This is a genomic window from Arthrobacter sp. MOO21, assembly GCF_057369995.2.
This window is the reverse complement of sequence record NZ_CM170671.2, coordinates 4027438-4082694: the sequence shown is the minus strand read 5'-3', so window position 1 is coordinate 4082694 and position 55257 is coordinate 4027438. Positions and strand designations below refer to the sequence as shown.

54 protein-coding genes and 1 pseudogene (2 of these 55 cut by a window edge) are annotated in these 55257 nt (G+C 63.6%); 14 read left to right on the top strand and 41 right to left on the bottom strand.

Annotated features, from left to right (window positions below; all coding sequences use genetic code 11):
• The 3 genes in view from AC2JAJ_RS19000 to AC2JAJ_RS18990 are tightly spaced (at most 13 nt apart) and all read right to left on the bottom strand, a layout consistent with a single transcriptional unit that may run on beyond the window.
• Positions 1-1502, bottom strand: the 5' portion of a protein-coding gene (locus tag AC2JAJ_RS19000; RefSeq protein WP_486414859.1) for a GMC family oxidoreductase. Its footprint begins 154 nt before the window's first position; the window shows 1502 of its 1656 coding nt (coding positions 1-1502); the start codon lies at positions 1500-1502; its stop codon lies off the left edge, out of view.
• A 13-nt stretch (positions 1503-1515) separates the two neighbouring features.
• Positions 1516-2157, bottom strand: a complete 642-nt coding sequence (locus tag AC2JAJ_RS18995) for a gluconate 2-dehydrogenase subunit 3 family protein (protein WP_486414860.1) — start codon at positions 2155-2157, stop codon at positions 1516-1518.
• Positions 2154-2618: a hypothetical protein gene (locus AC2JAJ_RS18990; RefSeq protein ID WP_473697402.1), complete on the bottom strand. Its 465-nt coding sequence runs from the start codon at positions 2616-2618 to the stop codon at positions 2154-2156. The genes AC2JAJ_RS18995 and AC2JAJ_RS18990 overlap by 4 nt, the downstream gene beginning before the upstream one ends.
• Positions 2619-2684: 66 nt before the next feature.
• On the opposite strand from AC2JAJ_RS18990, the gene AC2JAJ_RS18985 reads away from it, so the two are divergent.
• Complete coding sequence (locus AC2JAJ_RS18985) at positions 2685-3185, top strand: MarR family transcriptional regulator (protein ID WP_486414861.1); 501 nt, start codon at positions 2685-2687, stop codon at positions 3183-3185.
• A 286-nt stretch (positions 3186-3471) separates the two neighbouring features.
• On the opposite strand, the pseudogene AC2JAJ_RS18980 reads toward AC2JAJ_RS18985, so the two are convergent.
• The 7 genes and pseudogenes from AC2JAJ_RS18980 to AC2JAJ_RS18950 all read right to left on the bottom strand — a co-directional run bounded on the left by AC2JAJ_RS18980 (position 3472) and on the right by AC2JAJ_RS18950 (position 9078).
• Positions 3472-3962: pseudogene (locus tag AC2JAJ_RS18980) on the bottom strand (aldose epimerase family protein).
• A gap of 171 nt (positions 3963-4133) precedes the next feature.
• Positions 4134-4499, bottom strand: coding sequence for an MDR/zinc-dependent alcohol dehydrogenase-like family protein (locus AC2JAJ_RS18975; protein ID WP_501053261.1), 366 nt, complete (start codon positions 4497-4499; stop codon positions 4134-4136).
• The gene (locus AC2JAJ_RS18970; RefSeq protein WP_501053483.1) at positions 4475-4879 is read right to left on the bottom strand and encodes an alcohol dehydrogenase catalytic domain-containing protein; all 405 of its coding nucleotides are present in this window, start codon (positions 4877-4879) and stop codon (positions 4475-4477) included. The genes AC2JAJ_RS18975 and AC2JAJ_RS18970 overlap by 25 nt, the downstream gene beginning before the upstream one ends.
• A gap of 509 nt (positions 4880-5388) precedes the next feature.
• On the bottom strand, positions 5389-5832 hold the full coding sequence (locus tag AC2JAJ_RS18965) for a universal stress protein (protein WP_473697399.1): 444 nt from the start codon (positions 5830-5832) through the stop codon (positions 5389-5391).
• A gap of 448 nt (positions 5833-6280) precedes the next feature.
• A complete protein-coding gene (locus AC2JAJ_RS18960) occupies positions 6281-6403 on the bottom strand; it encodes a hypothetical protein (RefSeq protein ID WP_473697398.1) in 123 nt (40 codons plus the stop codon).
• A 439-nt stretch (positions 6404-6842) separates the two neighbouring features.
• Complete coding sequence (locus AC2JAJ_RS18955) at positions 6843-7646, bottom strand: MoaF C-terminal domain-containing protein (protein ID WP_473697397.1); 804 nt, start codon at positions 7644-7646, stop codon at positions 6843-6845.
• A 52-nt stretch (positions 7647-7698) separates the two neighbouring features.
• Positions 7699-9078, bottom strand: coding sequence for an APC family permease (locus AC2JAJ_RS18950; RefSeq protein WP_473697396.1), 1380 nt, complete (start codon positions 9076-9078; stop codon positions 7699-7701).
• 285 nt (positions 9079-9363) lie between these two features.
• Between AC2JAJ_RS18950 and AC2JAJ_RS18945 the strand changes: the two genes are divergently transcribed.
• The gene (locus AC2JAJ_RS18945; protein WP_473697395.1) at positions 9364-9960 is read left to right on the top strand and encodes a TetR/AcrR family transcriptional regulator; all 597 of its coding nucleotides are present in this window, start codon (positions 9364-9366) and stop codon (positions 9958-9960) included.
• 111 nt (positions 9961-10071) lie between these two features.
• Here AC2JAJ_RS18945 and AC2JAJ_RS18940 read toward each other — a convergent pair whose 3' ends face one another.
• The 3 genes from AC2JAJ_RS18940 to AC2JAJ_RS18930 are packed head-to-tail and all read right to left on the bottom strand — an operon-like array spanning position 10072 to position 13342.
• Positions 10072-10410 (bottom strand): nuclear transport factor 2 family protein, encoded by a 339-nt coding sequence (locus AC2JAJ_RS18940; protein ID WP_473697394.1) that lies wholly within the window; start codon positions 10408-10410, stop codon positions 10072-10074.
• Positions 10407-11786, bottom strand: a complete 1380-nt coding sequence (locus AC2JAJ_RS18935) for an MFS transporter (RefSeq protein WP_473697393.1) — start codon at positions 11784-11786, stop codon at positions 10407-10409. Before AC2JAJ_RS18935 ends, AC2JAJ_RS18940 begins: the two co-directional genes overlap by 4 nt.
• A 20-nt stretch (positions 11787-11806) precedes the next feature.
• Complete coding sequence (locus AC2JAJ_RS18930; protein WP_473697392.1) at positions 11807-13342, bottom strand: carboxylesterase/lipase family protein; 1536 nt, start codon at positions 13340-13342, stop codon at positions 11807-11809.
• A 156-nt stretch (positions 13343-13498) separates the two neighbouring features.
• Here AC2JAJ_RS18930 and AC2JAJ_RS18925 point away from each other — a divergent pair, with 156 nt between their 5' ends.
• Positions 13499-14497: an Lrp/AsnC family transcriptional regulator gene (locus tag AC2JAJ_RS18925; RefSeq protein ID WP_473697391.1), complete on the top strand. Its 999-nt coding sequence runs from the start codon at positions 13499-13501 to the stop codon at positions 14495-14497.
• Between the two features lie 42 nt (positions 14498-14539).
• Here AC2JAJ_RS18925 and AC2JAJ_RS18920 read toward each other — a convergent pair whose 3' ends face one another.
• The 9 genes from AC2JAJ_RS18920 to AC2JAJ_RS18880 form a co-directional block, all read right to left on the bottom strand.
• Positions 14540-15157, bottom strand: a complete 618-nt coding sequence (locus AC2JAJ_RS18920) for an MBL fold metallo-hydrolase (RefSeq protein WP_486414864.1) — start codon at positions 15155-15157, stop codon at positions 14540-14542.
• Positions 15157-16242 (bottom strand): S-(hydroxymethyl)mycothiol dehydrogenase, encoded by a 1086-nt coding sequence (locus AC2JAJ_RS18915; RefSeq protein ID WP_486414865.1) that lies wholly within the window; start codon positions 16240-16242, stop codon positions 15157-15159. The genes AC2JAJ_RS18920 and AC2JAJ_RS18915 overlap by 1 nt, the downstream gene beginning before the upstream one ends.
• Before the next feature lie 45 nt (positions 16243-16287).
• Positions 16288-16539 carry a hypothetical protein gene (locus AC2JAJ_RS18910; protein ID WP_473697388.1) on the bottom strand — a complete coding sequence of 84 codons (252 nt, stop codon included), beginning with the start codon at positions 16537-16539 and terminating at the stop codon, positions 16288-16290.
• 95 nt (positions 16540-16634) lie between these two features.
• Positions 16635-18032 carry an aldehyde dehydrogenase family protein gene (locus tag AC2JAJ_RS18905; protein ID WP_473697387.1) on the bottom strand — a complete coding sequence of 466 codons (1398 nt, stop codon included), beginning with the start codon at positions 18030-18032 and terminating at the stop codon, positions 16635-16637.
• 52 nt (positions 18033-18084) lie between these two features.
• A complete protein-coding gene (locus tag AC2JAJ_RS18900) occupies positions 18085-19425 on the bottom strand; it encodes an aspartate aminotransferase family protein (RefSeq protein WP_473697386.1) in 1341 nt (446 codons plus the stop codon).
• Positions 19426-19520: 95 nt separating this feature from the next.
• Positions 19521-19919, bottom strand: a complete 399-nt coding sequence (locus AC2JAJ_RS18895) for a GlcG/HbpS family heme-binding protein (protein WP_473697385.1) — start codon at positions 19917-19919, stop codon at positions 19521-19523.
• A 93-nt stretch (positions 19920-20012) separates the two neighbouring features.
• Positions 20013-20966, bottom strand: coding sequence for a phosphotransferase (locus AC2JAJ_RS18890; RefSeq protein WP_473697384.1), 954 nt, complete (start codon positions 20964-20966; stop codon positions 20013-20015).
• A 142-nt stretch (positions 20967-21108) separates the two neighbouring features.
• Positions 21109-22236, bottom strand: a complete 1128-nt coding sequence (gene solA / locus AC2JAJ_RS18885; RefSeq protein WP_486414867.1) for an N-methyl-L-tryptophan oxidase — start codon at positions 22234-22236, stop codon at positions 21109-21111.
• Between the two features lie 36 nt (positions 22237-22272).
• Positions 22273-22887 carry a TetR/AcrR family transcriptional regulator gene (locus AC2JAJ_RS18880; RefSeq protein WP_473697382.1) on the bottom strand — a complete coding sequence of 205 codons (615 nt, stop codon included), beginning with the start codon at positions 22885-22887 and terminating at the stop codon, positions 22273-22275.
• 219 nt (positions 22888-23106) lie between these two features.
• Here AC2JAJ_RS18880 and AC2JAJ_RS18875 point away from each other — a divergent pair, with 219 nt between their 5' ends.
• From AC2JAJ_RS18875 to AC2JAJ_RS18860, 4 genes are all read left to right on the top strand, one after another.
• The gene (locus AC2JAJ_RS18875) at positions 23107-23904 is read left to right on the top strand and encodes a tyrosine-protein phosphatase (RefSeq protein ID WP_486414868.1); all 798 of its coding nucleotides are present in this window, start codon (positions 23107-23109) and stop codon (positions 23902-23904) included.
• Positions 23905-23953: 49 nt separating this feature from the next.
• Positions 23954-25405 (top strand): APC family permease, encoded by a 1452-nt coding sequence (locus tag AC2JAJ_RS18870; protein ID WP_473697380.1) that lies wholly within the window; start codon positions 23954-23956, stop codon positions 25403-25405.
• Positions 25406-25496: 91 nt separating this feature from the next.
• Positions 25497-26426: an SDR family NAD(P)-dependent oxidoreductase gene (locus AC2JAJ_RS18865; RefSeq protein ID WP_473697379.1), complete on the top strand. Its 930-nt coding sequence runs from the start codon at positions 25497-25499 to the stop codon at positions 26424-26426.
• Positions 26427-26603: 177 nt separating this feature from the next.
• Positions 26604-29069 (top strand): sensor domain-containing protein, encoded by a 2466-nt coding sequence (locus AC2JAJ_RS18860; RefSeq protein ID WP_486414870.1) that lies wholly within the window; start codon positions 26604-26606, stop codon positions 29067-29069.
• A 169-nt stretch (positions 29070-29238) separates the two neighbouring features.
• Here AC2JAJ_RS18860 and AC2JAJ_RS18855 read toward each other — a convergent pair whose 3' ends face one another.
• Positions 29239-29751 (bottom strand): hypothetical protein, encoded by a 513-nt coding sequence (locus AC2JAJ_RS18855; protein WP_221385732.1) that lies wholly within the window; start codon positions 29749-29751, stop codon positions 29239-29241.
• Between the two features lie 108 nt (positions 29752-29859).
• A complete protein-coding gene (locus tag AC2JAJ_RS18850; RefSeq protein WP_501053259.1) occupies positions 29860-30750 on the bottom strand; it encodes an ANTAR domain-containing protein in 891 nt (296 codons plus the stop codon).
• Between the two features lie 476 nt (positions 30751-31226).
• On the opposite strand from AC2JAJ_RS18850, the gene AC2JAJ_RS18845 reads away from it, so the two are divergent.
• Positions 31227-31469 (top strand): hypothetical protein, encoded by a 243-nt coding sequence (locus AC2JAJ_RS18845; protein WP_486414873.1) that lies wholly within the window; start codon positions 31227-31229, stop codon positions 31467-31469.
• Positions 31470-31660: 191 nt separating this feature from the next.
• Positions 31661-32713: an isocitrate/isopropylmalate family dehydrogenase gene (locus AC2JAJ_RS18840; protein WP_486414874.1), complete on the top strand. Its 1053-nt coding sequence runs from the start codon at positions 31661-31663 to the stop codon at positions 32711-32713.
• 4 nt (positions 32714-32717) lie between these two features.
• Here the strand turns inward: AC2JAJ_RS18840 and AC2JAJ_RS18835 are convergent, their stop codons facing one another.
• The 5 genes from AC2JAJ_RS18835 to AC2JAJ_RS18815 form a co-directional block, all read right to left on the bottom strand.
• A complete protein-coding gene (locus AC2JAJ_RS18835; protein WP_501053258.1) occupies positions 32718-33929 on the bottom strand; it encodes an MFS transporter in 1212 nt (403 codons plus the stop codon).
• Positions 33926-35923 carry an aconitate hydratase gene (locus tag AC2JAJ_RS18830; RefSeq protein ID WP_486414876.1) on the bottom strand — a complete coding sequence of 666 codons (1998 nt, stop codon included), beginning with the start codon at positions 35921-35923 and terminating at the stop codon, positions 33926-33928. The genes AC2JAJ_RS18835 and AC2JAJ_RS18830 overlap by 4 nt, the downstream gene beginning before the upstream one ends.
• An 82-nt stretch (positions 35924-36005) precedes the next feature.
• Positions 36006-37085, bottom strand: coding sequence for an ABC transporter substrate-binding protein (locus AC2JAJ_RS18825; RefSeq protein ID WP_486414877.1), 1080 nt, complete (start codon positions 37083-37085; stop codon positions 36006-36008).
• A 32-nt stretch (positions 37086-37117) separates the two neighbouring features.
• The gene (locus tag AC2JAJ_RS18820) at positions 37118-37981 is read right to left on the bottom strand and encodes an ABC transporter permease (protein ID WP_221385725.1); all 864 of its coding nucleotides are present in this window, start codon (positions 37979-37981) and stop codon (positions 37118-37120) included.
• Positions 37978-38823: an ABC transporter ATP-binding protein gene (locus AC2JAJ_RS18815; protein WP_473697371.1), complete on the bottom strand. Its 846-nt coding sequence runs from the start codon at positions 38821-38823 to the stop codon at positions 37978-37980. Before AC2JAJ_RS18815 ends, AC2JAJ_RS18820 begins: the two co-directional genes overlap by 4 nt.
• A gap of 140 nt (positions 38824-38963) precedes the next feature.
• Between AC2JAJ_RS18815 and AC2JAJ_RS18810 the strand changes: the two genes are divergently transcribed.
• From AC2JAJ_RS18810 to AC2JAJ_RS18800, 3 genes are all read left to right on the top strand, one after another.
• Positions 38964-39752, top strand: a complete 789-nt coding sequence (locus tag AC2JAJ_RS18810; RefSeq protein ID WP_221385723.1) for an IclR family transcriptional regulator — start codon at positions 38964-38966, stop codon at positions 39750-39752.
• A gap of 121 nt (positions 39753-39873) precedes the next feature.
• Complete coding sequence (locus AC2JAJ_RS18805) at positions 39874-41193, top strand: CaiB/BaiF CoA transferase family protein (RefSeq protein WP_473697370.1); 1320 nt, start codon at positions 39874-39876, stop codon at positions 41191-41193.
• A complete protein-coding gene (locus tag AC2JAJ_RS18800; protein ID WP_501053257.1) occupies positions 41193-42110 on the top strand; it encodes a hydroxymethylglutaryl-CoA lyase in 918 nt (305 codons plus the stop codon). The genes AC2JAJ_RS18805 and AC2JAJ_RS18800 overlap by 1 nt, the downstream gene beginning before the upstream one ends.
• A gap of 91 nt (positions 42111-42201) precedes the next feature.
• Here the strand turns inward: AC2JAJ_RS18800 and AC2JAJ_RS18795 are convergent, their stop codons facing one another.
• The 8 genes from AC2JAJ_RS18795 to AC2JAJ_RS18760 form a co-directional block, all read right to left on the bottom strand.
• Entirely contained in the window at positions 42202-42525 is a 324-nt protein-coding gene (locus AC2JAJ_RS18795) for a putative quinol monooxygenase (RefSeq protein WP_260323513.1), read from the bottom strand.
• Positions 42526-42587: 62 nt separating this feature from the next.
• Positions 42588-43760 (bottom strand): levoglucosan dehydrogenase, encoded by a 1173-nt coding sequence (locus AC2JAJ_RS18790; RefSeq protein ID WP_221385720.1) that lies wholly within the window; start codon positions 43758-43760, stop codon positions 42588-42590.
• A gap of 64 nt (positions 43761-43824) precedes the next feature.
• Positions 43825-44640 carry a sugar phosphate isomerase/epimerase family protein gene (locus tag AC2JAJ_RS18785; protein ID WP_486414883.1) on the bottom strand — a complete coding sequence of 272 codons (816 nt, stop codon included), beginning with the start codon at positions 44638-44640 and terminating at the stop codon, positions 43825-43827.
• Entirely contained in the window at positions 44637-45785 is a 1149-nt protein-coding gene (locus AC2JAJ_RS18780) for a Gfo/Idh/MocA family protein (RefSeq protein ID WP_486414884.1), read from the bottom strand. Before AC2JAJ_RS18780 ends, AC2JAJ_RS18785 begins: the two co-directional genes overlap by 4 nt.
• 7 nt (positions 45786-45792) lie before the next feature.
• Complete coding sequence (locus AC2JAJ_RS18775) at positions 45793-46779, bottom strand: ABC transporter permease (protein WP_486414885.1); 987 nt, start codon at positions 46777-46779, stop codon at positions 45793-45795.
• 3 nt (positions 46780-46782) lie between these two features.
• The gene (locus tag AC2JAJ_RS18770) at positions 46783-48291 is read right to left on the bottom strand and encodes an ATP-binding cassette domain-containing protein (protein ID WP_501053256.1); all 1509 of its coding nucleotides are present in this window, start codon (positions 48289-48291) and stop codon (positions 46783-46785) included.
• Between the two features lie 53 nt (positions 48292-48344).
• Positions 48345-49502, bottom strand: a complete 1158-nt coding sequence (locus AC2JAJ_RS18765) for a substrate-binding domain-containing protein (RefSeq protein WP_486414888.1) — start codon at positions 49500-49502, stop codon at positions 48345-48347.
• 45 nt (positions 49503-49547) lie between these two features.
• Positions 49548-50024, bottom strand: a complete 477-nt coding sequence (locus tag AC2JAJ_RS18760; protein ID WP_473697365.1) for a hypothetical protein — start codon at positions 50022-50024, stop codon at positions 49548-49550.
• A 212-nt stretch (positions 50025-50236) separates the two neighbouring features.
• On the opposite strand from AC2JAJ_RS18760, the gene AC2JAJ_RS18755 reads away from it, so the two are divergent.
• Positions 50237-51325 carry a LacI family DNA-binding transcriptional regulator gene (locus AC2JAJ_RS18755; RefSeq protein WP_486414889.1) on the top strand — a complete coding sequence of 363 codons (1089 nt, stop codon included), beginning with the start codon at positions 50237-50239 and terminating at the stop codon, positions 51323-51325.
• Positions 51326-51417: 92 nt separating this feature from the next.
• On the opposite strand, the gene AC2JAJ_RS18750 is transcribed toward AC2JAJ_RS18755, so the two are convergent.
• Positions 51418-51645 carry a hypothetical protein gene (locus AC2JAJ_RS18750; protein ID WP_501053255.1) on the bottom strand — a complete coding sequence of 76 codons (228 nt, stop codon included), beginning with the start codon at positions 51643-51645 and terminating at the stop codon, positions 51418-51420.
• Between the two features lie 51 nt (positions 51646-51696).
• Here AC2JAJ_RS18750 and AC2JAJ_RS18745 point away from each other — a divergent pair, with 51 nt between their 5' ends.
• Positions 51697-51843 carry a hypothetical protein gene (locus AC2JAJ_RS18745; RefSeq protein WP_486414891.1) on the top strand — a complete coding sequence of 49 codons (147 nt, stop codon included), beginning with the start codon at positions 51697-51699 and terminating at the stop codon, positions 51841-51843.
• 34 nt (positions 51844-51877) lie between these two features.
• Here the strand turns inward: AC2JAJ_RS18745 and AC2JAJ_RS18740 are convergent, their stop codons facing one another.
• From AC2JAJ_RS18740 to AC2JAJ_RS18730, 3 genes are all read right to left on the bottom strand, one after another.
• On the bottom strand, positions 51878-53569 hold the full coding sequence (locus tag AC2JAJ_RS18740; protein WP_486414892.1) for a phosphodiester glycosidase family protein: 1692 nt from the start codon (positions 53567-53569) through the stop codon (positions 51878-51880).
• A gap of 271 nt (positions 53570-53840) precedes the next feature.
• Complete coding sequence (fdhA, locus tag AC2JAJ_RS18735; RefSeq protein WP_221385712.1) at positions 53841-55055, bottom strand: formaldehyde dehydrogenase, glutathione-independent; 1215 nt, start codon at positions 55053-55055, stop codon at positions 53841-53843.
• A gap of 132 nt (positions 55056-55187) precedes the next feature.
• On the bottom strand, positions 55188-55257 hold the 3' portion of the coding sequence (locus AC2JAJ_RS18730; protein WP_486414893.1) for a ferredoxin reductase. It continues 1337 nt past the right edge of the window; the window shows 70 of its 1407 coding nt (coding positions 1338-1407); the start codon falls outside the window, past its right edge; its stop codon occupies positions 55188-55190.

Sequence of the window (55257 nt, the reverse complement as noted above, 5' to 3'; positions counted from 1 at the left end):
GCAAAACTACGCAGGTTCCGGTCAACCACCCCTTCCCGCTCCCCGGCGGCCATCCGGGCACCGCCCACCAAGTGCGCGTAGCGGTTGATGGTGATCACTTCCTCCGCTCCCGCTGCGGTGAGGATCCGCTCCATGACCTCCTGCGCTGCGGACATCAGTTGCCGGTCGTTGTCGCACTGGCTGTAGCTGAAGGAGGCCACGGGGATGCCGTTGCGGTCGGTTTCGTCCGCGAGCGTGACCCTGTTTCCCTCGAGGGGGAGAAATTCACAGAGCGCACCGAGGCAGGCCCAATGAGGGTAGTCGCTCATGTAGCGGCGGAGCGCCGCCCCCCAGTGTCCCTGGGCAGCAACGTGCTCTGCCCACGTAATGGGAAGCGGCGAGACGCACTGGATGGAAAAGCCGCGCTTGTAGGGCTTGGCCGGGTCCGTCTCATAGAAGTCCTCGGTGCTGACTTCCGGGGGCGGGCCCTTCCACATCCGTACCTCGGCCTGGAACCGTCCCGCTGTCTGGGGCGCGCCCTGCACCATGAGGTACCGGCCCACCTGATCGAAGTCGTTGCACATCCCGTCCGGGAAGCGCGGCGTGGCGGAGTTCAGCAGCAGCCGCGGGGTTTCTATCGAGTAGCCGGCCACGGCCACCAGGCGCGCCCGCTGGAACTGGATGACGCCGCCCTGGACATATTCGACGCCGGTTGCCAGCCCGCTGCGCTCGTCAAAGCCGATCCGGGTTGCCATCGAGTCGGGGCGGATTTCGGCGCCGTGGGCCAGGGCGTCCGGGACGTGCGTGATCAGCGGGGATGCCTTGGCGTTGACTTTGCAGCCCTGGAGGCAGAATCCGCGGTAGATGCAGTGCGGCCGGTTGCCGAACCTGCCGTTGGCGATGGCCACCGGACCCACCTTCGCGGTGATGCCGCAGGCGTTGGCGCCGCGCAGGAACAGCTCCCCGTTGCCGGAGACCGGGTGCGGCCGGTGAGGGTAGCTGTGGGGGTCGCCCCACGGCCAGTGTTCGCCGGAGACGGGAAGTTCCGCCTCGATGTCCTCATAGAAGGGCCGAAGTTCGCTGTAGCCCAGGGGCCAGTCGGCGCCTACTCCATCCGTGCTTAGGGTGCGGAAGTCGCTGGGATGGAAACGTGGCGTGTAGCCGGCAAAATGGACCATCGAGCCGCCCACGCCCCGGCCGGAATTATTTGAACCAAGCGGCACAGGGTCTGCTCCGCTGATCACCCGCGGTTCGGTCCAGTACAGGTGGTGCGAGCCGGCTTCATCGCTGACCCAGTCCTGCTCGGGTTCCCAGAACGGACCCGCATCCAGGCCCACAGCCTGCCAGCCTGCCCGGGCAAGGCGCTGGAGCAGCGTGGCACCGCCTGCCCCGCAGCCCACGATGACGATGTCCACCTCGTCATCGTTCCGGTACCGCCGCATGTCGGCACGCAGCCGCGGGTTGCTGCCCGGACCGGCGGGCAGCAGCCAGGCTGATTCGTTGCGTTCGCGAAGCCGGCTCACCGGTCAGCCCCGCTCACCGGTCTGCCACATGGGTCGGATCCGCTTCAGGCCGGATATCCCGCACTTCGAAGGGCTCCAGCCGGTCGACCCCCAGGTTCTTGTAGCCGCGGGGGTAGGCCGGTCCGCTAAAGCCGATCTCGTCCCAGGCCAGAGGATGGGAATAGAAGGCGGTGCAGGCGTACCGGGTCCACAGGCTCCACGCCCGGTCCGCCGGCATCCCCTGCCATAGACCCGTGTGCAGGTCGCACACGTCCTTTAGCAGCCGGGCCTGCCCGTCCCGGCTAAGCAACGCGAAAGTGCAGCCCTCACGCGACCGGGCCTCTTCGTCCAGGGCAGCGAGGGAAGCACGCCAAGCCTCCCCGTCCCTGGGCATGTTGTCGTAGCGCCAGCCGTCGGTCTCCTCCTCCGCGAGGCGGGCGTCCACCATGTTCACCACCGGCACCCGGGATTCGTCACTCATATCCAGCAACTGGTCGAAGAGGGCCCGCGCCGCCGCCTCCTCCTCCGGGGTGAAGAAGCGGATGTCCGGGGGGATGCCCATCCGGGATTGCACGACGGCGGCCGTCGCCGGGTCCCAATGCCGCGCCTGGGCGAGCGTGCTGAAGCCCGGGTAGCGTCCACCGCCGTCGTCCCTCTGCAGGGGGAGCCCGGTCACGGTTCCCTCCTCAGAACCGAGGCCAGCAGTCCCATGCCGCCCACCATTGTGACCAACAAGGGAGCGAACAACGGCGGACCCATCTCAAGGTTGTATCGCAGGTTCGACAGGCCGCCTGGCTTCTGACGGATCCCTTGCAGGTGCAGCCAGGTCCCCTGCAGACCGTTGGCGACGATGGCCGCGCTGGCCAGTGGAAGCGCCGTCTTGGCCATGCGCCGACTGAAGACTGCAGCTACCCCCGCTGCAGCCCCCACCGGACCCAGTGCAACCGGCGCCCACATCCACTTGTTCCCGAAACTGGCCTTGTCATGCTCAAGGAAGATTTCCGCCGCGGTCACCAGGGCGCCGGCCGCCGTCAGCGCGGACAGGGAACGTTCAAACCGGCCGGCTTGAACATTCCGGACGAATCGGTCGATGCCGGTGGCCGTGCTTGTGAAGGGATCTTCGTGTTGGCTCCGCATGGTTCTCCTTACCCCTGATGCTCCGCAACCTTTGCAGTTCTGTAACTAGCCGGGGAAGATGTTGATATGGACACGCCATCTGCACCCGAAGATCAGCCGAACCCTCGCAGCAAGGAAGTTGAAGTGGTGCTGGCTGCGGCAGATGTCTTGCTACGGGTTGTGGCCAGCTCCGTGGCGGAGGTGGAAGACATCGTTAACAGCCCCCAGCTGCGCGTCCTGGTTCGCATCCACAACCTCGGGCCCCAGAACCTGGGCGGGGTGGCGGCCGAACTCGGTGTCCACGCCTCCAACGCCACACGCATCAGCGATCGGCTGGTGGCGGCGGGGCTGATTGAGCGGCGGGAGGACCCGGCAGACCGTCGGTACGTCCTGCTGAAACTGACCGGAAAAGGAAGCGATCTGGTCAACACCGTACTGGAGCACCGCAGGCAGGCCATCGCCGAGGTGATTTCGCGGATGCCGCCCGGACGCCGTCCCGCCCTGGCTGCGGCCATGGAGGCCTTTGCCGCCGCCGCCGGTGGCAAAGGTACATCGGACGGCCGTTTTACTTTGGGGCCCGGAAACTGACTGGCTGTTCATGCGGCAACCCATAGTCATCATTCAACCGCAGTATTTGCGATTCAGCAATAGATAACATGTTGCATTCGAGTGGTCACTCTGGAGATCCAACTACGGGACCTCTGCCCGGCGTCGGCCTTCTTGGGGAAGGGTGTCCCCGGTGAAAATTTCCAGGTACGGATGTCCCGGCCACCCAAGGTTCCACCGAGGCGGAGCGGTCGTGGCGCACCAGCCTTGCCCGGGCCCGGCCATCCTCCCCGCGGACCAGGGCGGTGTAGGCGACATCGATGTGCCGTTAACCAAGTTGCTGGAATTCCCGCAGGTCATACTCCGTGCCGTCCACCCGCTCGTGGCCAGTGGGGATGCCGTGTTCATCCACCGGCAGGTAAGTTTGCCCCGAAACTTGGACCAGTCCTGCGTCGATGACTTGGTCTGGTAGCCCGAGGCTCAGATACGGGTGCGCCCCTGTCCCGTAGGGGTACCCTGCGGGCTGCGGTTGGTGACCGTGGTCCGCACGTCCAGCCCGTCGTCGTCGAGCCTGTAGTCCAGCTGGCAGTCAAGCACCCAGGACCACCCCTGGCAGGCAAGGGGGGCGTAGGTGAAGGAGAAGCTGTTCTCCGTGTGGTTCCCAACCTCCCAGTTCCGCCAGCGAGTCAGGCCATGAATCGCGTTGCCCCTTGTCCGGCTCGCTCGGGTCAGGCTGCAGCGCGGCGGCGTCCCCTTCGTAACTGCCACCTTTGATCCGGTTGGGCCGCGGGATGAGGGACTGTTCCCACGCCGGTGCATATCTCTTCCGGTTCGTATCCGTCCAGCAGTGGGCGCCCGTCATGCAGATAGTCCCGCAAGGCGCCGCGACTTCGGTCAGTGACAGCTTTTGCCGGCCATGCCGAATCTCGTGCTGGCGGCCGGACGGGAGCCGATCGCCGGCGTTGGCTTCCGGCCAATTCTGCCCGGAGCTCATGATTGGGGCGTTTCGGTACCGGCAGCCTGGAGGTCGAGGACAACCGTGACGTCGTGCGCGTGTTGGTCGAAGGCATCCTCGAACTTACCGAGGGGCACCCGGCGGCTGATGAGTCGGCGCAGCCAGTCCTTGTCGGCGGTGGCGAGTGCCTTAGCCCCGGCGCCGTAGTGGCGCCGGTTGGCGTTGACGCTGCCGAATACCACGCCGTTCATGAGCACTTCCTCGCGGTTGAGCGCCCCCACGTCCACAATAGATTGCTTGCCGGTGCCAGAGACGCCGGTGAGGCAGGTGATGGCGTCCTGGGCTCGGCAGCGGAGCGCTTCCATTATCACGGACGTTACCCCGGTGCACTCGACCAGCACGTCCGGCTTGAGTCCGGAATCCGGGAGGGACTCGCGGTGGTATGTGGCGCCCACAGCAGGGCGCCGACGTCCTCCAGTCCCGGGTCCAGCTTCACCATCGCCTCCGGGTCCGCGCGCCATTTCTCCCGCGCAAACCCGTCCAGGCCTTTGATGCCGTGCTCGGTGTACTTGCCGTTCAGGCACATGTACCATTCCTCGGCGGCGCAGGCCCTGCAAGGTTCGGGGTCGGGCCTGCGGACAATGCCCACCACCAAGTCACCTTCCACTAATCCGGAGCCCTCGGGAGCCTCCCGAACCCGGCCGAGGTTTTCATGGCCCAAGACCAGGTAGTCCTGGCCCCGGGGGAGCCTCGCCGTACTCCGCCGCAATGATTTCGGCATCGGTGCCGCACAGGCCAACTGCCAGTCCCTCAACCAGCACCGGCCCTTGGCTGGCAGGAGGTTCAGGGATGCCGCGGAGGCTAAGTGAGTCGTTCTTCCCCGGAGTAACTGGCCAATGCTTGCATTGCCTCTCCTCAGGCCCAAGGATATCGGAACCAGTTTTAATCAGTAGTTGCGAATACGCAACCAAAGCTTGTGGCCGAACGCGCGATAGACACGGTCCACCGCTCGCCCAGAAACCTCGTGCCGTCTGTGATGGACTGCGGGACGGCGGACCCTTCCGAACGAGGGGCCGAGGCGTCACTGATACTGGTCGCTCTGGGGGATCCCCCAGGCGATGCAACGCCCGGCAGAGGAAGCCACCTCCTGAAGGTCCTGGAGTTGCCGGGTATCGCCGTGACGGTAGTACCGCTGCCGGGGCGTAGTAATGGATGTATCAAGGCGCTCCGCGAACAGGTCTGACGAGCACGTGGGGGAGACGGGACCTGGATGGCGCCGCCCCCTTCCAACTACTCTGCCGCGGTGTCCTTGGCACCAGCTCGAAAGATCAGAACCGGGCAAGGTGCATGATGGGCCACCTGCGAGGAGACCGACCCGAGCAGGAGCTCTGCTAAACCCCCGTGGCCGCGGGATCCAACAACCAGCAAGTCCGCGTCTTCTGCTGCGTCCAGTAGTGCCCTTGCCGGCAGGTCGTGGACAAGTACCGCTGAAATCTCAGCACCGTGGCTGTCTACGGCCTCCAGCGCTTCAGACTGCATGCGCTGGGAATAGTGAAAAGTATCGTTTGGTCCAGTGTCTTCAACGCTGGAGGGGATAGGCGGATAGTGCCAGGCCGTGACCACTCTGACCGCCCCCTGCCTCAGCCGGGCTTCCTCAACTGCCCATTTCAGGGCACCGCGAGACAGTTCAGAACCATCGAGGCCGACTATGATGAGAAATGAATTGGCGCCCATTCTTGCCCTCACATCCCGCCCGGTTATCACCAACTTGCGCAGTGTCAGTCTGTGGCGGGCAAGGTGGCAGGTCAAGGGCCAGGCGCCCCTTGCGTATGGGCTCCGAACAGCATGGACAAGTTGAGGATGCAGAGCCACAGGAACATGACGATCACGCTACCGACCCCGCCGTATACGTTCTGTTGAGTTTCCGAAGTTCCCTGCATAGCAGCCAAAGCCCAAACAATCAGGCATGAAGACTATCGGAGCGATAAAGGGGTCAGTAGTAATCCAGCGAAACCTAGGCTGGCGGACCCCGGAGGTGGTCTAGTTGAGAATGGCGATGACCCCGATCACCAGCGAGAGGACCATTCCCCATTTTGCGACCTCAGACGGTTAGCGCACTGCGTGAACTGGCCGCCACGGGTCCTCCTTCTGCGGTGCCGGGCTCCCGCCGTTGAATTACCGGTCAGCCGTTGATGAGCTGGGGGACGCCGAGGTGTTTGAGGTCTTCGATAGCGAACACCCCCGTAGCCGGATTGTCCGCCGCCCGCGGGATGCGGGGGTCGACGGCGCCGTGCGTGATTCCCATACCGTTCCGGGCTGGATGCGGGTTGCGGCCTACCGAGCCGAAGCCAAGTAAGGGACCAAACGGCGGCACCGAGGCCGACCTCGAGACCGCTGCTTTTCCACTGCTTCACCGATGGTGCTGTAGGCGGATGATGGGCAGGAGGGTCCGAACTGTTCTTTGGCGACGAGGGGGTATGCCGCAGTCTATGGTGGCCACGCGGGTCGAGGGACTCGTAGGTCTCCATAGCGTGGCCTTCTCCGGCAGCAGAGGCCCTGTGGTCGTTGTCCGTTTGGTTATGGGTTCGTCGGAGAAGTCCTGTGAGGGCTGCGCTAAAAGGGAGATATCGCCGAAGTACGCAGTCAGCATCACAACTGCTCCCGTCGACGCATGGTCCAGGTTGGGAAGCCGTTCGCACCGCTGATGAGAGGATGTCCGGTGCAGGACCGGACATCCTCTGGGCCTAATGCTTGTTGGTGTCCTGGGGGTACTCGGTGGTGTTCAGCACGCTGAGCCGGGAATCGAAGGGCAGGATGACCGGTTCGTTGGCGGGGTCGTCCCAGCCGAACATCCGTCCGATGGAGCGCTGTTCCCGCAGGTCCACGAGCAGAACGGCTTCAACGCACATGACCTTTTCGGTCCAGAAGAAGATGAAGAGGTCCTCTGCTACTTCCCAGGTCATGCACCGATCGGTGTCCGCCAGCCCTGCCTCGCCGCCGCGGACGCAGTTCCAGGTGAAGGTGCCTGGGTTCAGGTAGATGTGTTCGTAGGACTCGACGTCGCTGTAACGGTAGAAGATCCGTTTTCCAACCAGGCCGGATGAGCGTTCGTGCCGGGCCGCCGAGCCGTTGCTATTGGTCTGGCTGAAGCCGGTAGTGCTGCGGGTCCTGTCGCCCACGAGGACGAAGCGTGATACGCCGGAAGTCACCGCGCCGGTGTTCCGGTCCCAGATAATGGTGACGTTATCTGCTGTGAGCCCTTCGCCGCGGACGAAGTCGATGATGAAGATCCCGGGGCGGGCTTCGATGGCTTTGTAGCCTGCTGTTCCGCTGGTCTTCTCGTTGCCGCGCTGAGAGGTCCAGATGATGGAGGATTCCGTGTCGAAGACGTACTCCTCGGTTGCTCCGTCCTCGCCCGGGATGCTAACGGCCGCTCCGGTGAGGGCGGGGGAGGCGGGCAGTGTTTGATCGCCGAAGCCTTCGAGCATGGCGGAAACCGGCGGCCACTCCTCTTCGGGAATGTAGTCCTGGATGTCCGTTGAAGTCATGGTGTGTTCCTTTGTTCTTTTCATTGTGTGGGGACAGGTGGGTGCGGCTGGGTCAGCCGATGACCGCGGCGAAGTTGATCGAGGGCTTTTGCGCTCCCCGGGCAATTCCGGCCACGAAGAAGAGGGGGATGCCGAGGAGGAGCCAGCGTGCAACGCCGCCGGCGCCGCCGAGCAGGGCGTCGTAGTTATCCAGCGTCAGGTATCCGATGACGATGAATGCGAGGAATGACAGGGACGGTGCGATGACGGTGACCCAGAGGTTGTCCAGCATGCCGTTCCTGGCGAAGAAGACCACGATGGCGGCTGAGGTCACCAGCAGGATGGTGATGAAGCCGGCCGTTCCCAGGGCAACGAACCAGGAGAACACGGTGGTGATGGGGTCGGCACCTGCGAGCAGGAAGATGCTGATGACCGCGAGGACGACGATTCCGTTGATGAACCCAGCCACGTGCGGGGCCCCGGTCTTGGAGACGGCGGAAAGCTTCGTGGGCAGGGCGCCGGCGCGGCCGAGGGAGAACAGGTAGCGGGAGAACATGTTGGACAGGCCCAGCAGCATGGCCAGGAAGCTGGTGACCACGAGGATCTGCATGGTCATGCTCAGCCAGTAGCCGGCGCTGGTTTGGGCCAGGTCGAAGATCATGCCGGCAGGGTTTCCGGTGGCCACCGTTTGGATGTTGTCGATGCCGATGGCACCGCTGATGGCCCATGTGGAAATGGTGTAGAAGATTCCTACGAAGGCGATGACGAAGTAGGCGGCGCGGGGGATGGTGCGGCGGGGTTCTTTGGCTTCTTCGGCGAAGACTACGGTGGCTTCAAAGCTGGTGAAGCAGGCGAACGCGAAGAGCAGGGAGATTCCCAGACCGGGTCCAAAGACATTGGCACCGCTAAAGCCCTCGAATGTGAAGATGCCGATGCCCTTTTGGGCGATGAGGGAGACCACCAGCGCGGCTACCGCGAAGGCTTCGCCGACAATGAGAACTCCCAGCACTTTGAGGCTGGCGTCGACTCCGCGCATGGTCAGCCCGGTCACGAGGGCGAGCAGCACGGCGATCCAGAGGTAGACCGGGATGCTGAGCCAGGTGATTCCTTCAACCAGGAGTTGGGCGAATACCCCGAACTGTGACCAGAGCCCGATTTGGAGGCTGAGGTAGGTCAGGATGGCGATCCCCGCGCCGCCGGTGGCCCATTTCATTCCCAGGCCTTTGGCCATATAGGCGACAAAGCCGCCTGCGTTGGTGATGTGCTGGCTCATCCGAAGATAACCGACGGAAAAGAGAGCTACAAGGAGCGCGGCAATCACGTAGATGACAGGTGTTCCGGCGCCGGTGGCCGAGAACAGTACGGGGCTGGCACCTACTACCGCCGCCATGGGGGCGGCCGCGGCAATAGCGAAAAAGGCTATGGCCAGGACGCCGAGTTTATTGGGCCTCAAGCCCGCAGGGTTTGGAGAGTGCCCGTGCTCTTCCGCCCCAATGCTCGTCGGCAATGCGACTGATTCTTGATTCATGCGATGGCTCTTTTCGGGATGCAGGGCGTGAAGCCGATGCGAAAAAGGTGCCCCAATTTCCGTGCGGCAGTGCGCGGAAGGTGCAGGGGAGAAGCTGATTGCAGTCGAGTACACGTAGGGTGACCGCGGCCACAGAAAGAACTCTACAAGTGTTTAGTTCCGAGTGTCAACGTATCCCTTTCGAGGAGTGGCAAAGACTAGACTCGGCGTATGACCCAATCCCAACGTTCGGCCCGATTGCCCTATGGAGACGGCCGGGAGGCGTTGCTGTCAGCAGTGATTGCTCTCGTGGGAGAGAAGGGGCTGCGGGGAGTTACCTACCGTGCCGTTGCCGCTCGGGCAGGCGTGAACCACACGCTGGTCACGCACCACTTCGGTTCCATCGAAGGTCTTCTGGCTGCCACGATGGAATGGGCTGTTCAACGGTCCATCGAGGAGACTGGCCTGGAACGGATTGTCGACTTTGACGACAGTTTCGCTGATTCGCTCATTGCGACGGTGTCGGCTGAACCGGAACTGCAGCTCTTCCAGTTTGAGATGCTGCTGGAATCCCGGCGGAACCCGGAAGTACGGCCACTGGTGGAAAGGTTGTACGCCGCTTACATGCAGACCGTTGAGGATGCCCTGAGGCAACGCGGCCTGGTGGCGGATGATGCTGTTTCGCTGGCTATCTTTGCAGCGTTGGACGGTCTCATGCTCCAGTTCCTGACCATCAGCGATCCGGTGAGAATCAGGGCAGCCGTGATTAAGGTCGGTCACATGGTCAGCCTTCTCGAATCCGCCAAGGACAGCGTTGACGGGATTTGACCAGGACACGCAAACGCAGCTCCGGTGTGCATAGCGTGAATGGTGGCCGCAAACTTGGAAAAAGATAAGGGACGACGGCGGGAATCCCGCCGTCGTCCCTTGCGCTGGTTTTCAAGCCCGATAGGCCCACTGCGCGAGTAGTCGCCCGTCGTCATCGTACTTTTGGACGGCCAGTCCTGGCCCGTTGTAGCTCATGCCGGCCAGAGGGTTGTGGTGGTCGTAGGAGAAGGCGATCATTGGCCCGTGCGATATGACCTCCTGAAGGTGGAAGCGGGTTTGGCCAGCCCCCTTGCGGGCCAAAGCGCTAACTTCCTCCAGACCTCGGTATGTCCTGCCGAGATCGACGATGTTGTATTGAACGTCGTCGCGGAAAGTTGCGATCAGGGGTTCCGCGTCGCCGTTGTTGTAGGCCGCCATCACGGTGCGCACTCGATCGGAGAGGATGCTCACGACGCTGCTCCTGCTTTCCCCGGTGATGCCGGTTTCAGGCCGCTGTCATGCCCTTCTTCGATGTGTTCCTGATCCGCTGGGGTGCGGGGGATGGCCAGGGCAGCCAGTGCGCCGGCCACCGCTACGCCTGCGATGAAGAGGAGGGGAACGATGACATTGCCGGTCCAGTCCTGACCGAGCCCCATGACGTACGGGCCAAGGAAGGACCCGATGGATCCCACGGTGTTGATCAGTGCGATGCCTGCGGCGGCCGCCGCCATCCCCTTGAGTTGGAGGTTGCTGACCGCCCAAATAACGGGGCCGGTGGCGGTGAAGAGTGCACTTGCGAGGGATATGCCGATGAGGGTGGGGGCCAGTTGGTCGCCGGTGGCCACACTGGCGACCAGTCCCAGTGCGGCCAGCACCATGCCGGTGACCAGTACCCGCCGGTGTGCCTGGCTGCGGTCGCAGTAGATGCCAAGGGCGATGGTCGCCACGACAGCGACGGCGAACGGTACCGAGGACAAATAGCCGATCGTCATTACATCCGTTACGCCGGTGTTTTTGATGATGGTGGGTATCCAGAAGACGACGGCGTAGATGCCTATGTAGTTGGCTGCCAGGATGAAACCGAGCAGCCAGACGCGTTTGTTGGTGATGGCCTTCTTGAATTGTTTCGAGGCTTTCTCACGTACGCCGGCGGTGCCGAGGCTTGCCGCAATGGCGGCCTTTTCCTCGGGGGTGAGCCAGGCGGCGTCCTTTGGTGAACTGGCGACGGAAAGGAAGAAGATGATGCCAAGGAGGGCTGCCGGGATGCCTTGGATGACGAAGAGCCATTGCCAGCCCGCGATACCGGCGAGTCCGCCAAGGCTGGACATGATCCAGCCGGACAGGGGGCCGACGAACATGCTGCCGATGGGTCCGGCGATGACCAGCAGTGCCAGGGCCTGGGCGAGCCGTTTGCGTGGGAACCACTGGGACAGGAAGTAGACCATGCCTGGGTAGAAGCCGGCTTCTGCGATGCCCAGGAAGATCCGGGCAATGTAGAACTGTTCAGTGTTTTGGACGAACCCGGTAGCGATGGTGACAACGCCCCAGGTGACCATGATGCGGGCGATCCACATCTTTGCGCCAACACGTTCGAGGATCATGTTGCTCGGCACCTCGAAGAAGATATAGGCGAGGAAGAAGATTCCGGCTCCGAGCCCGTAGGCCGCGGCGGAGAGGCCGATGTCGGCACTCATTTCGAGTTTGGCGAAGCCGATATTGACCCGGTCGATGATGGCCACGGCGTAACAGATGGAGGCCAGGGGCAGAATTCGCCAGGCGAGTTTCTTATAGAGGGTGGTTGGCAGGTCCCCGGTGCCTTCTGAAGCTGTGCTGTGGGTGTACGTCATTGTACGGACTCTTTCACTCGTCAGTGGGTGGTGTTGTGTGTTGCATGCAGGGCGGGGAATGTCCACCAGGTGTCGGGCTGCCACTCTGCCGATTCCCATGCCTGCCGTTGTTGCTGCCGGGGATCCGGGACCACTGTTGAGGTGGTGTCCAGCAACATTGTCCAGCGTTCTGTTGGCCGGTATTCCGGCCAGAAGGGCAGATCCTGGCTTTCGGGTTTTCCGTGGTGGATGAAGGTTGTCCATGCCTGCCGGATTCCTGATGCCAGAGTCTGTAACGCCGGTTCTGCCGTTTCGAGTCCGATGTCCCAGATAAAGGGAACGTCGGCGCCATGGAACCCCCACTTCTCCTTGGGGGCGCCGGGGCTTGGAGCATCGAAGCGGTAACGCCAGCAGGACGCGTGTTCGGACTGGCTGTCGAGCAGCCGAATGGTGGGGATGCCGTACCGTTCGTCCGCCAGCACGGCGCATTGGAGGCGGCGCTCGTCCGCCTCTGGGAAGGTGCTCCGGTAAATGACCAGCACCTGCTCTGCTTGGTCCCCGAAGATTTCACGGAGGACGCGGGGTGACTGTTGCGACGCACTCGGGTCGGCGAGGTCGTAGCTTCCGGCCTCGTTGGCTGTCACGCCGGCCATGATGTTGATCCCCTTGGCGCGGCCCTTGGCAAAGGCGTGGACCGGGGCTTCGGGAAGAATGAGTCCGTCTACGGTTGGGCGCCAGACCCAGGTTGCCCTGACGCCGGCGGCAATCTCCTGCTGTGCGGCGAGGATCGCCTCAACGGGCATTGTCAGCAACGCCGACGCATCCTCCGGGTCGACGCCCAGGGTGCGAAGCAGCGCGGCGGTGACTAGCTCTGCGGTGGCGGGGGTGTTGAGGTGCTCTCCGCCACTTTGAATGATTCCGCGGTGGAACAGGCCCTCGGCCATTGGCGAGGCCATCAGGTTGACCACGCTCTTGGCGCCGGCGGAAACACCGGCGATGGTGATGCGGGCGGGGTCACCTCCGAATGCGGCCACGTTGTCCCGGACCCATTTCAGTGCAGCGATCTGGTCCAGCAGCCCCGCGTTTGCCGACGAGGCGTACTGCTCTCCGAGGAGATGGTCCAGCTTGAGGAAGCCGAGGGCTCCCAGCCGATAGTTAATGGTGACAACGATGGTGCCTTCGAGGGCGAGAGCCCTCCCGTCGCCGATGAAGTTGGCACCTGATCCCCAGGTGTATCCGCCGCCGTGGAACCAGACCAGAACCGGACAGGGCGAGTCTGTCGGCTGCGTCGGCGCGGTGATGTTGAGGAAGAGGCAGTCCTCACCCATGGGCGAGTCATCGTCCGACGGCGTTGCGCCGCCAGGCGGCACAAGCTCGGCGGCGAGCACCTGCGGGGCACGCGCTGGAAAGGTGGCCACGTCCAGAATGCCCTCCCAGGGCTCTGGCGGCTGGGGAGCCTGCCACCGCAGGGGTCCGGTGGGGGGAGCGGCGTACCGGATCCCGCGCCAGCTGATGGTGCCATCGTTCGGGACCCCGCGAACTGCTCCCTGACGCGTCATCGCGACTGTGTCTGTCATTGCTTTTCCTTCACTAGGTTGTCGAGTTCGTCAACAATCGTGCGCTGCGTCACGTGTTTCCGACAATGACTTCTGGAAAAGTGGAAGAATCAGCCAAAAGTCTGGCGAGAAGTCTAAAGTTGGAGGTGACGAAGAAGTCGTAACAGGGAGCGGGACATGGATGTGCTGGATGAGCTGGACCAACGGATTGTCGGCGCCCTCCAGGTAGACGGGCGCGCCTCGTGGGCGAAAGTGGCCGCAGCATTGGGCGAGGCCGAACGGACGGTGGCGCGGAGGGGCTCCGAGCTCCTCCGGGACGGGCGGGTGCGGATACGCGCCTTGCCCAACCCGAGCCGCTTCAGGCATCTGGAACAGTTTGTGCTGAAGGTTGCCTGCAATCCCGGCGCGGCCGGCATCGCCGCTGCTGCCCTCGCGCGGCGGCCGGAGACCTTGTACACCTACATCCTCACCGGTTCCGCAGATTGCGCGGCGGAGCTTTCCAGCCCTGCTTCCAAGTTTGCAGAACTGCTGATCCGGGACATAGGGAGCATCCCGGGCGTTAGATCGGCCGCGACGTATCCCGTCCTCAGCTATCCCAGAACGATGCACCAGTGGAATCCCGGCGTCCTGTCGCCGGAGGAAATTGAGGCGATGGGCGGAACCCGGTACTCGGAGGCTCCCACCGCCCTGGAACACGTGGAGCAACTGGGCAAAGAGGACCGGCAACTTCTCAGGGCCCTGGAACGCGATGGCCGCGCCAGTTACGAGGAACTGGCGCGCATCACGGGACTCTCGGTGCAGACCGCTCAGCGCAGGGTGGAGCGGATGCGGCGCGAGGGCACACTGTTTATCCGCGCAGTCTTCGAGCCTGCGCTGCTCGGATTGCCGGTAGAGGTTCTGCTGTGGGTCAAAGTGCCGTTTCCGGAACTGGACCGTGTGGAAGCGGAAATGCTTCCTTCTTCGTCAGTGCGGTATGCCGCGGTCCTCGCCGGCGACTTCCAGCTTGTTGTCGATGCCGTCTTTCCCAGCCGCGCAGCACTCTCTAGCTACCTGAAAGAGTCTGCATGGGCCACCCGGGCGCAGGCCATCGAGCCGGCCGTGGTGGTGGACGCGCTGAAGCGCAGCGGAACGATGGCGTTGTCGTTCGGCGAAGACCTTGGCGGGTACAGCTCCTGACAAATTGCCCACCGTTGCCGCAGGAGCAGCGACGTCCAGGCACTACGCCGATGTGTTCAAGGTTTCCTGCTCGGCGGCGATAGTGGTGTTGTCGCCGTGGCCGGTGCGGACCACCGTTTCCGCGGGCAGCGTCAGGAGCCGTTCACGGATGGACTTCAGGATGGTGGGGTAGTCGCTGTAGGACCGGCCGGTGGCACCCGGGCCGCCGTTGAACAGCGTGTCCCCGGTGAAGACCGTTCCTTCGCTTTCCAGGTAGAAGCACGTGGATCCCGGGGAGTGCCCGGGCGTGTGGATGGCGCGCAGCGTTGCCCCGCCCACTTCGAACACGTCACCGTCGGAGTGGTAGCGGTCCGGCTTGGCATCCGGATAGACCTGCTCCCACAACACCAAATCTTCGGAGTTCAGGTAGATCGGCGCGCCCAGGGGGTCGGCGACCCCGCGGGCGGCGCCGATGTGGTCATTGTGCGCGTGGGTGAGCAGGATGGCCTTGACCTTGCGGCCTCTGACCTGGTTGATGATCGCGGCGGCGTCGTGGGGCGCGTCGATGACCACGCATTCCTCATCATTACCAATGATCCAGACGTTGTTGTCCACGTCCCTGGTGCCGCCGTCGAGCGAAAACGTTCCCGAGGTGACCAGGTTCTCGATGGTGACCGCCATTAGATTTCCACCACCGAACGCAGGACCTTGCCCTCGTGCATCTTGTCGAAGGCCTCCTCCACCTGGTCGATGGTGATGCGCTCGGAAACGAACGCGTCCAGGTCCAGGTTGCCCTGCTTGTAGTTCGACACGAGCATGGGGAAGTCGCGGGACGGAAGGCAGTCGCCGTACCAGGAAGACTTCAGGGAGCCGCCGCGGCCAAAGACGTCCAGCAGCGGCAGTTCCAGCTTCATCTCCGGCGTCGGGACACCGACCAGGACAACGCGGCCGGCAAGGTCGCGGGCGTAGAAGGCCTGCTGGTACGTTTCGGGACGGCCGACGGCGTCAATCACCACGTCCGCGCCAAAGCCTCCGGTGAGGGCGCGGATGGCTTCCACCGCGTCCTCCTGCTTGGAGTTGATCCCGTGGGTGGCGCCCAGGGACTTGGCCATCCCGATCTTGTTGTCGTCGATGTCCACGGCGATGATCGTCGTCGCGCCAGCCAACCTGGCCCCTGCGATCGCCGCGATGCCCACGCCGCCGCAGCCGATCACTGCCACGGACTCACCGCGCTTGACCTCGCCGGTGTTGATCGCGGCACCGATGCCGGCCATCACGCCGCAGCCCAGCAGGCCCACGGCGGCAGCGTCAACATCCGGGTCCACTTTGGTGCACTGTCCGGCGGCTACCAGGGTCTTTTCCGCGAACGCACCGATGCCCAGCGCCGGGGAAAGTTCCGTGCCGTCCTCGAGGGTCATTTTCTGGGTGGCGTTGTGGGTGTTGAAGCAGTACTGCGGCTGGCCCTTGGCGCAGGCGCGGCACTCACCGCACACCGCGCGCCAGTTCAGGATGACCCGGTCACCGGGCGCCACGGAGGTAACGTCCGGGCCGACGGCGCTGACGACGCCGGTGGCCTCGTGGCCCAGCAGGTAGGGGAAGTCGTCGCCGATGCCGCCCTGCTTGTAGTGCAGGTCCGTGTGGCAGACGCCGCAGGTGATGATGTCCACCAGCGCCTCCCCGGGACCCGGATCCGGAACCAGGATGGTCTCCAGTGAAACCGGGGCGTTCTTTTCCTTAACCACTACTGCTTGGACTTTATGAGCCATGAATGCGTACCTTCGTTTGTGTTCTTGCTGTTGAACCGGGGCGGATCAGATGTCTCTGGTGCCGAGATGCCAGATTCTGTGGGTCCCGACGCTGAGAAGCTGGCGGTCACCACTGGAGATTCTGCGGACCCAGATCACGCCGATGTCTGCTGCTGTTTCTTCTACTTGGAGCCCGTCCTGGTAGAAGAGGTCTTCTGAGACGGCGACCCTGTCGCCGGCCTGGAGCATGGACCAGTCCTCTACTTCAACTGCATGGGTGTGGCGGTTCATGGAATCCTCCGCAATATCGCTTGGCACTACCGGTCGCTGTAACTACGAAACAGGCCCCCAGCTTTGGCCTTTGAGGGTGGGGCAGCCCGCCTGCTGGGCTGCCCCACCCTCAAAGTCGTGTTTTAGCCGTTGATGATTTGGGGGACGCCGAGGTGTTTGAGTCCTTCGACGCCGAATTCGAGGCCGTAGCCGGATTGCTTTGCCCCGCCGAAGGGGATGCGCGGGTCGACGGCGCCGTGCTTGTTGATCCATACGGTGCCGGCCTGGATGCGCGTTGCGACGTCACGTGCTGTTGCCGGGTCTGAGGACCAGACGGAGGCGCCCAGGCCGACGTCGAGGGCGTTGGCCTTCTCGATTGCTTCATCGATGGTGCTGTAGCGGATGATGGGCAGGGCAGGGCCGAATTGTTCTTCGGCGACGAGCGGGTTGTCGTTGTCGACGTCGGCGACCAACGTGGTGGGGTAAAAGTAGCCGGGCTGGTCAGTGTCCGGGTTTCCGCCGAGGAGGACGCGGGCGCCGGAGGCCTTGGCCGCCTCGACCAGGTTCGCAACGATCTCGTACTGTGCTTTGTTCTGCAGCGGTCCCAGGACGTTGTTTTCGTCCAGGCCGTTACCCATTGGCATGGCCCTGGCCACCGCCGTGAGTTCTTCGCAGACCGCGTCGTAGATATCGTCGTGGACGTAGAGGCGTTTCAGGGCGGCGCAGGTTTGGCCGGTGTTGATGAAGGCGCCCCAGAACAGGCCTTCGGCGATGGCCTTGGGGTCGGCGTCGGGCAGGACGATGCCGGCGTCGTTTCCTCCCAGTTCCAGGGTGAGCCGCTTGATGGTGTCCGCGGAGGATTTGATGATCGCCTTGCCCGTGGCGGTGGAGCCGGTGAACATGATCTTGCCGATGGCAGGGTGGGAGGCGAGGGCTTCGCCTACATCGCGTGCGCCGGAGACTACGGTGAGGAGCCCTTCGGGTAGTGCTTCGTTGATGGTTTCGACGAGGGCAAGCACGCTGAGCGGGGTGTATTCGGAGGGTTTGACCACTACGGCGTTGCCCATTCTCAGCGCGGGGGCGACCTGCCAGACGGTGATCATCATGGGCCAGTTCCATGGTCCGATGGCCCCGACGACGCCGATGGGCCGGTAGTGCAGCTCGGCACGGGTTTCACCGTCATCGACCAGGGTTTCTGCTTCGAGCGGTGTCCCGGCGGCAGCGCGGAGCCAGGCGGCGCAGGCGCCGACTTCGAAGCGGGCGTTGGGGCCGTTAAGCGGTTTGCCCTGCTCGCGGGAGAGCAGCTGGGCGAGTTCTTCCGCGCGCGCTTCGACGGCGTCGGCGGCCTTCAGCAGCGCGGCGGACCGTGCCTCGTGGCCGAGTGTGGCCCACGCCGGTTGGGCGGCGACTGCCACGTCGATGGCGTGCTGAAGGTCTGCGACCGTGTGGACGGGCGCGTCGCCGACGGGTTCACCGGTGGCGGGGTTGAAGATGGTCCGGGCAGCAACGGAGTCCTGGGTAAGGACTGGCGTGGTGTTCATGGCTTTCTCCTCATTGAGTGGTTAGTTGTTGTTCCGTGTGAATCCGGGATGGTCACCATTGGCTTTGATCAGTTGGGCTGTCGAGTGTTTTCAGTGCCAGGCGGAGTTGCTCGATCATGTGTTGGGCGTGTTCGAGTTCGAAGATGAGCGGTGGCCTCATTTTGAGGACGTTTTCGTGGCGACCGATCTTTCCGATGAGGACGCCGCGGGAACGCATCTCTTCGGTGAGTGCCTTGGTGGCGGCAGGGTCCGGCATCGCATCGTCGGGATTGACGATTTCCAGGCCAAAGAAGAGGCCCCGGCCGCGTACGCTCTTGATCCTGGGGTTGTCCTCAGTAAGGGCTGCGAGTTCGTCAGCGATGTATTTGCCGAGTTGGTGTGCATTGTCAAGAAGCCCGTTCTCTTCCATGACCTGCAGGACAGCAAGGCCGGCTGCTGACGAGACGGGGTTGCCAGCGAATGTGTTGAAGTAGGTGTTGTTTTCCCCGAATTCCTCCATCAGTGCTTGCGTGGTGATGACGCCACCTACCGGGTGGCCGTTGCCCATCGGTTTGCCAAGTGTCACCAGATCGGGGGTGGTGCCGAAAGCCTGGTGGCCCCACATGTGGTTGCCGGTCCGTCCGAAGCCCGATTGGACCTCGTCCGCGATGATCAGTCCGCCGGCGGCATGGACCCGGTCGGTGACTGCCTCAATGTAGCCGTCGGGGGTCTGCAGGAGTCCTTCGGTTGAGAACAGCGGGTCATACAGGATGGCTGAGACGCCGTGGCCTTCGGCCTGGAGCGAGGAGATGGCTGCGTCGACGTCGCGCAGCGCTTCCTGGAGGAGGCGCTTTCGTTTAGCCGGTGTCAGCCCTGCTGCGTCCGGAATACGCAGGGGGCGTACGTGGGCGCCGAGGGGTTCTTTGACCTGAAGGCCGGTGGTCAGTTCGGCCAGCGTGGTTGTGTTGCCGTGGTAGCTGTGGTCGGAGATAAGGATGCCGGTGTTGCCGGTGTGTTGCCGTGCGATTCGCAGGGCGAGCTCGTTTGCTTCGGATCCGCTGTTGGTGAAAAATACCCGCTCCAGCGGGGAGTCGAAGAGCGCCAGCAGCTTTTCGGCGTACTCAACGACGCGTGAGTTGAGGTACCTCGTGTGGAGGTTGACCGTCTGCAGCTGGGCTGTGATTGCTTCGCGGACCACAGGGTTGGAGTGTCCGACGTGGGGAACGTTGTTGTAGACATCCAGGTAGGTCTTGCCGGTTGCGTCGTGGACCCACACGCCTTCGCCGGCCACGATTTCCAGGGGAGTGGCATAGAACAGCGGGGAGTGGCGCCCGATGGTGCGTTCGCGGCGGTCAATGAGGCTTTCCTGAAGGAGCGCGTCGGGCGCCGGTTCTGTGGCTGTTTCGAGTGTCATTGCTGTCCTTGGCCGTTGGTGCGGATTTGAGTCCGGAACATGAGTCGGTGGGTGTTGCCGGGGTCGGACAGTCGATGGCCGGCCCCGGCAACCGGTTAGAGGGCTTGGGCGCCGGCAGTAGCGACCAGGTGGTCGTTTTCCACGGTGCTGCCGCTGACACCGATGGCGCCGATGGTGACCCCGTCTTTGGTCAGTGGGATGCCCCCGGGAAAGGTGATCAGGCCGCCATTGGATACTTCGATGTTGAACAGCGGTCCGCCGGGCTGCGAGATGGAGCCGATGTCTCCGGTGGGCATGTCGAAGTAACGTGCAGTGCGTGCCTTTTTGATGGCGATGTCGATACTGCCAAGCCACGCACCGTCCATGCGGGTGAAGGCCTTGAGGTTTCCGCCGGCGTCTACAACGGCAATGTTCATCAGGGTTTCCGAGGACAGGGCTGCCTCTCGTGCCGTTTCAACGATCTTGTGTGCTTCTTCCTGCGTGATGTCGTTCATCTGTTGCTCCGAAATCGTTTCCTGTTATGGGCGTACTTGTATCGACTGGCGTAGAACCAGCCTTGGTTAGGCGCTAACGCGCGGCGGGGGGTGTTAGACGAGAGCTGCCGGTGTTTCGGCTGCCTTTATCAAGTCGGGGAAGTCAGGGGCTGTTATTTCGGTGATCAGCCCTTCCCAGCAGGTGCGCAGTTCCCCTGCGTAGTCGGCGTCGTCGTTGGGCGCAGCGTTGCCCATTGCGGTGATCCACAGTCCACTGTTGGACCAATGAGCCACCGCCATGAAGAGCCTGGCGCGGGCCATTTTTACTGGGTCAGTGTTGCCGAAGTAGGCCTCGAAGAGTGCGTGTGCCTTCTCTTTCCCGAATCCGTTTTGCGCTGCAATGAATCCGATCTCGTAGCACGGGTCCGAGTTGCCGGCGAGGTCCCAGTCGATAATGTTGTAGGTCATCGAGGAGGTGTCCTTGATGATGTTTGCATCCCAAATGTCCAGATGGCAGGGAACAAACTGGGATGGATCCAAGGCGAGGACGGTCTCCAGGCGGTCCATCAAGGCCTGGATGGCTGACGTTCCGGGTGGCAGCTCGATACCTTGTCTCCTGGCGGCCTCCATCCTTTGTCTGGCCAGGTTGAAGGGGTTGATGTCGTTGAGGAACCGGCGGCCAGAGTGATGAAGCCGGTGAAGGGCCGGGACGAGTCGGGTGACGGAGTCATCGTCGTCGCTTAGCCTCGGGTGGCCTCCCGGAACAAAGTCGAGGGCCAGCGCCAAGGGTTCGTTTGAGACTGTTATGACGGGCGCGCCTACGCCGATCTCGGCGGCAATTCTCGTGTTTTCCAGAACCACGTGGGCGGCGGGCAGAACTCCTACTGTTTCCCAATAGTTGTTCCAGAGCTTGACGACGCAGCGACGGGAACCGTCCTCGACGAGGTAGTTCTTATGGGCCTGGCCGCCGGAGAGGGAATGTGCGGTGACGTGACAGCCACCCCAGTCGGGATTCGTCGAAAGCACGGCCTCAATGCTGGTGATTTCGGTATCAGGGACGATGGTCATTAGGATTGGATGTCCTTCGATGTTCGAATGCAGGTGCGCTGTGTTGGGGTCGGAGGTTGTCCTGGCTGCACTGTTCGCACTGTTTCACGAGCTCCCACAAGCTCTGTAACGGTGCGGTCAGGACGTCTGCCGGTGTCACTGTTTACGCCTTTGCTGTGGCGAAGCGTGAAGGCAGGAACAGGTTTGTTTCGGTGCGGGAAATGCCGTCGACATGATCGGCCAGCATTTCACCAACAACCGCTGCATAGCGGAACCCTCGGCCCATGTCTCCGGTGCCGATGACGACATTGGATGACTCCGGGTGTGCGCCGATGACCCAGTGGCCGTCCTCCACCTCGGACCACATGCATACGGTGGTCGATATCGGGTTGGTGTCGATGTCCGGGAGCCTGGCGCTGAGGACTTCCTGGATCCGTTCGAGGTCTCCGGGCCTCAGGTCCTGGCTGAGGTCCTCGGGATCGATCCAGTTTCCTTTCCCGGGGACGGAGAACTTCCATTCACCGTTAGGCTCGGAGCAACCGTAAGCCGGTGCCTCGTCCGATCCTGGGGGCTTGGCGAAGTAGATGGCCGGCTTCGGTGGTCCGTCCTGGCGGAAATTGGCCAGCACCTGGCGGTCGACCTTGTAGGGCAGATCCAGTTGCATCAAATGGTTGGCGCGGGCACCCACGGTGACGACGACCTTGTCGGCTGAATACTGACCCTGATCGGTGCTCACGACGATGCCCGAAGCGCTCTCATCCCAGCCTTGAACCGCTTCTCCCGTGCGCAGGGTTGCGCCGAGCCGGCGAGCCTCTGACTGCAGGGCCTTGATGGCGGGGTGAACGAGGGCGACGGTTCCGTTTGGCTCCCATACGGCGACTTCGTCGTCATCAATGGTGGCCCAAGGGAACCGCTTCCGTGCCGTCGACGCGTCAAGGGCATCGTACTCAAAGTCGGACGCGCTTAGGGAGGCCACTGTTTTGTCGAACCACATTGATCCGGGTTCGCCGACGAACACAGTTCCCGAACGTTCCAACAGCCGGGTCCCGGTTTTCGCGGCCAGATCGTCCCACAATTCAAAGGTCCGCTTTGTGAAGGTGGTGTACTGGGCTCCTGCGCTGCTGGACTGCCGGGCCAGCCGTGTGGCGCCTCCGTGCGAACCGTGCATGTGTGGCGGTGCGAACTTGTCCAGGCCGAGCACGGACTTGCCGCGGGCTGCCAAGTGCCACGCCGCCGATGAACCCCACGGGCCCAGTCCAATGACGATGACGTCGTAGTGTTGTGTTGACACAAATTCCTCCGTTAGTGGTTTATTCTGCCCGGTGAGTCAGACCGTGGCTCGTACGAGAAGTCCGTCCATGAGTAGGCGGATAGCCGCGACGGCCGGCTCGGCGTCCTCCGGCTTACGTGCAGCAGCAGCCCCGGCAGCGCGGATTGCCCCGGTTATAGTCGCGGCCAACGCCTCTGTCGGCGCGTCCTCAGGCAAAGTCCCGCTGTCTTTCGCGTCCTTCAGATCCCGCGCAATGAGCTCTTCGAAAGAGCGGGAAGTCGAGCCCATGACGTCCGATAGTGCTGACACCAGGTCCGGTCCCATCACCCCGTAGAACCGGCCCTTGGGCTCCTTGGTCGCCTCCACCAGTGCGGTGGCCAATGCTGTGATTTTTGCGGCGGGGTCCGTGAGGGGATCCCGCAGGCTGATGCCCCGTACGTACACTGCGTCGGCGATCCGCAGATACACCTCGCGGACAATTTCGTCCCTTCCGCCGGGGAAGTGAGCATAAATGGTCCCCCTCGAAATTCCCGCCTGCTGGCTAAGAACCTCAAGGGCGGTCGAGGCGTACCCCTCCGAACTGAGCAGCTCAGCTGCGGTGTCGAGAATGTCGCCGCGGGTTCTCATGCGGTTGCGTTCCCGAAGGGAGAGGGGCTTGTTGGAGGCACTCATTTCTTGATCCTTCGCGTGGGTGTCCGGGTGATCTGATTCACAGCATTGCACACCTGCTCCTAAAAGTGAACAGTCTGTGCAAAATTTGACGAGTGCGGCCTTGTTCGCATGATCCGGCAAGGAACATTGAACACTAGGTCTAGAATTTGAACTAGTCCCACAAGAAACATTCGGTGTGTTCTATTGCAGTACCGAGCATTCAGTGTTTACCTTTTCTGTATGAAACAGGTCACACCAGGCTTGGCTGGCCCTAACCCCCTTGAGGGCGTCCGGAACTTCCGAAGCCTCGGAGGACTGCCAGCGCACGGAGGATCCCGTGTCGCTGAAGGCATGGTGTACAGGAGTGGGCACTTCGGATACTCGACAGCCCCGGATCGTCAGAGGCTGGAGGCGGCGGGCCTGCACTTCATGGATCTGCGAAGTCCTTGGGAATCCGGAGCCGAAGACCGTTGCGTGCCTGCGTTGAAGACTGTACAAACGCCACTTCAGGCTAAAGACAGCAGGGACGCGTGCCTGTGGTCTGCAGTTCGCGAAGGTCGCGTGAGCGAGCTTGGCAGGAGGCTGACGGCTGCGGAGGCTGAAGAGGCAATGCACCGGCTCTATGCCCGCGACATAGCAGGCAACCCATCGGTATTTGCCAGTTTCCTTCAGTCATTGGCTCGAGTTGAGCTGCCTGTCGTCGTCCACTGCTCGGCAGGGAAGGACAGAACCGGATGGGCAATAGCCATCCTTTTGACCATCCTGGGAGTACCTGAAACCGCGATCCTCGAAGACTACGTTCAGAGTTCATTACCGGAGAACCAATACGTCATCAGAGACTCCGCAGGCAGGGTCGCCCGCATCGACAAGCACCTGCGAACAGTCATCACACCCTTGCTGGAAGCGCGGCAAGGGTACCTCGAAGCCGCATGGCACAGCGTGGAGCACGCCTGGGGATCACGTCACTCCTACTTGGAAGACGGACTCGGCATCACTCCGGCGCTCACAAACAAACTCAAGGCACGGCTCCTCGTCTGAGGAAGCCCGACCACGGCTACGGCCATTATCTGCCCGAAAGAGAAAACCCATGATTGATAATGTCAGCGAGTTGCCGGCAACGACGCCGTCCAGCACACCTGTCCAACCACAAGCAGGCCATCTCCGCTCAAATAAACTCGGCGTTTTCGCCATCGCCTTTTTCGTCATCGCAGCGGCGGCTCCCATGGCAGCCGTCGTCGGCACCGGTCCCGTCGTTTTTGCGGCCGTAGGACCGGCAGCCCCCTTGATCTACGCGATCGCTGCCCTGCTCATCGCACTCTTCGCCGTCGGATACCTGCGCATGAGCAGGTATGTCACCAACGCCGGCGGCTTCGTCGCCTACATCGCCAAAGGCCTAGGTACACCCTGGGCCACGGCAGGAGCTGGTCTGGCGCTGCTGATGTACCTCAGCTTGCAGATCGGGCTCTGGTCGCAGTTCGGCGTCTTCGCCGGGCAGTTGCTGGAGAGCATCACGGGACTCTCCGTGCCCCCGCTCGTCTGGATTGTCGCGTTGCTTCTGATCGCCACGGCACTCACCATGCGGGGCGTCGACACGAGCATCCGACTCTTGGCCGTCCTCATTATCGGGGAAACGCTCGTAGTGGCTGCCCTGGTCATTGTGCTCGTTGCCAGCAAGGGGCCAGGAGTCTTCACATTCTCTGGCTTCACGGCAGAAAACCTCCTCAGCCCGGGCCTGGGCATTGCATTGCTGTTCGCCTTCCTGTGCTTCACCAGCTTCGAAGCGACCGTGGTGTTTTCTGAAGAAGCAATCAACCCCCGCAAGACGATCCCGCGGGCCCTCTATGCCGTGATTGCCTTCGTCGGAATTTTTTACACGCTCTCCATCTGGGTAATCGGAGGGGCTATCGGGGTGGACAACATCCAACAGGCGGCAACGGATGACCCTGCAGGATTCATCTTCAACCTCGCCTCCCAAAGTGGAGGGAGCGTCTTGAGCATGGCCATGCAGGTCCTCGTCGTGACCAGTTACCTCGCCATGCTGCTGGGCCTGATGAACATGTTCGCCCGCTACCTTTTCGCCCTCAGCCGTGCCGGAGTCCTGCCGGCCAGGCTGGCCACCGTTTCCAAGGATGGGAGTCCCGCCACCGCAGCCCTGTCCAACGGCGTGGCCGTCGGCATCGTCGTGGTTACCTTCCTGGTCCTCGGCGCTGACCCACTGACCGTCGTGTTCGCCTGGTTTAGCGCGTTGGCAACGGCAGCCTTCATCACCATCCTCATCCTGGCGTCCGTATCCATCGTTGTGTTCTTCGTCCGGACCAAAGACAACACCAGTATCTGGGCGACGAAGATCGCACCTACTCTCTCCACCCTGATCCTCTCCTACATCGGCTACGTGACGATCGAGAACTACGACTCCCTCATTGGGCCTGACAACGCCGCCGCGAAGTGGCTGCTCGTCCTCATTCCTGCCGCGATGCTTGGCGGCCTGGTGTTCGGCAGGAGCAAGCGCGACATCGACTACGCCAAAGAAGTTATTTGAAACGGTTACCGTGCTGCCGCCTCCGCGGGCGGCAGCACGGTAATTCGCCTTCCTCCAGGACCACAACGTCTTCACGAGGTGGCCGGGTGGTATGCCCGCATCGTCTTTGAAGTCTGACGATAGGTTCTCCATGAGTAAGCGAAAGCACACACCTTCGAAACAGAACCGGGAGATCAGAATGACCCCCAAATCAGTTGCAGTTATTACCGGCGGAGGCACCGGAATAGGAGCCGCCACTGCCGCAGCACTCCGGGGCCAAGGGTGGGAAGTTGTCATCTGCGGACGCCGCCCAGAAGCTGTAAGCCGAGTCGCTGACATGACCGGCGCCCGCGCTGTCGTCGCGGATGTTGCCTCCGCTTCCGACATGGAACGGCTCGTCGCCGATACCGTGGAGCACTTCGGCGCCATCAACGGCCTCGTACTGAATGCCGGAATTGTCCGCGCCGGCAGTGCCGGCGAATTGTCTGATGAAGACTGGAACGCCATGGTCAGCACCAACCTCACCGGGCCCTTCCTACTAGTCCGGGCCGCCTTGCCGCAACTGATCAAAGCCAGCGGCTCGATCGTAGGGGTGGCCTCAGCAGCAGCGCTTCGCGCGACGGCTGGAATCGCGGGCTACGACGCCACCAAGGCCGGCCTTGCCATGTTGATGCAATCCATCGCGGTCGACTACGGACCGCTCGGCGTGCGCGCCAACGCGGTATGTCCGGGCTGGACCCGGACGGAAATGGCGGATATGGAGATGGGCGAATTTGCTGAACACAGCGGCATCGATCGCGAAGATGCCTACAGCCTTGCCACTGCGTTTGTCCCTAGTCGGCGCCCGGCCGCGTCCTCCGAGGTCGCCGATGTCATTGCCTGGCTGCTTTCCGATCAGGCCTCGTACGTTAATGCAGCCACCATCCCGGTGGATGGGGGACTGATCGCAGTCGAGCCCGGCGCCATCGCTTTCGACCCGCGGGTCAGTGTCGGCACAACTGCCGGGGAGGGCCGCATTCCGGTGATGCAAGCAACTCCCTGACTGTGCAATACAGCCTGTCTTTCACGAGACACTCCTGGCCCCTGACTAGCTCCAAAGGCAGCTGCAGTGCGTTGTTTGGCCGCGGAAGGCTGCCGGTTGTGGCGGCATCTGGCCTATACTTCAGCAACTGGACCGATGGGGCGGGCGGGTTCGGGCTGGGGAGGACGCAGGGGAGCGATGGTTGAGGAAGAACGGGATGATCTCCTGACGCAGTCGCTGCTGCTCGACGAGATCGGCCAGTCTGTGATTGGGATGGACAGCAAGTGGCGGGTGACGTACTGGAACCGCGCTTCGGAGCGTTTGTATGGTTTCGACGCCACCGAGGTGCTGGGCAGGACGCCCCGCGATTTGGGAATCGTCACGGACCTCCAGGCCGCCGGGCCGGGGCCGACGGGGGAAGAAATCGCGGAACTGATCGCGCACGGACACGACTGGGCGGGTGAGTTGTGGATCCGTGATCGGGACGGTAGGCACTTCCCCGTGCATGCAACCATCAGCCCGATCAGGGGCAGGCACACCGTGCCCGTGGACATTGTGGCCATCTCAAAGGACATCACGGACAGGAAACGCAAGGAAGCGGTCCTGCGCCGCCTCTCCGCGATGGTGGAGTCCTCCGGAGACGCCATCATCGGCGCGGACATGGACGGGAAAATCACCACGTGGAACGCGGGGGCGATCAGTATGTTCGGATGGAGCCGGCCCGAGGCCATGGGGAAAACCCACGAGTTGTTCACGACGGCAGACTCCGAAGACATGGACCATCGTGTCGCCGAGCGGATCCGTAGCGGGGCATTCGTCACCGGAGTGGAAGCCCGGTGGCGGCGCAAGGACGGTTCAATCATCGATGTTGAACTGACGGTGTCACCGGTATACGGGCAGGACGGCAAGCTCGCTGGCGCCTCGGCCATCGCGCGCGACATTACGGAAATCAAGGCACTCCGGGCCGAAGCCGACGCGGAGCGGCGACGGCTGCTGGCCGCCCAGGAGATGGCCCAGGTGGGAAGCATCGAGTATTCGGCCGACGACACGGCGACCTGGCACTCGGAGGAGTTCGGCCGCATTGTGGGGGCGAAGGGCGGTGATTCCTTATCGCGGGCATGGATGCTGAAAAGGACCCATCCGGAGGACCGCGGGCGGGTAAGGCAAGTTTGGCACAGCCTGCACGCGGGTTCGGGATATGCCGACATCGAGTACCGCATCATCCGGCCCGACGGCGGTCAACGCTGGCTGCATTCACGGATCCGGACCGTGCACGGCCCGGATGGCAGGCCGGTGCAGTTTCTGGACACGGTGCTGGACGTGACCGAGCGCAAGGACGCGGAACAGGTCCTGCAGTGGCAGGCGCGCCACGACGCCCTGACGGGCCTGCCGAACCGCTACCTGATCACCGAGGTACTCCAGGGATTCCTTGACCGCGGCTCGCGGCCGGCGGTGATGTTCATTGATATTGACAGGTTCAAACTGGTCAATGACGGCATCGGCCACCGTGGAGGTGACCGGATCCTGATGCTCCTGGGTGAGCGGCTGATGGAGGCTGTCCGGGAAGGCGATACCGTGGGTCGTTTCGGTGGTGATGAATTCATCATCGTCTGCGAAAACCTGGGGGTGCGTGCTGCCAAGGTCCTGGCTTCGCAAATCCGCGAATGCCTCCGGGCCCCTTTTGAAGTTGAGGATCGCCAGGTGTTCCTCAACGTCAGCGTCGGCATATCATTGGCCGGCCCGAAGGAGACGGCCGAATCCATGCTCGGCGGCGCCGACACCGCCATGTACCGGGCTAAATCGGCCGGCGGGGACGCATCGGTGGTCTACCACTCCAGAATGACCCAGCGGGCGAGTGGGCGGCTTGATCTGGAGTCAGACCTGCGGCTGGCCCTGGACCGGGAGGAACTTTGCCTGTACTACCAGCCGATCATGGACCTCGAAGCGGGCGTACCGCTCGGATTCGAGGAATTGCTCCGCTGGCAGCACCCCGTTCATGGGTTGCTGACTCCGGACAGGTTTGTCCCCATCGCCGAAGAAACCGGCCTGATTGTCCCGATCGGGACCTGGCTGTTGAAGGAAACAATGAACCAGGTCCAGCAGTGGCGCACGGACCTGGCGGAAGGGGCTGACCTCACCGCCGCAGTGAACATCTCAGGACGCCAGCTCGTCGCCGAAGATTTCCCTGACATCGTGGAGACAGCGATCCTGGAAACCGGCATCGATCCTTCCGCCGTGAACCTCGAAATCACCGAAACAGTCCTCATGGACGAACCCGACCTGCCAAAGGAAACGCTGCAGCGCCTCTACCATATGGGGGTCGGCCTCTCCATCGATGATTTCGGTACCGGCTACTCGTCGCTGAGTTACCTCAAATGGCTCTCCGCGCGGACCCTGAAAATCGACCGTACCTTCGTTCAGGAACTGGCCGTGGACCCCCGCGCAGGAACAGTGATCGAACTCGTCGTCGGGATGGCGAACAGCCTCAAACTGGACGTCATCGCGGAAGGTGTGGAAACCGAAAACCAGCTACGTGAATTGCGCCGACTGGGCGTCACGCGGGCCCAAGGGTTCATCTGGAGCAAACCAATACCGGCCAAACAAGTCCCTGCCTTCCTCAGCGGCTTCCCTGCCCTCAAGAAACCCCAGGCGCCAGCGTTCTAACACGACACCCCTCCTGCGCAGGAACGGCGGCTGTTACCTCGGGTGGCCGGATACCAAGGGGTCGAGTATGGCTGCAAGCTCCCCGTTGCCGGGTCCGCCGCGAACTCGCCGCAAAGTAGTCCGGGAGCCAGCCCTGCGGCGACTGGCTCCAGCCCGTTGCCTCGTTGATTCAGCACTCGTCAATGATTTTTCCGACCACGCTTCCTATCGCCGCGCCCAGGGCAGCGCCACCGGAGCCGCCGAAGTAGCCGCCAATCACACCGCCCGCACCGGCGAGAGTGCCCTGCCAGTTGCTACCCGATTTCTTGTAGACCACCGCAGTTGATCCATCGCCTCCGTCGCCGGACACGTAGGACCCGACGGCGCCGGAGGCGTAGGCCAGAGCGACAGGGCTGGCGTTGCCTTTGACCAGCAGTTCCTCGTACGCCTTCTTGACTTCCTGGTAAGCCTTGCCGGCGTCGTGCTTACCGCCCGTCGCCGCGTGGCCGAGTTCGCAAATATGGCTCAGGACGGGCAGTTCCGACTCGGTGATGAAGCTAAGCTCGTGGAGTTTGGCGAGCACGATCTTGTCGGCTTTCAGCCGGTCGCCTCCGGCTTCGGCCATGATGCGCTTCACTTCCCTGGCCGCCGCGCTTTGCATCTCGTAGACGCCGATCCCGCTAAAGGATTCGAAGCTGGTCATTGGAACGCCCTCCTGTTCGATGGTTAAGGCGCGGGAACCGCGCAGTCGCAGTTTGCTCCCGTCGCGGAGGTAATGGAATACCCCAAAATTTAGGTATCCAGCATCGGCTTAGGCTTGTCCCTGGGATTGCTCCGGAGCGGCATGTTGGTTTGTTTGTTGTCGAAAGTGGGTGCCGGGGGCTCCGCCGGGTGCGCGCGCGAGGATGGCTTGCGCGGTCACATGCATGCGCGAGTCTCCTTGCTGTGAGGCTCTGGCGAGGATGCGGGATGCTTCCTCGTATGAACACCTGTTCCGGCCCATGATGACTCCGCAGGCGACGTCGATTGAGGTGCGGCGCGCCAGTACCGAACTCAGTTGTTCTGCAACCGACCGGGCCGCCCTTAGCTGGTCGGCCAATTGAAAGCCATTGCCCGCAGCCAGGACAAAGTCGTCGACTGCAAGGACAGCGGCTGGAGTGAAAACGTTGTCGGGGGCGCAGAGGAATGTCAGGGCCGCGGTACGGTCGGCACCGAGGAGCAGCGGGGTGGACAGGACCGAACGGTAGCCGGCTTCCGCAAAGGAGTGCCAGTGTGCGGACCAACGGGGGCTGGCCGCGTGGTGCTGGCCGAGGATTGTCAGTTTGCCTGCGAGGGCTTGGGGCGCGGCGCCGTCTTCGTTGTCCTGGTCGGCTTGGGCGGCGCACAGGGCGCGGTGGCTGGTACCCAGGAGCAGGGGCCGCTGGTAGGGGTTTGGAAATGACACCGTACAGTCCATGGCGTGTCCGGTCGCATTGGCCAGCCTCGATGCCGCCAGTTGAGTCAGGAGGGCAAGCGACGCGTCGGTGCTGTCCGCCCGCATGTCCAGAACAAACTTCGCCGCTCCTGAAGCGCCGGCCCCGGGAGCAAGTCCTCCGGGGGCGGGAGCTGCGGCACGCTGCTCTTCCTCGTCCAGGCGGCGCCTACGCGCCACGGACGGGGTCACTCCCTGCTGCAGGCCCGGTTCGCTGCCCCCGTCGTCCACGTGATGTCGGACCCTTGCACCAGGCCACGTCGCGTCCATGGGATGCCCCGTTCATTCATCATGAATGGCAGAACATGGCCGAGCCAGCCATGAACCCGCTGGATCACGGTTTGGAGGGGGCTGCGCTGTCCCCTCCGAACCTTTCACCCCACCCAACCCCGAGAGATGATCTCTGCGGCTCCTGATGCGTTCTCACCGGACAGCACATGAGACGGGACCGTGCTGGTGCGGTACCAAACACATCGACAACTACAACTCTTGTCAATTCCCTGCCTGAAGTGTGGACTGCGCTGCCTGGCCCGTCAAGGGCACACAGGGGCTTCCCGTAAGGCGCGGTAGCACGGCAGCGGAACTTGGCTGGAGCTTCCCCTCGGGGTAGAACCGGCCGCGCCCGCCGTGCGGAGCAAGGGCCCGAAGCTAATGTTGAGGGACGGGGCGGCTTCGCACCGTTCAACACCTGGTGAGAAGAGCCGAGCATGAGTGTCAACGAGTACGAGGCGTCCGTGGTCATCAAATCCGGCGCGGAGCTGCTGTTATCAGCGTCATCCGACCCCCGGTCCGATGAGGGCTATGCCGCGGTCAAAGCCAATATGGCGGCGGCACTGGAACTGATGGCACAAGCGCTTGAGAACTTCGAAGCCGGAGTGAGTGGGCCAAACCGCTCGACCGGCTGGGTTCAGGACCTCCGAAGGGTGGCAGATGATTTAGGGGAAAAGTAGTCCGTTGCCGCCAGATGGCGTCAATACCTGGAAGGCATCATCTTCTTGCCCTCCCGGTACATCGCCGAGGACACAAGCAGAGGTTTGGTGGCACTGCTGACCCCTGAATCTGCACCGGGCCGTGATTCGTTGGGGCTGCGCGCCCGGCCATCCGCATATGCTCTTCACAGACCCCGAACGATTGGATGGATATGAGCCGCCGTTATGTCATCGATGCGATTCCCGGCGACGGCATTGGCGTGGATGTCACCGACGTCGCGATGCAGTGCGTCAACGCCGTCGCCGGAATCTACGACTTCGACGTCCAGTGGCGGGTCCGCGACTGGAACAGCGATCTGTACCGCAAGGCGGGCCGCATGATGCCCGTCGACGGGATAGAGCAGCTGAGCAGCGGCGATGGCATCTACCTGGGAGCCGTCGGGACACCGGACGTGCCCGACGACGTGACCCTCTGGGGGCTCCTCATTCCCATCCGCCGGGAGTTCGACCAGTACATCAACCTCCGGCCCATGCGGTTGCTGCCCGGCGTCGTCGCTGCCATGCCCGGCATTGAGGACCTGGACATCGTGGTGGTGCGGGAGAACGTTGAAGGCGAGTACTCCCAGATCGGGGGAAGATTCGGCAGCGGAACCGACGGCGAGTTCGCCGTTCAGGAAAGCGTCTTCACCAGGCGCGGTATCGCACGGGCCGCGCGCTATGCCGCCAACATCGCAACGGAGCGCGGAGGCCGGCTCGTCTCCGCAACAAAGTCGAACGGCATCATCCACACCATGCCGTTCTGGGACGAGGTGGTGGCGGAGACGGTCAAGGCGTTCCCCGGCGTCGTCGTCGAAAAGGTGCTCATTGATGCCCTGGCGGCACGGTTGGTGATGAAGCCGACGAGTATCCGGACCATCGTTGCGTCGAACCTGTTTGGGGACATTCTCTCGGACCTGGTGGCTGGTATTGCCGGCTCCATTGGCATTGCCCCCAGCGCCAACCTCAACCCGGAGCGCCGGCACCCGTCGATGTTCGAGCCTGTGCACGGCTCCGCTCCGGACATTGCGGGCAAGGGAATCGCCAATCCGGTCGGCGCTCTGTGGGCCGCGGCGATGATGCTGAACCATCTCGGTGAGGCGGACGCCGCCCGGTCCGTGACCCTGGCCTTTGAGGGCACGCTCGCTGACGGCACTGCGACACCGGACCTGAAGGGCACCGCTACCACAGCGGAGTTCGCCGCCGCGGTGCTGTCGCGACTGTCCTAAACAATTAACTGGTGCGCAGACGTTTTTCCAGACGGAACGCGACCAGCGAGGCCGCCGCCCCGGCTGCTGCGACCACCGCTGCCAGGGTCCATCCAACGGCAGGACTGAACTGGGAGAAAACGATCCCGAACAATAAGGGCCCCAGCGTCCCGCCGATGTAGGTTCCGCTCTGGGTAATCCCTGTGGCCTGGATGGTGAACGGATGCGCCGTCCGCGAGACCACGTAATGGGCCAGGCCGTTCCACCCCCAGCCCAACCCGAAAGCGATAACGGCTCCCGTTCCGTAGGCGATCGGGGAGCCGGAGGCCATGCTGAGCAGCCCCAGGCTTCCGGCCCCCATCATCAGGGACACGGTGGCCATCGAACCGCCGATTCCCCGGTCGGCAGCGATACCCACGAGCGGGCGCGCCAGAATCCCGGCCACGCTTGCGGCGCCCAGCAACAGGCCCGCCCCTGCGGCGGAGAATCCCGCCTGGACAGCCATGGCCACCGTGAATGCACCCACCACATTGGCCTGCCCCGCGCCCAGCGCGCTGGCCACGGCGGTAGCGAAAAGGAATTGTTTCAGCCTCCGGGGGAGCGGCTCCCTGGCGGCTTTAGCGGAGCGCCGATGGAACGGGGCAGTCCGTGGGAGGGCGCCGAGGAGCGCCGGGATCAGGGCGGCCGCCAGCAGTGCTGCGAGCGCAAAGGTCCAGTTCCACCCCACGGTAAGAGCGAATATCGGGACCGACAGGCCGGCGGTGAGCGTCGCTGTCGGAATGGCGGCCTGCTTGAGGCCGAATGAGAAGGCGCGGTTGCGTACCGCCACCTGGTCCACGATCAGGCCGTTGGACAGCGGGTGGATGAGGGCGTTCGCGGCACCGGCGAAACTGAGCCAGACGATCAGCCAGGCCCAGTGCGGCGTGACAAACGCGATGCCGGCCAGTGCAACGAAGCCCAGCCCGACGGCGAGCGGGACCCCGCGGCGGAGCCCGAGTCCGCCCGCGACATAACCGGCGGGGGCAGACAGCAGCGCTGAGACAGCCCAAAAGGTGGCCACGGCCGCTCCAAGGGCTGACGCCGTCATGCCCAGGTCCTGCTCAAGCTGGACAGCCAGCCCGCCCACGAGGAAGACAGGCAGCACCGCCACCACCGTTGTCAGCGCCGCGATGGCCGTGGCACGCTGTCCCGGTCGGCGCGCAGGTGTTGGAACGGCTTCGACGGCTGCCGGCTTCACCGTGCGGATCGGCTCTGTGAAATGCCTGCCGCGTCGTCCTGTACGACGGCGGCGCCGGCCAACGTGGAGCGACCACCGGACCGCACCTGGGCCAGCAGGCCGCCGGCAGTGAGGACGGCACGTTCGGCAGGCGAGAAGTCGAGCCCGAGCGTCAGCTCCGTGCCTCCGTCCACGCAAGCGGTGACGGAGCGGCGGCCATCGGCCAGGGCGTCAGCAAGCCCTTCGATGACCCACCGCTGCCCGGTTGAACTTTGCGTGCCGGAGGGGAGGACCAGCGGCACGATGCCGGCGGCGATGAGGTTGCGGCGGTGGATCCGGGCGAAGCTGCGGGCAGCGACCACCCGGACCCCCAGGTACAGCGGGATCAGGGCGGCATGCTCCCGCGACGAACCCTGCCCGTAGTTTTCCCCGCCCACAATGATCCCGCCGCCCCATGCGAGGGCGCGATCGTGGAAACCGGGGTCCAGGCGGCGGAACATGAAGCGCGCGCAGACGGCGATGTTGGACCATACAGACATGGCGATGGCGCCGTCGGGAGCCATGTCACCGGTGGAAATGTCATCATCGACGGCGATCAGCACCCGGGCGTCCAGGCCAGCCGGCAGCGGTGTGGGCTGCGGCGGCGGGACGAGGTTGCTGCCCCGCTCGATCTCGATGGTTCGGCGCGCCTCAAGGGGCAGGACACCGGCGATGTGCAGGTCGTGGACTTCCGGATGCGGGGGAGCCGCGGGGCGCAGCTCGCCCCGGCTGACGGTGGAGGCGTCGACGATGGCGCCTTCCAGCGCGCTGGCAGCAGCGGTGGACGGCGAACACAGGTACACGCAGTCCTCGGCTGTGCCGCTGCGGCCCGGAAAATTGCGGTTGAACGTGCGCAACGACGGCGCACCCTCCGTGGGTGCCTGCCCGATGCCCACGCAAGGGCCGCACACCGGCTCAAGCATCCGCGCCCCGGCCGCCATCAGGTCTTCGTAAACACCGGAGGCGATGATCGTCTGGAGGATCTGCCGTGATCCCGGCGTGACCGTGAGCTGGACGGACGGATGGACGGTATGTCCCTTGAGGATGGCCGCCACAGTGGCCAGGTCTTCATAGGAACTGTTCACGGAAGAACCGACGCAGACCTGGACCACCTCGGTGCGCGGCAGTTCGGACACGGGACGGACGTTGCCTGGTGAATGCGGCAGCGCCACGAGCGGAACGAGGCTTGAGAGATCAACCTGCTCCTCCTCGTCGTACCTTGCCCCGGCGTCCGCCGCCAGCGGAACGAACTGGTCCTCGCGGTGCTGGGCCCTAAGCCACGTGAAGGTCTGGTCATCGGAGGGAAAGATGGCTGTTGCAGCACCTGTTTCGATGATCATGTTGCAGATGGTCGCGCGCGCTGAGACTGACAGGGAAGCCACGCCCTCGCCGTAGAACTCGAAAACCTTCCCGCGGCCGCCCCGCACGCCGTGGCGGCGCAGCAGCTCCAGCACCACGTCCTTCGCTTCTGCATTGGGTCCGGGCGTGCCCGTCAGTTCCACGCCCACGACGGCGGGGCACACAAAGTCGAACCCGTAGCCCGCCATCGCCACGGCCACCTCCAGCCCGCCGGCGCCGAGCGCGAACATGCCCAGGGCGCCCGCCGTCGAGGTGTGCGAATCCGCGCCCACCAGCACCTGGCCCGGCCGGGAGAAATGCTCCAGGTGGATGTAGTGGGAGATGCCGTGCCCGGCGGGGGAGTAGCGCAGCCCGTAGCGGGCGGAGAAGGTGCGCAGGTAGTGGTGGTCCTGCATGTTCTTGTCGTCGATCTGCAGGACGTTGTGGTCCACGTACATGACCGCCAGCGGCACTGCGATGGAATCCACACCGAGCATTTCGAACTGCATGGCGGTCATGGTTCCGGTGGCGTCCTCGATGAGGACCTGGTCCACAGCGATGGTGATGTCGGCGCCGGGGGTCAACCCGCCGGACGCGAGATGGCCGGCCAGGATCTTGTGAGTCAGTGTCTCGGGCATTGCGGGTGGTCTCCTCAGACAAGGCGCGGTAACGGAACAGGCACGCCATCCGCGGTGGATGGCGTGCCTGTCTGTTTCGGGGCTACTTCACGAAATCGTTCGTGTAGGTGTCCGCCAGCTTGATGTCCTTATTGCCGACTTCGGGGTTGGCGACCTGCTGTGTCTTCAGGACTGCCTTGACGCCGTCCTCCGTGAAGGTGCCGTCCTTACTGAGGGTCTTCTTCAGATCCTCGATCACCTTTGCGTAAAGGTCCATGTCGCCGCCGGCGAACTTCTCAGGCATTTCCGCCGCGATCTCCTTGCCGGAATGGCTGTTGATGAACTCCAGCGTGCGCTTGATCGCCTTGGCGAGCTTGCCCGCGGTTTCCTTGTTCTGGTCCAGCCATTCGGTCTTGGCGTAGAGCGAGGCGGACGGCCACGCGTCGGTGTCAAAGACTTCCTTCAGCCCTTCCTCGGTCCGGACGTCCTCCAGGATGACCGGGTCGTGGCCGATCCGCTTGGTGAGCACGGAGATGTCCGGCTCCAGCATCACCGCGGCGTCCACCTGGTTCTGCTCCATGGCAGCCACGGCAGAAGATCCGGCGCCGATGGCCGATACGGCGGCATCCGTCTGCTGCATGCCGTTCTTGGCCAACAGGTACTTCACGAACATGTCCGTGGACGACCCCGGTGAGGTCACGCCCACGTTCTTGCCCTTGAGATCCGCGATGGACTTGATCTGCCCCTCATTCTTGGGCGCCACCAGGAGGGCGAGCCCCGACGACCGGCCCATGTCAACGAACGCCTTGATGGGCTGGTTCTTTGCCTGCATCTGGATGGTGTGCTCGTAGTAGCCGCTGGTCACTTGGGTGCTGCCCCCGACCATCGCAGTGAGCGCCTTGGAGCCGCCCTGCAGGTCCTGGAGTTCGACGTTCAGGCCCTCATCCTTGTAGTAGCCCAGTTCCTGGGCCAGCGTGGTGGGAAGGTAGGTCAGGAGTGTCTGGCCTCCGACGCCGATAATCACCTTTGCGCCGTCCCCGCCGCCGGCGGCACCCGTGCCGCCCTGGCCGGGTGGTGCAGCCGCGGGGGCGCCGCAGGCGGAGAGTGCGAGGGCAACGGAGGCGAGAACGGTCAGCGGGCGGAAGAGGCCCCGGCGCCGGTGCCGGGTTTCGTTCGAAGTCATGGGGATTCCCTTTCAGGCGGTGATGTGTTGGGTTACGAGGAGCGGACCGGGCGCCACCTGAGGAGGTGCCGTTCGAGGCGGTTGACCAGGAGGTCGATGATGAGGACCACGAACATCAGGATGAACATGCCGGCGAAGACCCCCTTGGTATCGAAGACACCCTGGGCCTGGGCGATGGCATAGCCCACGCCGGCGGAGGCCCCGAGGTATTCACCCACCACCGCGCCGGTGATGGCGAAACCTACGCTGATGTGCAGGCTGGAGAAGATCCAGGTCAGGGCGCTGGGGATGAACACGTGGCGGAGCAGCTGCTTCTCGCTGGCTCCGAGCATTTTGGCGTTGTCCACCAGGACCCGGTCCACGCTCTTGACGCCCTCAAGGGTGTTGAAGAAGACGATGAAGAACACCAGGGTGAAGCCGAAGGCCACCTTGGACCAGATGCCCAGGCCGAACCACAGCAGGAAGATCGGCGCCAGCACCACGCGGGGAAGGGCGTTGAACATCTGCAGGAACGGGTCCAGGAGCCGCTCCAGGAAACGGACCCTGGCCAGCAGGAAGCCCAGCACCAGGCCGGCCGCGGCGCCCGTGAGGAAGGCGAGGACCGATTCCTGCAGGGTGATCCACAGGTGCGGGAAGACAAAGCCGCTGGAGATCCAGACCCAGACGGTCAGCAGGATGTCGGAGGGGAGCGGGAAGAAGAACGGGTCGATGACGCCGACGCGTCCCAGCAGCTCCCACGCGCCCAGGACGACGGCGGCGAGGGCCAGCTGCCCCATCCGGATGGAGAAGTTCGAGGCTTCGGACCGCTTGCGCTTGGGCCGCTGGGCCACCGCCGGATCCCGGTCCTTCCGGAGGGGAGAGCGTTGTGTGTTCTTGGAAGCTGGTGCCACTGTCATGCTGCGTCGCTCTCTTCCTCTTCCCGAGCTGATTCATAGGTTTTGGATACCTCGACCTTGAGGCGTCCCCAGATTTCCCTGTGGAGTTCGACGAATTTGGGATCGTCCCGGATGTCCAGGAGGTCGCGGGGGCGGGGGATGTCGATCTCGTAGCTGCCGACGACGGTGCTGCCCGGGCCGGCGCCGAGGATGACCACCTCGTCGGACAGGGCAATGGCCTCGTCCAGGTCGTGGGTAATGAAGACGACGGCCTTGTCAGATTCCTGCCAGAGCTGGAGGAGTTCGTTCTCCATAATCTGCCGGGTTTGGACGTCCAGCGCGGAGAACGGCTCGTCCATCAGCAGGATGTCCGGATTCACGATCCAGGCCTGGGCGACGGCGGTGCGCTTGCGCATGCCGCCGGAGAGCTGGTGCGGGTAGCGGTCAGCGAAGTTCTTCAAACCCACCTTCTCCAGCCAGCGGCGCGACTCGTCGTAGGCCTCGGCTTTGGAAACCCCGGCCATGGTGAGCCCGAGGCTGACGTTGTCGATCACCGACTTCCAGGGCAGCAGGGCGTCCTGCTGGAACATGTAGGAGGCGCGGCGGTTCACCCCGTGGACGGGTTCGCCGAAGCTGTGGACGGTTCCTTCGGACGGATTCAGGAGTCCGGCTGCCATGTTGAGGATGGTGGACTTGCCCGATCCCGTCGGCCCGACGATGGAGACAAAGCGCCCTGGCTCCACTTTGAGGTCGATGTCCCGCACAGCGAAGTACGAGCCGCCGCCCGGCGTTGCAAACTCCTTGGTGCATCCGTTGAGCTCGACCGCGTAATTCGAAGACTTAGGCTGAAAGGGGTGCGTCATTGCTGTTCTCCCGCTAACCACATTGTGAGTCGTTGGTCATATAGTGGGCATAAGGCTAACAGTAACGTCTGTCACACTACAAGGGGTGGCCAATAGGGGCCCCTCCCGTATTGCGAGAAGAAGGAATCCGGAATCCATCCATGAGCGCAACCGAAAATGCTGCCCCGCTGCTGGTGCTGAAGAAGATCACGGCCATCCTGGACGCCTTCTCGCTGGCGCGGCCTGAGATGAGCCTCGCCGAAATCCGGGCCGAGACGGGGTTGCCGCACTCCACGGTGCAGCGGCTTGTCACCAACCTGGTGCACGAGGGAATGCTGGACCGGCGCGGCGACCACTTCCGGATCGGGTTGCGGATGACCCACTGGGCGGCCCCCGCCCGGCAGGGCCTAGACTTCCTCGAACTGCTCACGCCCGTCATCCGGCGGCTGCGCGATGAACTGGGCGAAACGGTCTGCATCTTCCGGGAATCCCGGGGCAGCAGGGTCTGCATCGCGGTGGCCGAGACCCGGCGGGTCCTTCGCCGGGCGGTGGAGGTGGGCGACATCATGCCGCTCCACGCCGGCTCCGCGGGCCGGGTGCTGCTCGCCTGGAATACCGACCTGGCGGAGAAGGTCTACGGCTCGGGCCTGCAGTCCATGACGGACCGCACCATCACCGACGCGGCAAACCTTGATGCCGCGGTGGCCAAGACCCGCGCGGACGGTTTTGCCATCACTACCGGGGAGCGGGTATCCGGGGCCAGCGGCTTGTCCGCTCCGATCTTCGGACCCCAGGCTGAGCTCTACGGTGCACTGACTGTCATGGGGCCCACCATGCGGATGCCCTATGACGTGTGCGCTTCCTGGATCGAGCCTGTCATCGCCGCAGCTGCTGAGGGCACCCGGCTGATCGGGGGAAGTCTTCCCTCCGAAGAAATGCCCATATCGTGATTTTATGTTCACAATATGACGAGGGGCGTGCATACTGGTTCGTGTAGGACGGTGCTCGACCGACCCTCAGGGCGTGTTCGGCGCCCACGGGTCCGCATCAGGAACCAGGAGTTGAGATTTGATGAAGGTTTTCGAAACCGGCACAGCTGAACAGGACAAGGGCGCCGCCGACGGGGACCGCCCCGGAACCGTTGCCGACACATCGTGGGCCCCTGCACGCGCGACCCAGCCCGCCGGCGACGCTGCCGGACCCCTGTCCGGGGTGCGCGTCCTCGAACTTGGATCCCTGATCGCCGGGCCCTTCGCAGGACGGCAGATGGCGGACTTCGGAGCCGAAGTCATCAAGATCGAATCCCCGAACCGGCCAGACCCCATGCGCGAGTGGGGCCGGGCACGGGTCAACGACCACACCCTGTGGTGGTCGGTGCAGTCCCGCGGCAAGAAGTGCGTCACCCTGGACCTGAAAGCCCCGCGCGGGCGGGAGCTCTTTCTTGAGCTCTGCAAGGAAACCGACGTCATCCTGGAAAACTTCCGCCCGGGCACCATGGAAAAGCTTGGCCTCAGCCCGGAAGAGCTGTGGAAGGTCAACCCCGGACTCATCATCGCCCGGGTCTCCGGCTACGGACAGACCGGCCCGGAAGCGTCAAAGCCAGGCTATGCCTCCGTGGCCGAGGCCCGGAGCGGGCTGCGGCACCTCAACGGCTACCCCGACCAGCCCCCGCCCCGCACCGGCATCTCCCTGGGGGACAGCCTCGGCTCGCTGTATGCCCTGCAGGGGATCCTGCTGGCGCTGTACTGGCGGGATGCGCGCGGGGGCACCGGCCAAGTGGTCGACGTCTCGCTCGTCGAGGCGTGCTTTTCGCTCCTGGAGAGCGCCGTGCCCGACTATGCCGCTACCGGCATTGTCCCGGGGCCCAGCGGTTCGGGACTGAAGGGAATCGCGCCGTCGAACATCTTCCGGTCCAGCGACGGCAAGTGGGTTGTCATCGCGGCCAACCAGGACTCGGTCTTCGTGCGCCTGGCCAACGCGATGGCAATGCCCGGCCTGGCGGCGGATCCGAAATACCGCGACCATGCGCAGCGGGGCCACAACCAGGAGGAACTGGAAGGTCTCATCGCCGACTGGGCGGTGCACTACACCGCCGGCGAGCTGGTCAGCCTGCTTGACCAACACGGTGTTCCGAACAGCACGGTGAGCACCGTTGAAGATATCTTCGAGGACCCGCAGCTCAAAGCCCGGGACATGCTCGTGGAAGTGGCTGACGACGAGCTGGGCGCCGTGGTCCAGCCGGGAATCGTCCCCAAGCTCACGCGCTCGGCCGGCCGGATTGGCTGGAACGGACCTCTGGTCCATGGATCCCACAATGCCGACGTGTACCAGGGTCTCCTGAACCTCACCGACGATGAGCTGCAGAAGGCGCGTAGCGAAGGAGCAATCTGATGGCGTTTGCGTATGGAACCAGGCCGGTCTCGATCGTGGACGTCAGCCCGCGCGACGGCTTGCAGAACGAGAAGACCCCCGTAAGTACAGAAGACAAGGCCCGGCTCATCAACGAGCTGATCCGGATGGGTGCACAGCGGATCGAAGCTGTCAGCTTTGTGAACCCCAAAGCCGTTCCCCAGATGGCCGATGCCGACGCCGTGATGGCGGCGGTCCCGCGCACCGATGCCGTGAGCTACATCGGTCTGGTGCTCAACACCAGGGGTGCCCTCCGGGCTGTCGATGCCGGGGTGGACGAAATGAACTATGTGCTCCCGGTGACCGACGCATTCGCCAGGGCCAACCAGAACACCACGGTCGCTGCAGCGCTCACGGCGCTGGAGGAAGTGTCGCGGATCGCTGAATCTGCATCCATTCCCCTCAGCGTCACAGCGGCTGTCGCTTTTGGCTGCCCCTACCAGGGTGATGTCCCGATCGGGCAGACCCTCGAAGTTGTCCGCAGTGCAATTGGCCGCGCGAACCTGGCGGAAGTGGCGTTGGCCGATACGATTGGCTGCGCCGTGCCGTGGCAGGTGGGCGAGGCTTTCGCCAGGCTGCGCGAGGAGACCGACCTGCAGTTGCGGGCCCACCTTCACGAGACCCGCCATACTGCGCTGGCTAACACTTATGCGGCGATGGCATCGGGTGTGGATGTGTTCGACAGCAGCGTCGGTGGTCTCGGAGGATGCCCCTTCGCTCCCGGCGCAGCCGGAAATATCTCCACGGAGGATCTCGCGTGGATGCTCGGGCGTGCCGGCTTCCAGACAGGCATCGACGTGCAGAAAGCAACGGAATTGGGCCGCTGGATCTGCGGCCTGGTCGGTACGAATCCGCGTTCGGGACTGGCAGGGGCCGGAGTGTTCCCTGCGGCAGCGTAAGCCGGAATACATTGCCTCCGCCCCGCGTCGGCTGACTAAGTTCAGTGATGTTCTGCATCCCGCTGCCACCATCTTCCCGGCCGCGGAGGGGTCAGGTCAGTGGAGTGAGGGGAGTCACGGAGAAGGGGACCGACAGCAGACGCTCCACCCCAATGACGAATTCCTTGACATGCGTTTCCCCGTTGTGTGCCGTGAGGTCCTCGCGGCGGGCCCATCCTTCGATGAGGACGAAGGTGCCGGGCCTTTGGTCATCGGAGAAAACGCTGTACTCCAAACATCCCGGATCTTTCCGGCTTATCGTCTGCAGCGTCCCGAGCGCTTCCTGGAGGTCGGCTTCATGTCCGGCTTTGGCGACAAAAACCGGCATGAGCCAGACTTCATCGGTGCTGGGGCGGGTGGGAAGTGGTTCGGTCATCGACGGTCCTTGGGGGTGCTGGGGGAGGGGCGGTGCGTACCGCCCCTCCCGGGGCTGATTGGTCAGGCGCCGACTTGTGGGACCTCGACCCAGGATTCCTTGGCAGCGGATTCAACGATCGCGTCGTCGATCAGGGCGACCTGGTAGCCGTCCGCGAAGCTGGGGCTTACGCTGCCGCCTTCCGCGATGGCCTTGAAGAAGTCATGGGCTTCGATGATCTTCGTTTCGCCGTACCCGATCCCCAGTGCCGGGATGGGCCAGAGTCCTTCTCCATACGGGTGGGCCGGCCCGGTGTAGACGGTGCGGAACCCGCGCCGGTCGGCTTGGTCGGAAGCGAAACAGACCTGCAGTTCGTCGCGTCGTTCGTAGTTGAAGACGATGCTGCCTTCGGTTCCGTGGATTTCGAAGGTGATGTAGTTGTTCCTGCCGTGCGCGTTTCGTGTCGCTTCTATGGAACCCACGGCTCCGTTGGCGAAGCGGATCATGGTCATGACTTCGTCATCGACGTCGACGTGCCCCTTGGGACCTTCTCCGCCTCGCACGTTACCCAGGGCGTCGGCTCCCCCTGTCTGCAGCGGGCGCTCCGGGATCCAGGTGGAGAGAAGAGCGTTTACGGCGCTGAATTCGCCGACGAGGTAGCGGGCCATGTCGACGACGTGCGTTGCGATGTCGCCGAGGGCGCCGGAACCTGCGATGGACTTTTGGAAGCGCCAGGACAGTGGGGAGTTGGGGTCGGCGCTCCAGTCCTGCAGATAGGTTCCGCGGAAGCTCAGGACGCGGCCGATGGCACCTTCTTCGATGTACTTCTTTGCCAACGCGACCGCGGGCGTCCGGCGGTAGTTGAATGCAACCATATGGACGATGTTCTTGTCTTTGACTGCGTCGTACATGGCCTTGGATTCCTCGCCGGTGCGGGCCAGGGGCTTTTCGCAGATGATGTGCTTGCCTGCTTCTGCGGCTGCGATGGCAATTTCGGCGTGGAGGTGGTTGGGAGTGGCGATGTCTACGACGTGGATGTCCGGGTCGTCGATGATGCTGCGCCAGTCCGAGGTGGAATTTTCGAAGCCGAAGCGGCGTGCCGCCTCGGCAGCGAGATCCGCGTTGGCTTCTGCGATGACTTTGCGGACCGGCAGCGCCGGTGCCGGCCAGAAGAACATAGGCATGGCGGCGTACGCCAGGGAGTGGGCCTTGCCCATGAATCCGCCTCCGATGAGGCCGACGTTGAGGTTTTGCATGTGAATCCTGTTCCTTCCGGAATTTACGGGCGCCGACTGGCTTCCCATGGGTCAAAAAGTGAGGTCAGAGGAGTTTTTCGAGGTACTTCTTGCTGATTTCGGCAGCGGCCTTCGGGTCGCCGTCGTAGCCGTCGAGCTCGACCATGAGCCAGCTGTCATATCCGCTTTCGCGGATCGCGGCGATAATGTCCGGGAAATCGAGTTCGCCTTCGCCGAGGGGGAGGAAATTGAACGGGTCGTGCTGGAAGTCCTTGAGGTGGACGTGCCGGATCCTGTCGGGGTACTTCCGGATGACAGCGGCCGGATCGGCACCCCCGGCTGCAAGGTGCGCGGTGTCCGGGCAGAAGCCGATCCGGGTCAATGGCATGAGCTTGTCCAGCTCGTCCGGGCTTTCGACGATGGTGCTCAGGTGTGGGTGGTAGCTCGCGGACAGGCCGAAGCCCTCTGCGATCTCCGCGACCTGGTCCAGCGCCTGGCCCAGGCGGTGGTAGTCGTCCTCGGTGGTTCCGGCCGCACGGCGTGCTCCGCCGCCCACGACGAGCCGTTCGGCGCCGAAGCCCGCAGCCAGCTCCGCGGCCCGGTGGATCCGGTGCATTTCGTCCGGGAGGATGTCGGCGTAGATGAAGTTCGCCCCGGTGTAGACGCTGGTCAGCTCGATGCCGTTGCCGCTGAGGATCTCTTTGAGTTCTTCGGGCTTGTCGGCGTATTCGGCGAGGTTTCCGTCGAACATCTCTACGCCCTGGTAGCCGACCGAGGCGATGTCCTGAACGGCGTCACGCATCGACCCGTGGGTCATGTAGAAGAGGTCCTTGACGCTTGTCACGCCTTGGGGGTGGCCGACGACGCCGCCCCAGGTGATGGAACAGTATCCGAGTTTCATTGCTTTTGCCTTTCAACTGCCGGGGAAGATGTGAGGGATCGGTTGCCGGTTGTGGGGACGGTGACCCATGACTGTTGCGCTGCGGAGGCGACGACTGCATCGGTCAGAAGTGCCGCCCGGAGCCCGTCGCGGAAGGTGGGCAGACCTTCGGGTTCCTGGCCCCGGACAGCCGCGTAAGTGTCTGCGACGAATGCGTTGAAGCTGTCCTGGTAGCCCTGCGGATGACCTGGCGGGAGCATGGCGTATCGCCTGCCACCGGGGGTGGAGAGGGTTTGCGGGCCCACGGGAACGTCGGTGCTGGCATCGGTGCGTCCGATGTGCAGGGTCCCAGGCCGCTCCTGGTTGAAGCTGAAGGACGCCTCAGTTCCGTCGAACGAAAACCACAGGCGGTTCTTCCTGCCGGGGCTGACCTGGCTGACAACCAGTGAACCTGCGGCTCCGTTGTCGGTTTCGAACAGGATCGTCGCGCCATCCTCGGTGGCCACAGAGGACAAAGTGCCGCCGGTTTCGCGCTGCTCGTAGGCCCGGCTTGTGCTGGCCATGATCCTGGTGATTTTGTGGCCCGTGGTGAACTCCATCAGGTCACACCAGTGCACTCCAATGTCACCGAAAGCCCTGGAAGCCCCTCCGAGTTTCGAATCAACCCGCCAGTTAGACGCTTCTGCACCTGCCAGCCAGTCCTGGAGGTAGGAGCCGTGCAGCAGCCAGAGTCGCCCTGCCTCTCCGGCCCGGATACGGTCGCGTGCCTCTCGGACCGCCGGATAGAACCGGTAGACGAAGGGCACGGCGGCGGTGACGCCTGCCTGCCGGGCGAGATCAGTCAGTTCGGCGGCGTCATCCACGCTGGTGGCCAGGGGCTTTTCGCAGATGACGGCTTTGCCTGCTGCGATGGCCTTGCGTGCCAGGTCGGCGTGCGTTGCATTCGGGGTGCAGACGTGGACAACGTCCACATCGTCTCGTGCGATCAGCGCCTCGGGTGTGGCTGCGGCGGCCTGGGCACCCAATCCTGCCCTGGCCGCCTCGGCCGATTCCTGGTTGCTTCCAGCGACGGCGCTGACGGTGCTGCCGGCTGCGCGCACTGCGTGGGAGTGGACGGCGCCCATGAATCCTGTGCCGATGATCCCGGCCCGTAGTGTGGCAGTCATGGACTCGTTACTTCTTCCGGGCGAGGGCGACTGCCAGGATGATGATGGCACCGCGGACCACCTGCTGCTGGCTGCTGTCGAGTCCGGCAAGGATCAGTCCGTTGTTGATCAAGCCGATCAGCAGGGCGCCGAAAAGGGTTCCGATGATGGATCCGAATCCGCCGAAGAGGCTGGTGCCGCCGAGGATGACAGCGGCAATGGCGGAGAGCTCATCGCCGGCCCCCCACTGGAACCGGCCGGACTGCAGGCGCCCGGCGTAGAGCATGCCGGCGACGCTCGCGACCGCACCAGAGATGAGCAGAACCTGGAACTTGATGCGTTTGGTGTTGATGCCGGTGAACTCTGCTGCGTTGCGGTTGCCGCCGGTCGCCAGAACCTGCCGGCCGAACCGGGTGCGGTTCAGGACGACGGCGCCGATGGCGACGAAGACGGCACTCCAGACGACCAGGCCGGGGATGGGACCGAAGTCGCCGGATCCGAAGAGCATATTGAAGGTGTCGTTAAGGATCGGTTGCGGGGCGGATGCCGTAATCCACTGCGCAACACCAGCGGCGATGCCGAGCATGCCCAGGGTGACCAGGAATGAGGGGATGCCCAGCAGGCTGACCAGTGCACCGTTGATGGATCCCACCACGAGCCCGACGGCAAGGCCGGCGAGGATGCCTGGGATCAGGCCCCATTGTGACAGGGCCATGGCCGTGCAGACGCTGGACAGGCCTGCAACCGATCCGACGCTGAGGTCGATTTCGGCGCAGGAGATGACGTAGGTCATGCCCACGGCGATGACGGTGATGGTGGCCGTCTGGCGGAAGATGTTCAGCAGGTTTTGCGGTGACAGGAAGCCCTGATCGCGCAGCAGAACTGCGAAGAAGAGGAAGACGACGACGAAGCCGATGTAGATCACATAGCGTCGCCAGTCGAGGTCTTTCAGCATGGTGCCGAAGTTTCGGGGTGCAGCGGTGCCGCTGGGGGTTATGGTGTTTGCCTTGCTCACTGTTCAGACTCCCTGGACTGCAAGTTGAAGATGTTCCTCGTCAGCGATGTCGCTGCGGGGGATGTCACGGATGACGGAGCCGTCCTTGAGGACGAGGACGCGGTCGCTGACCGCGAGGAGTTCGGGGTATTCGGAGGAGATGACGATGACGGCCTTGCCGGCGCTGGCGAGTTCCCGGATCATGTCGAGGATTTCGCTTTTGGTGCCGATGTCGACGCCGGCTGTCGGCTCGTCGAGGATCAGGATTTCGGGGTCGGTGCCGAGCCATTTGGCGATGACCACTTTTTGCTGGTTACCGCCCGACAACAGGCGCACGGGCCGGTGGGGGTGGGCAACCTTGACCGCGAACTTCTTGATGAGGGACGAGGACAGTTCCTTGCCTTTGGCGTTGTCGAGAAGAGGGCCTCGCGTGATTTGGCCAAGCAGCGGCAGCAGCAGGTTGTCGCGGACGGAGTGGTCCAGGACGAGGCCCTGGGCACGCCGGTCTTCGGGGATGAGTGCAATACCTGCGTTGATGGCCTGCTGGGGCGAGTTCAGGCTGACTTTCTCTCCCCTGATGAGGATGTCGCCGCTGTCCCTGCGGTCGATGCCAAAGAGAGTACGTGCGAGTTCGGTCCGGCCGCTGCCCATGAGGCCGGCCAGGCCCAGGATCTCTCCAGGACGGAGTGAGAAGGACACATCCCTCACCCGCTTGCCCGCGTTCAGGCTGCGGACTTCGAGCAGGGGCGCACCTTCGTGGTCCACGCGGCCCCGTTCGCGGTATGCCAGTTCCCCCTCGATCTTTTTGCCGACGATCCCTTCCACGATTTGTTCCGGGGTCACGTTGGTCAGGGGTTCTGTGAGGAGCCTGCGGCCGTCGCGGAGGATGGTGATCCGGTCGGCAAGCCGGTAAACCTCGTCCATCCGGTGCGAGATATAGATGATGGAGATGCCGCGCTGCTTGAGGCGATCGATGAGTTCAAAGAGGGCTTCGGACTCATGCCGCGCCAGACTGGCGGTGGGTTCGTCCATGATCAGCACCTGGGCATTTTGCGACAGTGCCTTCGCGATCTCCGTCAGCTGCCAGTAGGCCGTTCCAAGGCGGGAGACTTCGGCGTGCGGGTCGACGCGGACCTCCATCTCAGCAAAGATTTCCTGGGCCCGGCGCGCGGCCGCACGATCATCAATGAGCTTTCCGACGCCGAGCGGTTCAGCGGCGAGGAAGATATTTTGAGCGACCGTCAGGCTGGGAACAAGACTGAATTCCTGGAAAACCATCCCGATGCCCGCTGCCTTCGCATCGTGGATCGAGTTGATGGCAGTGGGTTTACCGCCAATGAGGATTTCGCCTTCATCTGCTTGGTAGACACCCTGGAGGATCTTCATCAGCGTGGACTTGCCAGCGCCGTTGCCTCCTGCGAGGGCGTGGACTTCTCCCTTCCGGACATCAAAGCTGACGTCCTTCAGAACGGAAACGCCGTTGAAGCCCTTGGAGATCGAGCGCATCTCGACGACATTGTCTGCGGTGTTCATTGTTGCCCTTTCGGGATGGTGCGGGGCCGGAAGCCCCGCACCATCGGCTCTGGCTACTTCTTGTAGGAGTCCTGGATGTCCTTCGGGGCGTCCTCGTGGTAGACCTGCTTCCAGGCCTCCAGGACGTTGGAGTGATCAACCGGCAGTGCGCTGAGCGCTACATACGCCGGCGCCTGCTTGCCAATCAGTGCTCCTGCGGCCAGCCGCGCCTCGGTCACGCCCTGGTCGAACGGGACCTGGGCTCCGAGTCCGATGACGAGCTGGTCTTTGGCCAAGGCGATGGCGACGTTCTTGCCGAGGTCCTCAGTGGCGATCTTCAGGTCCGGCCGGCCGGCGGCACGGGCAGCGGCCATGACACCTTCGGCGGGCACATCCCAAACCGCCCAGATACCTGACAGGTCCGCATACTTGCTCAGCATCGCGTTCGCGGCGGCCTGCGCGTCACCGGCGAAGTCAGGACCCGCGATGCCCTTTTCCTCGACGATCTGGATGTCGGGGTATTCCTTGGTGATCGTCTCCTTGAAGCCCTCGTGGCGCTGCTTGGTGACAAAGAAGTCGGCCTGGTGGAAGATCACGCCGATCTTGCCCTTGCCGCCAAGGGCCTTCGCCATCTGGTGGGCCGACACAACCCCATTGCCGTAGTTGTCAGCGGAAACGACCGACACGTAATCCTTGCCGGCGGTCAGTCCTTGCGGGATGTTGTCCATGAAGACGAGCTTGGTTCCTGCCTCTGCTGCCTTCTTGTAAGCTCCGGCCGTGGCTACGGGGTCGGTGGGGATGGAGACGATGATGTTCGGCTTCTGCGTCATAACGGTCTCGATGTCCGATACCTGCTTGTCAGGCTTGAAATTGGCATCGGTCGTGGCGATGACCTTGATGCCGAGCTTTTCGAATTCACTCTTGAGTCCGTTGGTCTGGGCCGTTGCCCAGTCGTTGCCGCCGTAGTGCATTACAATCGCGGCGGTTGCGTTAAGGCCCTTGACCTTGGTGATGTCCTCGGGAGTCAGATCAGCCGCGGACGCAGGCGAGGGCGTCTCGCCGTTGGGACCCTTACTCAAAACCTGGCCTTTGATTTTGTCGAGGGCCTGCTGCGCCTTGTCAGACACCCCGGCGTTCGGTGCGTTAGAGCCAGCTGTCGTGGAACTGCTGCAGGAAGCGACGGAAAGGGACAGGGCTGCGGCCAGGGCCACGAAGGAAAGCCTGCGGATCATCGTTGTTCTCCAGTGCTTATAGTGATGAATGGTTGGGGAGGGGGGTCACGCCAGGGCCAGCGCCAAGGCAGGGGGGACCGGTGACAGGATGAGCCCACCGGCGGCGGAAGCAGCCCGGATAGCAGCAGCCTTGTCGGAGGCGCCGAGGATGGTTTCTGCATGCGTCTTCTGGACAAAGAAACCCAAGGAGCAATGCCCGAAGCGCGTTTGAACCCATGCCACGGCTTCCCGAGCAGCCTCGGTCAGACTGCCTCGCGTCTCAGCAAGTGAATGCTCAAGCATGGATACTGGGGTGAGGCCACCCTCGTGATCGACGGACAGGACCAGGCTGGTCCACAGGAGGCCGCCATTGAAGACGCCGACAACGGCCCAGGTTGCGGGGGGCACGAATTTGCGGGCGGCTGCCGTGAGGTCACCACGGTCTGCATTCGTCAGAAGTACTTCCAGATGGGTCCACTGGTCAGGGTCCTCAACTTGAAGCTCAATGCCCGGCATGAGTGCCTTGGGGTTTTCGACGCCCATTGCCCAGCACCTCTTCCTTGAAGTCGTTCCGTAACCGTTTACGATTGGTACCGTGAACGTTTACGGAAGAGCGTAAACGTTCACGGCGCTTGGTGTCAATGGTCACACTCGGGCCAACAGCGTAATGATCTTCGAATGGGTTCCACGGCGTAAGATCGAGCGGTACGAAAACGCTGTCGGCTCGGCCTAGGACTGGCAGGACAGGAGAGAGCATGACGGGCAAAATCATCACCTCAAAGGCAGCCGGCGGGATTCCGGAAAAATCGCCCCGCCGGAAACCGACGATTAACGACGTGGCGCGGGTGGCAGGAGTTTCCTTTGGCACGGTCTCCCGCGTGCTCAATAACGCCCCTGATGTCAGCGCCTCCACTCGCGAGCGGGTCCTGCAGGTCATCCAGGACATCGGGTACCGCCGGAATCGCGCCGCGACCGCGCTGGTGACCAACCGGTCGACCTCGATCGGGATAGTCACTGATGGGTCGCCACGGTTCGGCCCCGTCGGGACACTGATGGCCCTTGAAAACGTTGCCCGGAAGAAGGGCTATGCGATAACAGTCATCAGTGCCGAAAGGCCCTACGATGACTCCGTGCAGGCTGCCCTCGACACTCTCGACGACATCGGCGTAGGGGGAATTATCGTTATCGCACCTGTGGTCGATATGGCGGCAGCTGTTTGGAATGCCTCCTGCCGCGTGCCTGTGGAGATGATTGCCGCAGGAGCGTCGTCGACTCCGAACGTCTTCACATACTCTGAAAACCAGGAGCTTGGAGCCAGGCTCGCCACCCAACACCTCATCGACCTCGGCCACACAGATATCGCCCATATCGCCGGTTCAATGGACTGGTTCGATGGACGTGTCCGCAAACGCGGCTGGGAGGCCGCGCTCCGTGCTGCAGGGCTTCCACCAGGGCTCTGCCTCGAAGGCGACTGGAGCCCCCGCTGGGCCTACGAAACCGGCCTCCAGCTCGTGCGCGAGGGCAGCGTTCCCCAGGCGATATTCGCCGCCAGCGACCACACCGCCCTCGGCCTCATTCGGGCCTTCACGGAGAATGGTGTCCGCGTCCCGGACGACGTGAGTGTCGTTGGCTTCGACGATATCGAAGGCTCGGACTACTTCCTGCCGCCGCTGACCACCGTCCGCCAGGACTTCACCGCATTGGCACTTATGAGCATGGAAGTGCTGATCGGCGCAATGGAGGGGCGGGAGGTGGACCGTACACCGATCCCACCGACACTTGTTGTACGCAACAGCTCCACCCGTGCCACACCCCGCAAGGGGCAGCCAGCCAAGGGCGTGTGACACCGTTCTACGTCCTGGCAGGTCAGTTGTCAGGCTGTGCAGGGCTTTAGAAGCATCCGCGGCGCTCCGCAAAGTGCCAGTGCGCACTCGTCCTACCCCTGGGGTGCTCCCGGGGGTAGGAAGGACCGCTCGGCCGGGTTGAGGTCAGCGCCCCATCCTGGGATCCCGGCCGGCAAGTCCTCCGCGGACTTGCCGGCGTGGCTGGCCGCCGTCGTGCCGTCGCGCCGGCGCTTGGCCACGGTCACCAGCAAGGTCAGTACCGTGCCGGTCCACGCCAGCACAGTGAGGAACACCAGTCCGATCGCCACCAAGGGGTGCATGGCCAGAGTCTAGGCTGGCCGGGCTTGGAGGGCATTACGCCACTCCGCACCATGGGAACCGAATCCGCACTGGCTGCTCCCGTGCGTGAAATACCTGCGCTCCGTTCGCTGGGCGCACCCTTCGATGCCCTCGCAGCGTCGAGGACGGGAGTATCTGTCAACAGCCCCTGCCGGGAGATGGAAATTCCCGGCTTCTGACAATCGCCAGAAGCCGGGAATTGCGCAAAGGGTGCTAGTTTTTGCGTCCCGGGAGTACGAGGAGGGCGTCGCCGACAGGACGCTCGCCAGCGGCGTCTGAGGGCGAGTTTACGACGTGTCCGTCCTGGACCATGGTGGTGGATCCGCCGCCGTCGAGGTTGATGGCGTTGACCATGCCCAGGGACCGGGCGACGTCGGCTGATTCCTTGATGCTCAAGCCAAGGCTGGATGTCTGGCGGCCATCGGCGGTGACCAGCAGGGTGCGCCCCTGGGCGTCGGTGCCGGCGATGGTGCGGGGGTTCCGCTTGTGAACCCAGCCGTAGAAGAAGCTGTTGCTGTCGTCGGTGCGGACCATGCCGTCGCGCTTGGCCGTGACGTTCAGCTGTCCGTTGTGGACCAGGGTTGGGCCGCCGTTGACCACGTCCGTACTGAGGCCGGTCTTCAGGGTCTTGCCGCTTTCGTCAAGCAGGTCCGTGCCGACTTTCAGCGTGGTACCCGGGGCAGCCAGGGTTGCGAGCTTGTCGGCGTCCGCTCCGATGGCCTGCAGGGTCCGGCCGCCGGCCGGCACCGCGGTGCCGCGGGTGTGGTTGACCGCGGTGACGGTGCCATTGCCATCAAGCACCACTTCGAGTCCCGGTCCGGCAGGGGTGGTGGGACCGTATTCGGGCGTGAAGGCGATAATCTCATCGGCGTCAGTGCAGGTGAAGTCGTGCAGCGGCAGGTTGGTCGGGGTGTCGTCCGTGCCGCCGCAGTTGCGGATGAGCCCGGGCACCCGGTTGATCCCGTCCAAGGAAAGGTCTTCGGCCTGGCCCGGGCCGGTGACTGAGCCGTGCCAGTGCAGGCGCTGAATGGAGGTGCCGTTCTTGTCAATGACCAGGGAGGGCCGGTCACCGACGGGCTCGCTGAGGACCTTTCCATCGTGTACTGCAGCGCCCGCGGGATCACCGGGGGCACCGGCGGCGGGGTCCATGACGAAGTAGCCCCCGTTCGTTGCAGCCAAGGCGCCGGCAGCGGCGGCGAGTGAGCTGGTGGTTTCGCGGTCTTCGAGGTTCGCGCCGAAGGACGACGTGAGGTTGCCGCGGAATTCCTTCGGGTCGATGGTCAGTACCTGCAGGTTCCACGGGCCGCGGTCATCTTCGCTGGTGCCTGCGTCGCCGTCCCAGCCGGTGTAGATGACGGAGGATTTGTAGCCGGCGGCCTTGATCTGGTCGACAGTCGCCGCGCCGTCGGCCTTCGCGGTGAACTGTCCCGCCCGTACGCGGTATCCGAGGTCTCCGCCGGCGTCGGCCAGTTGGGGTGACTGGACGTGCTCGACGCGGGCAGCAACTCCGGCCGCGATGAGCTTGTCGGCAACCTGCTGCGCCTGTGCCTGGGTGGACAGCGCCGTGGCGGGAGCGTCGGGGTCCGGGGAGGTGGACGGGACGGCCACCTCGGCGGTCCAGAAGAAGTCCTGGTTGGGAATGCCGCGGGTGATGGCCGTCCTGGTCAGGCCCGGGGCGAGGGTGGTGACTGTGCGGGTCTCGGGCTGATCTGCCGCACCAAGATCCAGATGGGCCGGCTGTGGCGGTGTGGCAGTCGGCTGGTCCTGTGCCGGAGCCATGGGCGCCGCGGTGGAGGCGCCGGCCGGGGCAAGGAAGGCGACGGGAAGGGACACTGCCAGCGCGGCGATGACCGCACGGTGCCGGCCAGCGGTCACGTGGGCGCATCGGTTGCTTTTGGAGCTCAATATGGGCCTCTAAGGTTGGGGTCTCAACAGGAGTCCCCAAGTTACTAGCCGGTAATTAACCGGAAGTGGCGCGCTGATGAACTCCGCCTGTCGGAGATCCTGGGCTGGTCGAATCCTGCCACGACCTTGTTCCGGGTGATGCCGGCGAAGCATCTCCCGGCCGCTGCCACCGGGCAATCCGCCTTCTTAGCCGACGCGGTCGTTGCACCATCCGTACGCTGCGGGTGGTGCAACGACCGCTTTGGCCCTTGTGGAAGGACCGGCCAATGGCCTAGTTGCTCAGGTAGCCGTTCGGGTCCAGAACGTACTTCGTGGCGGCGCCGGCGTCGAATTCCGCGTACCCACGCGGCGCGTCCTGGAGCGATATGGCGGTGGCGTTGACAGCCTTGGCGATCTGGATCCTGTCATGCAGGATCGCCATCATGAGTTGCCGGTTGTACTTCATCACGGGGCACTGCCCGGTTGTGAAGGACAGGGACTTCGCCCAGCCGGTTCCCAGGGACAGGGACAGGCTGCCCTTCCGGGCGGCCTCGTCCGCGGCACCCGGGTCCCCGGTGACGTAAAGGCCGGGAATGCCCACGGATCCGCCGGCGGCGGTGAGGTCCATCAGCGAATTGAGTACGGTGGCGGGCGCCTCCTGGGCGCCGTGACCGTGTCCGCGGGCCTCGAACCCGACCGCGTCGATACCGGCATCGACTTCCCGGACGCCGAGAATCTGTTCGATCTGGTCGGCCGGGTCGCCGTTGGCCACGTTAACGGTTTCGCAGCCGAAGGACCGGGCCTGCGCCAGGCGGTCCTCATTGAGGTCACCCACGATGACCACCGCGGCCCCCAGCAGTTGGGCGCTGGCCGCCGCGGCAAGCCCCACGGGGCCTGCCCCTGCAACATAGACGGTGGACCCGACGCCGACACCTGCTGTGACTGCGCCGTGGAAACCGGTCGGGAGGATGTCCGAGAGCATGGTCAGATCCATGATCTTCTCCAGGGCCTGGTCCCGGTCGGGGAACCGCAGCAGGTTCCAGTCCGCGTAGGGGACCAGGACGTACTCGGCCTGGCCGCCGACCCATCCACCCATGTCGACGTAACCGTAGGCGGACCCGGGCCGGTCCGGGTTCACGTTCAGGCAGATCCCGGTCTTGCCCTCCTTGCAGTTCCGGCAGCGTCCGCACGAGATGTTAAAGGGGACCGAGACGATGTCACCCACCTTGATGAACTCGACGTCGGGCCCCGTCTCGATGACTTCGCCGGTGATCTCGTGACCCAGGACGAGACCGGCCGGGGCGGTCGTGCGGCCACGGACCATGTGCTGGTCCGACCCGCAGATGTTGGTGCTGACGGTGCGCAGGATGACCCCGTGAGGGACCTTGCGCCCAACGTTGACCGGATTGACGCCGGGGCCGGCCTTCAGTTCAAAGGAGGGGTAAGGGGTATCGATGATTTCAACGATCCCCGGGGCCTTGTACGCAACGGCTTTGTTACCTGACATGGATTGGCTCCTAGGGTTGGCGATCGAATGTCGAATGCCCGCAGAAGGTCTGATGCTGGCCGCATCAGACCTTCTGAAAGGCAGTTGTTATCAGTTGTCGTGAAGCAAATGGATCAGGGGCAGCTGCAGCGACTAGGCATCGATCACCAAGTCAGTCTGCGCTGTAGAGCAGCAGGGCAGGAACTTGCCTGCATCGATCTCA

What these genes read in the sequence shown, in the direction of transcription:
- AC2JAJ_RS18900 (WP_473697386.1), bottom strand. Translation starts at nt 19,425, where the DNA reads ATGACACTCGAAACAGCCACAGAACCGGCGCCCGACGCGCTCCTTCAG.
- AC2JAJ_RS18860 (WP_486414870.1), top strand. Translation starts at nt 26,604, where the DNA reads ATGGTTGAGGAAGAACGGGATGATCTCCTGACGCAGTCGCTGCTGCTC.
- AC2JAJ_RS18920 (WP_486414864.1), bottom strand. Translation starts at nt 15,157, where the DNA reads ATGGCGGTCACCATCGAGAACCTGGTCACCTCGGGAACGTTTTCGCTC.
- AC2JAJ_RS18870 (WP_473697380.1), top strand. Translation starts at nt 23,954, where the DNA reads ATGATTGATAATGTCAGCGAGTTGCCGGCAACGACGCCGTCCAGCACA.
- AC2JAJ_RS18795 (WP_260323513.1), bottom strand. Translation starts at nt 42,525, where the DNA reads ATGACCGAACCACTTCCCACCCGCCCCAGCACCGATGAAGTCTGGCTC.
- AC2JAJ_RS18875 (WP_486414868.1), top strand. Translation starts at nt 23,107, where the DNA reads ATGAAACAGGTCACACCAGGCTTGGCTGGCCCTAACCCCCTTGAGGGC.
- AC2JAJ_RS18825 (WP_486414877.1), bottom strand. Translation starts at nt 37,085, where the DNA reads ATGACTTCGAACGAAACCCGGCACCGGCGCCGGGGCCTCTTCCGCCCG.
- AC2JAJ_RS18955 (WP_473697397.1), bottom strand. Translation starts at nt 7,646, where the DNA reads ATGACTTCAACGGACATCCAGGACTACATTCCCGAAGAGGAGTGGCCG.
- AC2JAJ_RS18905 (WP_473697387.1), bottom strand. Translation starts at nt 18,032, where the DNA reads ATGAACACCACGCCAGTCCTTACCCAGGACTCCGTTGCTGCCCGGACC.
- AC2JAJ_RS18785 (WP_486414883.1), bottom strand. Translation starts at nt 44,640, where the DNA reads ATGAAACTCGGATACTGTTCCATCACCTGGGGCGGCGTCGTCGGCCAC.
- AC2JAJ_RS18930 (WP_473697392.1), bottom strand. Translation starts at nt 13,342, where the DNA reads ATGACAGACACAGTCGCGATGACGCGTCAGGGAGCAGTTCGCGGGGTC.
- AC2JAJ_RS18865 (WP_473697379.1), top strand. Translation starts at nt 25,497, where the DNA reads ATGCCCGCATCGTCTTTGAAGTCTGACGATAGGTTCTCCATGAGTAAG.
- AC2JAJ_RS18945 (WP_473697395.1), top strand. Translation starts at nt 9,364, where the DNA reads ATGACCCAATCCCAACGTTCGGCCCGATTGCCCTATGGAGACGGCCGG.
- AC2JAJ_RS18925 (WP_473697391.1), top strand. Translation starts at nt 13,499, where the DNA reads ATGGATGTGCTGGATGAGCTGGACCAACGGATTGTCGGCGCCCTCCAG.
- AC2JAJ_RS18915 (WP_486414865.1), bottom strand. Translation starts at nt 16,242, where the DNA reads ATGGCTCATAAAGTCCAAGCAGTAGTGGTTAAGGAAAAGAACGCCCCG.
- AC2JAJ_RS18845 (WP_486414873.1), top strand. Translation starts at nt 31,227, where the DNA reads ATGAGTGTCAACGAGTACGAGGCGTCCGTGGTCATCAAATCCGGCGCG.
- AC2JAJ_RS18790 (WP_221385720.1), bottom strand. Translation starts at nt 43,760, where the DNA reads ATGCAAAACCTCAACGTCGGCCTCATCGGAGGCGGATTCATGGGCAAG.
- AC2JAJ_RS18780 (WP_486414884.1), bottom strand. Translation starts at nt 45,785, where the DNA reads ATGACTGCCACACTACGGGCCGGGATCATCGGCACAGGATTCATGGGC.
- AC2JAJ_RS18755 (WP_486414889.1), top strand. Translation starts at nt 50,237, where the DNA reads ATGACGGGCAAAATCATCACCTCAAAGGCAGCCGGCGGGATTCCGGAA.
- AC2JAJ_RS18810 (WP_221385723.1), top strand. Translation starts at nt 38,964, where the DNA reads ATGAGCGCAACCGAAAATGCTGCCCCGCTGCTGGTGCTGAAGAAGATC.
- AC2JAJ_RS18855 (WP_221385732.1), bottom strand. Translation starts at nt 29,751, where the DNA reads ATGACCAGCTTCGAATCCTTTAGCGGGATCGGCGTCTACGAGATGCAA.
- AC2JAJ_RS18815 (WP_473697371.1), bottom strand. Translation starts at nt 38,823, where the DNA reads ATGACGCACCCCTTTCAGCCTAAGTCTTCGAATTACGCGGTCGAGCTC.
- AC2JAJ_RS18805 (WP_473697370.1), top strand. Translation starts at nt 39,874, where the DNA reads ATGAAGGTTTTCGAAACCGGCACAGCTGAACAGGACAAGGGCGCCGCC.
- AC2JAJ_RS18830 (WP_486414876.1), bottom strand. Translation starts at nt 35,923, where the DNA reads ATGCCCGAGACACTGACTCACAAGATCCTGGCCGGCCATCTCGCGTCC.
- AC2JAJ_RS18890 (WP_473697384.1), bottom strand. Translation starts at nt 20,966, where the DNA reads ATGACCATCGTCCCTGATACCGAAATCACCAGCATTGAGGCCGTGCTT.
- AC2JAJ_RS18820 (WP_221385725.1), bottom strand. Translation starts at nt 37,981, where the DNA reads ATGACAGTGGCACCAGCTTCCAAGAACACACAACGCTCTCCCCTCCGG.
- AC2JAJ_RS18800 (WP_501053257.1), top strand. Translation starts at nt 41,193, where the DNA reads ATGGCGTTTGCGTATGGAACCAGGCCGGTCTCGATCGTGGACGTCAGC.
- AC2JAJ_RS18765 (WP_486414888.1), bottom strand. Translation starts at nt 49,502, where the DNA reads ATGATCCGCAGGCTTTCCTTCGTGGCCCTGGCCGCAGCCCTGTCCCTT.
- AC2JAJ_RS18750 (WP_501053255.1), bottom strand. Translation starts at nt 51,645, where the DNA reads ATGCACCCCTTGGTGGCGATCGGACTGGTGTTCCTCACTGTGCTGGCG.
- AC2JAJ_RS18745 (WP_486414891.1), top strand. Translation starts at nt 51,697, where the DNA reads ATGGGAACCGAATCCGCACTGGCTGCTCCCGTGCGTGAAATACCTGCG.
- AC2JAJ_RS18965 (WP_473697399.1), bottom strand. Translation starts at nt 5,832, where the DNA reads ATGGGCGCCAATTCATTTCTCATCATAGTCGGCCTCGATGGTTCTGAA.
- AC2JAJ_RS18760 (WP_473697365.1), bottom strand. Translation starts at nt 50,024, where the DNA reads ATGGGCGTCGAAAACCCCAAGGCACTCATGCCGGGCATTGAGCTTCAA.
- AC2JAJ_RS18935 (WP_473697393.1), bottom strand. Translation starts at nt 11,786, where the DNA reads ATGACGTACACCCACAGCACAGCTTCAGAAGGCACCGGGGACCTGCCA.
- AC2JAJ_RS18990 (WP_473697402.1), bottom strand. Translation starts at nt 2,618, where the DNA reads ATGCGGAGCCAACACGAAGATCCCTTCACAAGCACGGCCACCGGCATC.
- AC2JAJ_RS18970 (WP_501053483.1), bottom strand. Translation starts at nt 4,879, where the DNA reads ATGCCGAAATCATTGCGGCGGAGTACGGCGAGGCTCCCCCGGGGCCAG.
- fdhA (WP_221385712.1), bottom strand. Translation starts at nt 55,055, where the DNA reads ATGTCAGGTAACAAAGCCGTTGCGTACAAGGCCCCGGGGATCGTTGAA.
- AC2JAJ_RS18960 (WP_473697398.1), bottom strand. Translation starts at nt 6,403, where the DNA reads ATGGGAATCACGCACGGCGCCGTCGACCCCCGCATCCCGCGGGCGGCG.
- AC2JAJ_RS18770 (WP_501053256.1), bottom strand. Translation starts at nt 48,291, where the DNA reads ATGAACACCGCAGACAATGTCGTCGAGATGCGCTCGATCTCCAAGGGC.
- AC2JAJ_RS18985 (WP_486414861.1), top strand. Translation starts at nt 2,685, where the DNA reads ATGGACACGCCATCTGCACCCGAAGATCAGCCGAACCCTCGCAGCAAG.
- AC2JAJ_RS18895 (WP_473697385.1), bottom strand. Translation starts at nt 19,919, where the DNA reads ATGAACGACATCACGCAGGAAGAAGCACACAAGATCGTTGAAACGGCA.
- AC2JAJ_RS18840 (WP_486414874.1), top strand. Translation starts at nt 31,661, where the DNA reads ATGAGCCGCCGTTATGTCATCGATGCGATTCCCGGCGACGGCATTGGC.
- AC2JAJ_RS18880 (WP_473697382.1), bottom strand. Translation starts at nt 22,887, where the DNA reads ATGAGTGCCTCCAACAAGCCCCTCTCCCTTCGGGAACGCAACCGCATG.